Source organism: Bradyrhizobium macuxiense (assembly GCF_001542415.1).
Taxonomy (GTDB): Bacteria; Pseudomonadota; Alphaproteobacteria; order Rhizobiales; family Xanthobacteraceae; genus Bradyrhizobium; species Bradyrhizobium macuxiense.
Window position 1 is genome coordinate 1 of record NZ_LNCU01000072.1, and the last position, 54,327, is coordinate 54,327.

The 54,327-nt window shown below is 65.0% G+C and carries 44 protein-coding genes; 19 read left to right on the top strand and 25 right to left on the bottom strand.

Annotated elements, in window-relative coordinates; all coding sequences use genetic code 11:
- The coding region (locus tag AS156_RS43740; RefSeq protein ID WP_210184216.1) for a hypothetical protein at positions 1-202 on the bottom strand (202 nt) is incomplete at its 3' end.
- Positions 203-568: 366 nt separating this feature from the next.
- On the opposite strand from AS156_RS43740, the gene AS156_RS20230 reads away from it, so the two are divergent.
- Positions 569-979: an NADH:ubiquinone oxidoreductase subunit NDUFA12 gene (locus AS156_RS20230; protein WP_066507956.1), complete on the top strand. Its 411-nt coding sequence runs from the start codon at positions 569-571 to the stop codon at positions 977-979.
- A 372-nt stretch (positions 980-1,351) separates the two neighbouring features.
- Here AS156_RS20230 and AS156_RS20235 read toward each other — a convergent pair whose 3' ends face one another.
- The gene (locus AS156_RS20235) at positions 1,352-2,038 is read right to left on the bottom strand and encodes a DJ-1/PfpI family protein (protein WP_066507960.1); all 687 of its coding nucleotides are present in this window, start codon (positions 2,036-2,038) and stop codon (positions 1,352-1,354) included.
- Between the two features lie 121 nt (positions 2,039-2,159).
- Between AS156_RS20235 and AS156_RS20240 the strand changes: the two genes are divergently transcribed.
- The gene (locus AS156_RS20240; RefSeq protein WP_066508309.1) at positions 2,160-3,098 is read left to right on the top strand and encodes a GlxA family transcriptional regulator; all 939 of its coding nucleotides are present in this window, start codon (positions 2,160-2,162) and stop codon (positions 3,096-3,098) included.
- A gap of 242 nt (positions 3,099-3,340) precedes the next feature.
- Here AS156_RS20240 and AS156_RS20245 read toward each other — a convergent pair whose 3' ends face one another.
- The 3 genes from AS156_RS20245 to AS156_RS20255 form a co-directional block, all read right to left on the bottom strand.
- Positions 3,341-3,829, bottom strand: a complete 489-nt coding sequence (locus AS156_RS20245) for a hypothetical protein (RefSeq protein ID WP_245312986.1) — start codon at positions 3,827-3,829, stop codon at positions 3,341-3,343.
- A 251-nt stretch (positions 3,830-4,080) separates the two neighbouring features.
- Positions 4,081-5,022, bottom strand: a complete 942-nt coding sequence (locus AS156_RS20250) for an alpha/beta hydrolase (protein WP_066507961.1) — start codon at positions 5,020-5,022, stop codon at positions 4,081-4,083.
- Between the two features lie 86 nt (positions 5,023-5,108).
- Positions 5,109-5,888, bottom strand: coding sequence for an SDR family NAD(P)-dependent oxidoreductase (locus AS156_RS20255; RefSeq protein ID WP_066507963.1), 780 nt, complete (start codon positions 5,886-5,888; stop codon positions 5,109-5,111).
- A 267-nt stretch (positions 5,889-6,155) separates the two neighbouring features.
- On the opposite strand from AS156_RS20255, the gene AS156_RS20260 reads away from it, so the two are divergent.
- Positions 6,156-7,127: a DUF2155 domain-containing protein gene (locus AS156_RS20260; RefSeq protein ID WP_066508313.1), complete on the top strand. Its 972-nt coding sequence runs from the start codon at positions 6,156-6,158 to the stop codon at positions 7,125-7,127.
- Positions 7,128-7,173: 46 nt separating this feature from the next.
- Here AS156_RS20260 and aat read toward each other — a convergent pair whose 3' ends face one another.
- Both aat and AS156_RS42240 read right to left on the bottom strand, forming a co-directional pair.
- A complete protein-coding gene (aat, locus tag AS156_RS20265; RefSeq protein ID WP_066507965.1) occupies positions 7,174-7,854 on the bottom strand; it encodes a leucyl/phenylalanyl-tRNA--protein transferase in 681 nt (226 codons plus the stop codon).
- Positions 7,855-7,973: 119 nt separating this feature from the next.
- On the bottom strand, positions 7,974-8,501 hold the full coding sequence (locus AS156_RS42240) for a hypothetical protein (RefSeq protein ID WP_136626338.1): 528 nt from the start codon (positions 8,499-8,501) through the stop codon (positions 7,974-7,976).
- An 84-nt stretch (positions 8,502-8,585) separates the two neighbouring features.
- On the opposite strand from AS156_RS42240, the gene AS156_RS20275 reads away from it, so the two are divergent.
- From AS156_RS20275 to AS156_RS20300, 6 genes are read left to right on the top strand one after another with little or no spacing between them, the layout of a single operon-like run.
- The gene (locus tag AS156_RS20275; protein ID WP_066507967.1) at positions 8,586-9,917 is read left to right on the top strand and encodes an MdtA/MuxA family multidrug efflux RND transporter periplasmic adaptor subunit; all 1,332 of its coding nucleotides are present in this window, start codon (positions 8,586-8,588) and stop codon (positions 9,915-9,917) included.
- Positions 9,914-13,021: an MdtB/MuxB family multidrug efflux RND transporter permease subunit gene (locus tag AS156_RS20280; protein WP_066507968.1), complete on the top strand. Its 3,108-nt coding sequence runs from the start codon at positions 9,914-9,916 to the stop codon at positions 13,019-13,021. The genes AS156_RS20275 and AS156_RS20280 overlap by 4 nt, the downstream gene beginning before the upstream one ends.
- 3 nt (positions 13,022-13,024) lie before the next feature.
- The gene (locus AS156_RS20285; protein ID WP_066507971.1) at positions 13,025-16,309 is read left to right on the top strand and encodes an efflux RND transporter permease subunit; all 3,285 of its coding nucleotides are present in this window, start codon (positions 13,025-13,027) and stop codon (positions 16,307-16,309) included.
- 45 nt (positions 16,310-16,354) lie between these two features.
- Entirely contained in the window at positions 16,355-17,830 is a 1,476-nt protein-coding gene (locus tag AS156_RS20290) for an efflux transporter outer membrane subunit (RefSeq protein WP_066508314.1), read from the top strand.
- Positions 17,831-17,838: 8 nt separating this feature from the next.
- Positions 17,839-18,153 (top strand): hypothetical protein, encoded by a 315-nt coding sequence (locus tag AS156_RS20295; RefSeq protein ID WP_066507973.1) that lies wholly within the window; start codon positions 17,839-17,841, stop codon positions 18,151-18,153.
- A gap of 11 nt (positions 18,154-18,164) precedes the next feature.
- Positions 18,165-18,491: a BA14K family protein gene (locus tag AS156_RS20300; protein WP_245312987.1), complete on the top strand. Its 327-nt coding sequence runs from the start codon at positions 18,165-18,167 to the stop codon at positions 18,489-18,491.
- 23 nt (positions 18,492-18,514) lie between these two features.
- On the opposite strand, the gene AS156_RS20305 is transcribed toward AS156_RS20300, so the two are convergent.
- The 9 genes from AS156_RS20305 to AS156_RS20345 all read right to left on the bottom strand — a co-directional run bounded on the left by AS156_RS20305 (position 18,515) and on the right by AS156_RS20345 (position 27,917).
- Positions 18,515-19,600: a sensor histidine kinase gene (locus tag AS156_RS20305; protein ID WP_066507976.1), complete on the bottom strand. Its 1,086-nt coding sequence runs from the start codon at positions 19,598-19,600 to the stop codon at positions 18,515-18,517.
- Complete coding sequence (locus AS156_RS20310; protein ID WP_066507977.1) at positions 19,597-20,037, bottom strand: response regulator; 441 nt, start codon at positions 20,035-20,037, stop codon at positions 19,597-19,599. Before AS156_RS20310 ends, AS156_RS20305 begins: the two co-directional genes overlap by 4 nt.
- A complete protein-coding gene (locus AS156_RS20315) occupies positions 20,034-21,563 on the bottom strand; it encodes a sensor histidine kinase (protein WP_082747653.1) in 1,530 nt (509 codons plus the stop codon). The genes AS156_RS20310 and AS156_RS20315 overlap by 4 nt, the downstream gene beginning before the upstream one ends.
- Before the next feature lie 101 nt (positions 21,564-21,664).
- A complete protein-coding gene (gene accC / locus AS156_RS20320; protein ID WP_066507980.1) occupies positions 21,665-23,023 on the bottom strand; it encodes an acetyl-CoA carboxylase biotin carboxylase subunit in 1,359 nt (452 codons plus the stop codon).
- Positions 23,024-23,048: 25 nt separating this feature from the next.
- Positions 23,049-23,540, bottom strand: a complete 492-nt coding sequence (gene accB / locus AS156_RS20325) for an acetyl-CoA carboxylase biotin carboxyl carrier protein (RefSeq protein WP_066507981.1) — start codon at positions 23,538-23,540, stop codon at positions 23,049-23,051.
- Positions 23,541-23,591: 51 nt separating this feature from the next.
- The gene (gene aroQ / locus AS156_RS20330; RefSeq protein WP_066507982.1) at positions 23,592-24,053 is read right to left on the bottom strand and encodes a type II 3-dehydroquinate dehydratase; all 462 of its coding nucleotides are present in this window, start codon (positions 24,051-24,053) and stop codon (positions 23,592-23,594) included.
- Positions 24,054-24,349: 296 nt separating this feature from the next.
- On the bottom strand, positions 24,350-25,171 hold the full coding sequence (locus tag AS156_RS20335; protein ID WP_066508320.1) for a DUF1236 domain-containing protein: 822 nt from the start codon (positions 25,169-25,171) through the stop codon (positions 24,350-24,352).
- A gap of 476 nt (positions 25,172-25,647) precedes the next feature.
- Entirely contained in the window at positions 25,648-26,424 is a 777-nt protein-coding gene (locus tag AS156_RS20340; protein WP_066507985.1) for a DsbA family protein, read from the bottom strand.
- A gap of 86 nt (positions 26,425-26,510) precedes the next feature.
- A complete protein-coding gene (locus AS156_RS20345; RefSeq protein ID WP_066507987.1) occupies positions 26,511-27,917 on the bottom strand; it encodes a M48 family metalloprotease in 1,407 nt (468 codons plus the stop codon).
- 226 nt (positions 27,918-28,143) lie between these two features.
- On the opposite strand from AS156_RS20345, the gene AS156_RS20350 reads away from it, so the two are divergent.
- A complete protein-coding gene (locus tag AS156_RS20350) occupies positions 28,144-29,331 on the top strand; it encodes a pyridoxal phosphate-dependent aminotransferase (RefSeq protein ID WP_066507989.1) in 1,188 nt (395 codons plus the stop codon).
- A gap of 37 nt (positions 29,332-29,368) precedes the next feature.
- On the opposite strand, the gene AS156_RS20355 is transcribed toward AS156_RS20350, so the two are convergent.
- Positions 29,369-30,601 (bottom strand): NAD(P)/FAD-dependent oxidoreductase, encoded by a 1,233-nt coding sequence (locus AS156_RS20355; protein ID WP_066507990.1) that lies wholly within the window; start codon positions 30,599-30,601, stop codon positions 29,369-29,371.
- Between the two features lie 93 nt (positions 30,602-30,694).
- Positions 30,695-33,259 carry an Rne/Rng family ribonuclease gene (locus tag AS156_RS20360; RefSeq protein WP_283807934.1) on the bottom strand — a complete coding sequence of 855 codons (2,565 nt, stop codon included), beginning with the start codon at positions 33,257-33,259 and terminating at the stop codon, positions 30,695-30,697.
- Positions 33,260-33,292: 33 nt separating this feature from the next.
- Here AS156_RS20360 and AS156_RS45650 point away from each other — a divergent pair, with 33 nt between their 5' ends.
- The 6 genes from AS156_RS45650 (at position 33,293) to AS156_RS20385 (ending at position 41,899) form a co-directional block, all read left to right on the top strand.
- On the top strand, positions 33,293-34,021 hold the full coding sequence (locus tag AS156_RS45650) for a hypothetical protein (protein WP_283807935.1): 729 nt from the start codon (positions 33,293-33,295) through the stop codon (positions 34,019-34,021).
- 615 nt (positions 34,022-34,636) lie between these two features.
- The gene (locus AS156_RS20365) at positions 34,637-35,950 is read left to right on the top strand and encodes an N-acetylmuramoyl-L-alanine amidase (protein WP_066507992.1); all 1,314 of its coding nucleotides are present in this window, start codon (positions 34,637-34,639) and stop codon (positions 35,948-35,950) included.
- Between the two features lie 244 nt (positions 35,951-36,194).
- The gene (locus tag AS156_RS20370) at positions 36,195-38,696 is read left to right on the top strand and encodes a penicillin-binding protein 1A (RefSeq protein ID WP_066507993.1); all 2,502 of its coding nucleotides are present in this window, start codon (positions 36,195-36,197) and stop codon (positions 38,694-38,696) included.
- A gap of 208 nt (positions 38,697-38,904) precedes the next feature.
- Positions 38,905-40,036 (top strand): peptide chain release factor 2 gene (gene prfB, locus AS156_RS20375; protein ID WP_136626339.1). Its coding sequence is split into 2 segments (ribosomal slippage): positions 38,905-38,973 and positions 38,975-40,036, totalling 1,131 coding nucleotides; the frame shifts between segments, so codons are not numbered across the junction.
- 3 nt (positions 40,037-40,039) lie between these two features.
- On the top strand, positions 40,040-40,909 hold the full coding sequence (locus AS156_RS20380; protein ID WP_066507997.1) for an NAD(P)-dependent oxidoreductase: 870 nt from the start codon (positions 40,040-40,042) through the stop codon (positions 40,907-40,909).
- Between the two features lie 84 nt (positions 40,910-40,993).
- Entirely contained in the window at positions 40,994-41,899 is a 906-nt protein-coding gene (locus AS156_RS20385; protein ID WP_066507998.1) for a DMT family transporter, read from the top strand.
- Positions 41,900-42,000: 101 nt separating this feature from the next.
- Here the strand turns inward: AS156_RS20385 and AS156_RS20390 are convergent, their stop codons facing one another.
- Positions 42,001-44,154, bottom strand: a complete 2,154-nt coding sequence (locus AS156_RS20390; RefSeq protein WP_066508000.1) for a carbamoyltransferase C-terminal domain-containing protein — start codon at positions 44,152-44,154, stop codon at positions 42,001-42,003.
- Between the two features lie 157 nt (positions 44,155-44,311).
- On the opposite strand from AS156_RS20390, the gene AS156_RS20395 reads away from it, so the two are divergent.
- Entirely contained in the window at positions 44,312-45,547 is a 1,236-nt protein-coding gene (locus tag AS156_RS20395) for an ABC transporter substrate-binding protein (RefSeq protein WP_066508002.1), read from the top strand.
- Positions 45,548-45,888: 341 nt separating this feature from the next.
- Here the strand turns inward: AS156_RS20395 and AS156_RS20400 are convergent, their stop codons facing one another.
- The 6 genes from AS156_RS20400 to AS156_RS20420 all read right to left on the bottom strand — a co-directional run bounded on the left by AS156_RS20400 (position 45,889) and on the right by AS156_RS20420 (position 52,113).
- The gene (locus AS156_RS20400) at positions 45,889-47,166 is read right to left on the bottom strand and encodes an O-antigen ligase family protein (RefSeq protein WP_066508003.1); all 1,278 of its coding nucleotides are present in this window, start codon (positions 47,164-47,166) and stop codon (positions 45,889-45,891) included.
- Between the two features lie 8 nt (positions 47,167-47,174).
- The gene (locus AS156_RS20405) at positions 47,175-48,602 is read right to left on the bottom strand and encodes a glycosyltransferase family 4 protein (protein WP_066508004.1); all 1,428 of its coding nucleotides are present in this window, start codon (positions 48,600-48,602) and stop codon (positions 47,175-47,177) included.
- Positions 48,599-49,339, bottom strand: a complete 741-nt coding sequence (locus AS156_RS20410; RefSeq protein WP_066508006.1) for an ABC transporter ATP-binding protein — start codon at positions 49,337-49,339, stop codon at positions 48,599-48,601. Before AS156_RS20410 ends, AS156_RS20405 begins: the two co-directional genes overlap by 4 nt.
- 3 nt (positions 49,340-49,342) lie before the next feature.
- On the bottom strand, positions 49,343-51,283 hold the full coding sequence (locus AS156_RS20415) for a glycosyltransferase (RefSeq protein WP_066508008.1): 1,941 nt from the start codon (positions 51,281-51,283) through the stop codon (positions 49,343-49,345).
- 16 nt (positions 51,284-51,299) lie between these two features.
- Positions 51,300-51,470, bottom strand: coding sequence for a hypothetical protein (locus tag AS156_RS42970; protein WP_160331124.1), 171 nt, complete (start codon positions 51,468-51,470; stop codon positions 51,300-51,302).
- Between the two features lie 205 nt (positions 51,471-51,675).
- Positions 51,676-52,113, bottom strand: coding sequence for a hypothetical protein (locus AS156_RS20420; RefSeq protein ID WP_066508010.1), 438 nt, complete (start codon positions 52,111-52,113; stop codon positions 51,676-51,678).
- Positions 52,114-52,279: 166 nt separating this feature from the next.
- Between AS156_RS20420 and AS156_RS20425 the strand changes: the two genes are divergently transcribed.
- Complete coding sequence (locus tag AS156_RS20425; RefSeq protein WP_066508014.1) at positions 52,280-53,158, top strand: DUF6502 family protein; 879 nt, start codon at positions 52,280-52,282, stop codon at positions 53,156-53,158.
- A partial coding sequence (locus AS156_RS20430; protein WP_066508327.1) for a DUF5666 domain-containing protein occupies positions 53,155-54,327 on the top strand: 1,173 nt, incomplete at its 3' end. The genes AS156_RS20425 and AS156_RS20430, both read left to right, overlap by 4 nt.

Here is a 54,327-nt window from a genome sequence, read left to right on the forward strand (position 1 = left end):
CCAACCCGCGGGCCCGGTCCGAGGCCTGCTCCTGCGCCGTCGACGCGCGGGCCGACACCGCCACCGGCAAGGCGTTGCCCGATGGCCGGACCACCGCCGCCTCCACCGCCAAAACGCATCCCGCCTCCACCGCCGATGGCACCACCGCCACCGCCGCCGATATGAGCAGCGCCGCCACCGCCACCCCCGCGCGCGCCGTCATTCCGGACCAGCCCTTGCGCCGACGACGCCGTCGGCACCGCCAGGGGCAGCCCAAGCGCCAACGCCGCAGCGGCGCTCAGAACCTTCAGATTGATCATATTGGACTCCATCAAAACGGGACGATGTCTAACTTTTTCTGGGGTCGGACGTTCCCGCGCCGCACGTTGATTGTGCGTCACCTTTGCTTGTCAGGAGGCACATGTATGACGGGTGAACACGCGTGCCGCTCGCCGCGTCATTTGGTCGCCAACAGGCGGTATCCCAGCCCCGATTGTGCCGGACGGCGGGGCCGCGTCCGGCGGCTGGACATTTGGAGATTCAGGTGGCATCAGAGCCCGGACTGCCTCGAACCGACGACCGGCCGCGCATGAAACAATTCCTGCTGAAATTCTTCACCTGGTGGAACGGCCAGACCTTTGGCACGCAATTGTGGACCGCGCGCTACGGCGAGCTGGTTGGCCAGGACGAGCAGGGCAACCGCTACTATCGCACCAAGGGTGGTGAGATCGACCCGACGCTTCATTTCGAGCGCCGCTGGGTGGTCTACAACGGCTATGCCGAGGCCTCGCGCATCCCCGCCGGCTGGCACGGCTGGCTGCATCACACCGTCGACGTTCCCCCCACCGAGCAGAACTACACGGCACGGGAGTGGGAGAAGCCGCATGTGCCGAACATGACCGGCACGTCGCAGGCCTACCGTCCGTCGGGCTCGACCATGGCGAGCGGCCGCCGCCCCAAGGCGACCGGCGACTACCACGCCTGGACGCCCGGAAGCTGATCATCCGACATTGCTGTTCGAACGCGCGCGCGAGAGTGCTCGCGTGCAGCGCACGCGTGGCTGTGGACAATGGTAACAGCGGGGACAGGCCAGCGCATGCGGGTTTCTGCGCTTGCGCCAATCCCGGCTTCGCGGCTCAATAGGGTCATCTTACGGAGATGGGAGACCATCGCGTCGGATCGGGCTCCAGAATCGCGACTGTCCCGATGAAGCAGCGGCCTCCGAGTAGGATACGGCCGGGAGATAGGCCCCCGGTGCGGATATCCTGAAATCGCCCGCAGATGTTGAGGCCACCGTGAGATAGGAAAGGCCGCCGGGGAAACCAGGCGGCCTTTTTCTTTGTTGCTCGCCCTTTGCGAGCGATCCGCGGGGTCAGGACAGGCGCGATGCGGCACGGCCCATCAACTCGGTGCGGCGCGCCTGCGATGGCGCAATCCGCTCTTTCATGAAGGCGAGGATCTCGGCAGGCGCGGTGTCGGGCGAACCGGCATTGAACGGCGGCGCCGGGTTGTATTCGAGCCGGAGCTGGATCGCTTCCGCAGTCTTGCGATCGACGAGCTCGGACACCAGTGTCAGCGCGAAGTCGATCCCGGCGGTGACGCCGCCGCCGGTGAAGCGGTTGCGGTCGACGCAGACGCGGGTCTTGGTCGGGATCGCGCCGAAGCCTTTCAGGAAATCGATCGCGCTCCAATGCGTGGTGGCCTTGTAACCCTTGAGCAGTCCGGCCGCGCCAAGCACCAGCGAACCGGTGCAAACCGAGGTGACGTATTTCGCGCCGTCGGCCTGCTTGCGCAGGAAGGCGAGCATCTCGTCGTCGCCGACCATGTCGTCGGTGCCCATCCCGCCGGGCACGCAGATCACGTCGAGCTGCGGGCAATCGGCAAAGGTCATGGTCGGCGTCAGAACCATCACCGAATCCGTCGGCACGGGTTCGATCCGTTTCCAGATCAGGTGCACCTTGGCGCCGGGCACCGAGGAGAACACCTGCAGCGGGCCGGTGAGGTCGAGCTGGGTCACCTTCGGGAAGACGAGCAGTCCAATCTGCAGGGTTTCAGGCATCGGAAGCCTCCAAATATCGCTTGACTGCGCCACAATGCCATGATGCGCTCTGGTCCGAAATGGCGTATTTCCCTCATTTCAGGACACAGAGGATACAGTGTCCGTTGACGAGGATTTGGCGATGATCGGCATCCTGATCTTTCCCGACTTCCAGCTGCTCGACGCGGCCGGCCCGATCGCGGCATTCGAGATCGCCGCGCGCTTCGCCAGCAACGCACCGCAGATCAGGACGCTGGCAGTGAAGGCCGGCCCGGTGCGCAGCTCGTCCGGCGTCGAGATGCTCGCGCGCGGCCTGAAGCCGTCAACGGCGATCACGACGCTGATCATTGCGGGCGGCAATGGCGTGGGCACGCCGGCGACCTGTCCGACCACATTGGACTTCGTGCGGCGCCTGGCCGGCCGCGGCGTCCGCGTTGCCAGCGTCTGCTCGGGCGCCTATGTGCTGGCCGAGGCCGGCTTGCTCGACGGCCGCCGCGCCACGACGCATTGGCAGCGCACCCCGCATTTCGTGAAGACCTACCCGAAGATCAAGCTCGAGCCCGACCAGATCTTCGTCCGCGACGGCAATATCTGGAGCTCGGCCGGCATCACCGCCGGCATCGACCTGGCGCTCGCGATGATCACCGAAGACTATGGCGACGAGATCGCACAGAACACCGCGCGTCAGCTCGTGCTGTATCATCGTCGCAGCGGCGGGCAGTCGCAGTTTTCCTCGCTGCTGGAATTGAAAACTCCGAACGGCCGCTTCGGGCCGCTGCTCGCCTGGGCGCGCGAGAACCTCGACGCGCCGCTGACGGTCGAGGACCTCGCGGAGAAGGCAGGCATGAGCTCACGGCATTTTACCCGCGCGTTCATTGCGGAGACCGGCACGACCCCGTCGAAAGCCGTGGAGCGGTTGCGGATCGAGGTGGCGCGGCAGCGCGTGCAGTCGTCGGGCGAGGCCATCGAGCGCGTCGCCGAGATCACGGGCTTCCGCGATCCCGAACGGATGCGCCGCGCCTTCATCCGCGCGTTCGGCCAACCGCCGCAATCGCTGCGCCGCGCGGCGAGGGCGGGGTAGGTCGTCGGCTCAACGATTCCGGCCGCGCCCGGTCCTTGGACGGGCTGGGCGCGCAATTGCTCGCTTACGGCACAAAAAAAATCTCGCCGAAGCTGGGCAGAATGTTGAACGACTTGGGACTGAATCGAACCACGCGATTCCGCCGCTCCGGAATGAGGCGGGCCATTCACCTCACATAAGATCAGCGCTGCCGTCACGCACATCACCATTGATGCAGTGATCACGAGACGGCGGCCGAAATATCACTGGGTCAGTGTGTCAGCCGCGATCTTCTTCTTGAGTATTTCGCAGGTATCCCTGACCTCCGTGGTCATCAACGAGACGGCTTCGATCTGGAGGAAGAATCGCTTGCCCTGATCACGATAGCCTGCAGCGAATTCCTTGATTTCCGCGATCATGTCATGGACGCCTGCGACCATCGTCTCGCACTTCTTGGCGGCCAACTGCAGTTCTGTCCCAAGGGCCTCGATCTCCGTCACGGCCGCCTCGTATTCGCGCACGACGGCCTCGGCCGACAGCTTGCCAACCTCGTTGACGCCGTTGCGGTGCTCGACATAGGCCGGCATCGGTGACATGGGCCGAATGTTGCTGCGCGGTCGATGCGGGGCAGCCGGATTGGCTTCGGCTTCGATCTGTTCCAACTGCAACGGGGCGCGGGTGAGGACTTCTGCACTGACACTCATGCGAACGCTCCATAAGTTGTTACGGCAAACTGACTTTAGCAATGTCAACGGGTTTGTCTCGTTTTTCAACAACTATGAAGTATGCAATTGTGCACCGCACCACGCTCGCTCCACGCGTGCCGATGATCGCCGCAAGTCCAGTCAACGCGGCAGCGAGTGTGTGATGATGGAACAGGGTGACGCCAAGCGGTGTCAATCCGAACAGAATGAAATCTAGCGGAATGCCGTAGAGAGCAATGGGAGACCGGAGATCGGAAGACCTCCGGTCAACCCAATTCGTACACCGCGTCGATCGACGCTCAGTTCAGGCTCTTCAGCCAGGCGCTGATCTCGGTGACCGCGACATTGGCCTGGTTGAGCAGCTTGCCCATGGTGAAGAAACCATGGAATTGCCCGGGGAAATGCCGGTAGGTCACGGGCACGCCGGCGTCCTTCAGGAATTTTGCGTATTCGTCGCCTTCGTCGCGCAAGGGATCGGCGCCGGCGGTCAGCACATAGGCCGGCGGCAGGCCGGCAAAGCTCTTCGCGCGGGCGGGCGAGGCGCGCCAGTCGCTGCTTTCAGCGCCGCCGAGATAATGATTGGCGAACCAGCCGATCACCGAATGCGTCAGCAGCACGCTGGTTTCCGGCTCGCGGTGCGAAGGATGCTGTCGCGCGAAGTCGGTTGCGGGATAGACCAGCAACTGGCCGGCCAGTTTCGGCCCGCCATCGCGCGCCGCAAGCGCGACCACGGCCGTGAGGTTGCCGCCCGCGCTGTCGCCGCCGACGACCAGGCGCGAGACATCGATGCCGAGATCCCCGGCGTTGGCGGCGACCCATCGGGTTGCGGCGACGGCATCGTCGACTGCGGCGGGGAATTTGTGCTCGGGCGCCAGGCGATAGTCGACCGAGATCACCATCAACTCACCCTCATGCGCGAGCTTCTGGCAAACCACCTCATGGGTGTCGAGGTCGCCGATCACCCAACCGCCGCCATGAAGGAATACCAGACACGGCGCGAGGCCATCTCTCTTGCGCAGCGTCGTCGGCGTGTAGATGCGGGCCGGGATCGTGCCGTGCGGCGCCGGGATCGCGAGCGGCTTGCTGGATTCAAGGGCAGGCGGCTCGGGATTGCTGACGACGCGGGCGGCTCGATAATATTCGCGCGCCTCCGGCGCAGTGAGCGTCTCATAAGCGGGACGGCCGGCTTCCTGGAATGCCTTGTAGACGGCGGCGGCATCGGGATCGAGAACGACGGGCATATTGCTTTTGACCTATTGCTGTTCAGTTCTTCATTGGTGTCATTCCTGGGCGATGCGAAGCATCGAACCCGGAATGACAGTTGGCCCTAAGCCGCGGTGCGGCCGCCATCGACGGTATAGGCGGAGCCCGACACGTAGCTCGCTTCGTCGGAGGCGAGGAAGGCGACGATTGAGGCGACCTCGCTGGCGAGGCCGAGCCGACGCGCCGGGATGCGATCGACGATCTTCTCGTTGGGTGGGGGCGCGTTGCCGCTGCTGCGGCCCTGCAGGATGGTGCTCAGCATCCGGCTGTCGATCAGCCCGGGGCAGACGCAATTGACGCGCACGCCGGTGCCGGTGCATTCCCAGGCCGCGCTCTTGGTGAGCCCGATCACCGCATGCTTGCTCGCGCTGTAGACCGCGATCATCGGCGAGCCCATCAGGCCCGCGATCGAGGCAGTGTTGATGATGCTGCCCTTGTTCTGCTTCAGCATGACCGGCAGCACGTGCTTCATGCCGAGGAAGACGCCGACGACATTGACGTCGAGCACGCGGCGGAAGCTCTCGAGCGAATATTCCGGGATCGGCTTGATGTCGCCCTCGATGCCGGCATTGTTGTAGAAGGCGTCGATGGTGCCGAACCGGTCGACCGCGGCGCGGACATAGTCCTTCACCTCATCTTCCTGGGTGACGTCGGCGGCGACCGCGAGCGCCTCCGCCGAGGCCGGCAGGTCTTTGATGGCGGCCTTCAGGTCGGCCTCGCGGCGGTCGACTGCGACAATCCGCGCGCCGCGTTCGGCAAGCAGTTGGAGCGTGGCTGTTCCGATGACGCCGGCAGCGCCGGTGACGACGGCCACCCGGCCATCGAGCCTGATACGATCGGGCATGTTCCCTGGGTTTCCTTTGGCTGGTCCGGTTCAGTGCCGGATTATTCCTCGTTTTCGCGCTTGGCCGCGCGCGTTCGGCCCGCGGACTATTCCACGTGTTCCCAAGGCTGACCAGTAGGGCTGACCAGTAGGCCTGACCAGTGGCCGGGAAGGGCGGTAAACCGCCCTTTCCCCGCCGTATTCGGCGTGTTAACCGGTGGGCCTGCGAGCGGCCGATATCAAAGGTAAACTGTCGCAAGCCCGATTCGCCTCTTGAAGCCGCGCGAGATGTTTCGAACCATTGCCCTGACTGGCTTTGCGGCCTTGGTCGCCGCCTCAATCGTCTCGCTTGCGCCGCCCGCACGCGCGCAGATCGGAACGATTTTCTCCGATCCGCCGCCGCGTCCGCCCGGCGCGATTCCGCGCGGCCAGATGCCGCCGAGCGACGACGACGAGGACGTGCCGGAATTGCCGCGCGGCCGGGTGCTGCCGACGCCGAACCGGGCATTGCCACCGGGGCAGGCTGTGCCGCCGCCCGGCAGCGTGCAGTCGCAGCCCCTGGCGCCGCCACCGGGCACCGCTGTGGCCCCGCCGAACGCCCAGCCCGGCGTCGCGGTGCAGCCGCCGCAGCCCGGCGCTCCCAACGTCGCCACCGTGCCTCCGGGGCAGCGTCCGCCGCCTAAGGGCTCGCCGCAGACGCCTGCGGCGTTGCAGCCCGGTGACGAGGTGGTGCAGGAGCCGCCGTCGACCAAGATCACCAACAAGAAGGCGAGCTTCTCCGGCCTCGACAAGATCACCGGGCGCATCATCAATTTCGACGAGGATATTGGCGAGACCGTGCAGTTCGGCGCGCTGCGCGTGAAGACCGATGCCTGCTACACGCGGCCGTCGACCGAAGCCGCCAACACCGATGCCTTCGTCGAGGTCGACGAGATCACGCTGCAGGGCGAGGTGAAGCGGATCTTCTCGGGCTGGATGTTTGCCGCAAGCCCCGGCCTGCACGGCGTCGAACACCCGATCTACGACATCTGGCTGACCGACTGCAAAGGGCCGGACCAGACCATCGTGACCGCCGCGCCCGATCCGCCGAAGGCGACGACGCCGCCACCGCCGGCGCCCGCCCAAAAGCGTCCGGCAAGGCAGGCCGCGCCGCGTCCGGCGCCGCCGCCGCCGCAGTATCAGCAGCAGCCCCCGCCACCTCCGCCGCCCCAACAACAGCAGCGGCCGGGCGGCCTCTTCGGCGGGTTGTTCGGGAATTAGTTGAGATCTCGTAGCCCGGATGGAGCGCACTGCACTCCGGGCTATTTCAATTGCGCTCTTCGATAATCGCTAGCGCATCCGCGCCCTTGATCGGCTGCGTGGCGTCGAGCTTGTGAAAATCCGCCGGCGCACCCGCGATCGCCCTGTCGAGCAGCGCGCGATAGCGGCGGCGTGGAATCTCGATCGCACCGAACGTCTTCAGGTGATCGGTGACATATTGCGTGTCGAGCAGCTCGAACCCGCCGGCGATCAGGCGTGCCACCAGATGCACCAGCGCGACCTTCGAGGCGTCGCGCGCGGTGTGGAACATGCTTTCCCCGAAGAAGGCGCGGCCGAGGCTCACGCCATAGAGCCCGCCGACCAGATCATCGTTCTCCCACACCTCGACGCTGTGACAATGGCCGAGGGTGTTCAGCCCAACATAGAGATCGCGGATGCGCTTGTTGATCCAGGTGTCGTCGCGGCCGGGGTGTGGCGCGGCGCAGCCCGCGATCACGGCCTTGAATGCAGTGTCGACGGTCACGGTGAACGCATCCGAACGCACGGTGCGCGCCAGGCGGGAGGCGACGCGAAAGCCGTTGAGCGGAATCACGCCGCGCAGTTCTGGCTCAACCCAGAACAGGGTCGGATCATCGGCGCTCTCCGCCATCGGGAAGATGCCGCAGGCATAGGCACGCAGCAGCACTTCAGGCGTGATTTCGGAAGAGGCGGAGTCGTGCGATGTCATGGGCGGAGGATAGCAAACGCTTGGCGGTGACGCGATGGGCTGCGCCGACGTTTGCGCAGTGTTGACCGGATACGCCGGTTCCTCCACAGGCGTGTCCCACGGTGACTGCGACCCGATGCTCAATTGCGACGAAAATTGGCAGCATCGGCGACAGGGTCGTGGTGCGGCGGAAAGTCAAAACAGGTGAGGGGGATGCTGCAAGGAAATTGCCAGGAGGACCGCTCGCGTCGCCGGCCGTGTGGCTCATCTGTCATCCGTTTTGAACGCCAATCGACCAGCGTGACGGCGCCACGACACACCAACGTCGTGGTCGGCTGCGATGAGGCTGCCATCGCGTCATGAACGATCACGGTCGCGTGCGCGCCGTTGGTGTTGCTCTTGCGGGACGGCTTCAATATCGGCCTGCTGCCGCTCCGGTCGGGCTTTATCAAGGCTGCTACGTGTGCGCCGTGATCACGTTCGAAGTCATCCAGACATTCGAGCTGATCTTTGATGTGATCTACCTTGTCGGATTGTTGCTGATTGTGTTGCCCTGCTTGCAGACGATCGGGTAAACTGCAAGACAGTCCGGCGTGAAGGGCGAGATCGATCGGTGGAGCACCATCCTTTCCGATTGTTAACGCGCTTTGTCTTCCGGAAGCGTTCAAGATGCTTCCTCGGGTGTGGCGCGCGCGGGTTCAGGGGACACAGAGAATCGCGCGAGCCCGTTCGTGTTTCTTCGTGGGCTACTCATGGACCAGCAGATAAAAGATCCGACCATCCATCCATCGATTGACGCGCCCAAGCAGACGTCGCGTGGCCGGGTCGTACTGACGACGCTTATCGTGTTGGCGTTTCTTGCCGGCATCGTCTGGTGGACGCGGCATCAAAGCGCGCCGCAACAGGCCGGCCGCGGACGCAACAGCGCGCCGATGTCGATCGTGCCGGAGACCGTGGCCAAGGGCGACATCGGCGTCAGCCTCAACGCGCTCGGCACCGTGACTTCACTCGCGACGGTGACGATCAGGAGCCAGATCAGCGGCTACCTGATGAAGATCGACTTCAAGGAAGGCGACGAGGTCAAGAGAGGCGACCTGATCGCCGAGATCGATTCGCGCCCCTATGAGGCGACGCTGGCACAGGCCAAGGGCCAGCTCGCGCGCGACGAAGCGCAATTGAAGGGCGCTCAGGTCGATCTCACGCGCTACCAGGGTCTCGCGGCGCAGAACGCTGTACCGCATCAGACGCTCGATACCCAGGTCGCACTGGTCGCGCAGTATCAAGGCACGGTGGAAGCGGACCGCGCCTCGGTGAAATCAGCCGAGGTGAATCTGGCGTATTGCCACATCGTGTCGCCGATCAACGGGCGCGTCGGTCTGCGCCAGGTGGACCTCGGCAACTACGTGACCCCGGGCGACACCAACGGCCTCGTCGTGATCACCCAGCTCGAGCCGATCAGCGTGCTGTTCACGTTGCCGGAGGACAATCTACAGGCGGTCGCGAAGCGGCTGCGCGAGGGCGCGGTGCTGCCGACGGCGGCGTATGATCGCAGCGGCATCAACAAGCTCGCTGAAGGAAGCCTGCAGACCTTCGACAGCCAGATCGATCCGACCACGGGCACGATCAAGCTGCGCGCCAAGTTCGAGAACGACAAGCGCACGCTCTACCCGAACCAGTTCGTCAACATCCGCCTGCTGCTCGACACGCACAAGGATGTCACGACGATGTCGACCGCGGGCATCCAGCGCGGCGTTCCCGGCACCTTCGTGTATCTCGTGAATGCCGACAGCACCGTCTCGGTCAAGCCGGTGAAGCTCGGCGTCACCGACGGCGACCGCGTCGAGGTGATCTCGGGGCTTTCGCCCGGCGATCGCGTCGTGATCGACGGCGCCGACAAGCTGCGCGAGGGCGCCAAGGTGGTCGTCCGCACCGCGGCGGATGCCACCAATCCGGCAGGCGCGGCCAAGGGCGGCGCCAAGAGTGACAGCAAAGGTGATGCTGCCAAGGGAGACGCCAAGGGGGCTAATCCGGGCAAAACAGGTGGCGGCAAGGGCAAGCGCTCCGAGGACGGACAGAAGCAATGAACCCGTCACGGCCATTCATCCTTCGGCCGGTGGCAACGACCCTGCTGATGATCGCCATCATGCTGTCGGGCATGCTGGCGTTCAGATTTCTCCCGGTCGCGGCGCTGCCTGAGGTCGACTACCCGACCATCCAGGTGCAGACCTTCTATCCGGGCGCCAGCCCTGACGTGATGACGTCGTCGGTGACGGCGCCGCTCGAGGTGCAGTTCGGGCAGATGCCGAACCTGAACCAGATGAGCTCGGTGAGTTCGGCCGGCGCCTCCGTCATCACGCTGCAATTCGGCTTGTCGATCTCGCTCGATGTGGCCGAGCAGGAGGTGCAGGCTGCGATCAACGCCGCGGGCAACCTGCTGCCGTCGGACCTGCCGGCGCCGCCGATCTACGCCAAGGTCAATCCGGCGGACGCGCCGATCCTGACGCTCGGCCTGACCTCGAAGACCATGCCGCTGACCCAGGTCGAGGATTTCGTCGATACGCGGCTGGCGCAGAAGATCTCGCAGTTGCCCGGTGTCGGCCTCGTCAGCATCAGCGGCGGCCAGCGGCCTGCCGTGCGCATCCAGGCCGACATCCGCAAGCTCGCGGCCTACGGCCTCAACATCGACGATCTCCGCACCACGCTCGGCAACGCCAACGTCAACACGCCGAAGGGCAATTTCGATGGCGCGATGCGCGCCTACACCATCAATGCCAACGACCAGATCCGCAACGCCACCGACTACCGGTCGCTGATCGTCGCCTACAAGAACGGCTCGCCGGTCCGCCTCAGCGATGTCGGCGACGTCGTCGACGGCGCGCAGAACGACAAGCTCGGCGCCTGGATGAACGAGACGCCCGCGATCATCCTCAACATCCAGCGCCAGCCCGGCGCCAACGTGATCTCGGTGGTCCAAGGCATCAAGGCGCTGCTGCCGCAGCTGCAGGCGACGCTGCCGGCCGCGATCGATCTCAACATCCTGACCGACCGGACCGTGACGATCCGGGCCTCGGTCCGCGACGTCGAGTACGAATTGTCGCTCGCGGTGATCCTGGTGGTCCTCGTGATCTTCGTTTTCCTGCGTTCGACCCGCGCCACGCTGATCCCGAGCCTGTCGGTGCCGCTCTCGCTGGTCGGCACGCTGGGGGCCATGTATCTGTTCGGCTTCAGCCTGAACAATCTGTCGCTGATGGCGCTCACGATCGCGACCGGCTTCGTGGTCGACGACGCCATCGTCGTGATCGAGAACATCTCGCGTTACATCGAGGAGGGCGAGCCACCGCTGGAAGCGGCGTTGCGCGGTTCCGAGCAGATCGGCTTCACCATCATCTCGCTGACGGTGTCGCTGATCGCGGTGCTGATCCCGCTGCTGTTCATGGGCGATGTCGTCGGCCGCCTGTTTCGCGAATTCGCGATCACGCTGTCGGTCACGATCCTGATCTCCGCCGTGGTGTCGCTCACGCTGGTGCCGATGGCCTGCGCCAAGCTGCTGAAGGCGGAAGACGCGGCGCGCGAGAACACCTTCCAGCGGCTCAGCCGGGAAGGCTTCGACTACGTCATCGCGATCTACGGCCGGATGCTCAACTGGGTGCTGGACCGCCAGCCGCTGGTGCTGCTGATCGCGCTCGCGACCTTCGGTCTCACCGCGTGGCTCTACGTCATCATCCCCAAGGGCTTCTTCCCGCTGCAGGACACCGGCGTGATCCAGGCGATCTCGGAGGCGCCGCAATCGGTCTCCTATGCGGCGATGGCCGAGCGTCAGCAGCAACTCGCCAGCGTGATCCTGAAGGACCCGGACGTGGACAGCCTGTCATCGTTCATCGGCGTCGACGGCACCAACACCACGCTCAACAGCGGCCGCATCCTGATCAACCTGAAACCGCACGAGCAGCGGAAGGCCGACATATCGACAGTGATGGACCGGATCAAGGCGAGCACAGCGGCGCTGACCGGTATCACGCTTTACATGCAGCCGGTCCAGGACCTCACCATCGAAGGCACGGTGAGCCGGACGCAATACCAGTTCATCCTGCAGGATGCCGATCCGGCCCAGCTCGCGGATTGGACACCCAAGCTCGTCGACAGATTGCAGCAATTGCCGGAGCTCGCCGACGTCACCAGCGACGTCTCGGCGCAGGGTCTCTCGGTGTTCGTCGAGATCGATCGCGACCAGGCCGCGCGGTTCGGGATCACGCCTGCGACGATCGACAACGCGCTCTATGATTCCTACGGCCAGCGCATCGTCTCGACCGTCTTCACCAATTCGAACCAGTACCGCGTGATCCTCGAGGCCGATCCAACCCTGCAGAAATCGCTGCAATCGCTGTCGTCGATCTATCTGCCGTCGTCCGTGGGCTCCACGCCGGTGCCGTTGTCGGTGATGGCGAAGATGCGCGAGGAGACTGCGCCGTTGCAGGTCTCGCATCTCGGCCAGTTCCCGTCGGCGACGGTCTCCTTCAACCTGGCGCCCGGCGCTTCACTGGGCGAGGCGGTGACGGCGATCAAGCAGGCCCAGATCGACATGGGCCAACCGCTCAGCGTCATTACGAGCTTCCAGGGTGCGGCGCTGGCGTTCGAGTCGTCGCTCTCCAACCAGCTCTTCCTGATCCTCGCGGCGATCATCACGGTCTATATCGTGCTGGGCGTGCTCTATGAGAGCTTCATCCATCCGCTCACGATCCTCTCGACGTTGCCCTCGGCCGGCATCGGCGCGCTATTGGCGCTGATGATGGCGAAGCAGGATCTCACGATTGTCGCGATCATCGGCATCATCCTGCTGATCGGCATCGTCAAGAAGAACGCGATCATGATGATCGACTTCGCGCTCGATGCCGAGCGCAACGAGGGTAAGCCGCCGCGCGAGGCGATCTACCAGGCGTGCCTGTTGCGTTTCCGGCCGATCATCATGACGACGATGGCCGCGGTGCTCGGCGCGCTGCCGCTGATGATCGGCACCGGCGCAGGTTCCGAGTTGCGGCATCCACTCGGCATCTCGATCGTCGGCGGTCTGCTGGTGAGCCAGATGCTGACCTTGTTCACGACGCCGGTCATCTATCTCTGGTTCGACCGCCTTGCGGTCCGGTTTGCCGGGCGCTCAAGGGAGGTGGGCGAGGCGAGCGGGTCGCATTGAGCCATGGATCCGTCAACACCATTCATCCGGCGGCCAGTCGCCACGACGCTGTTGACCTTCGGGCTCGCGGCGGCCGGCGTGGTGGCGTTCTTCAAGTTGCCTGTGTCACCGCTGCCACAGGTGGATTTCCCGACCATCTCGGTGCGAGCGACGCTGCCCGGCGCCAGTCCGGAGGATGTCGCCACGACAGTGGCAAGCCCGCTGGAACGCCATCTCGGTCAGATCGCCGACGTCACGGAAATGACGTCGTCCAGTTCCGTCGGCTCGGCCCGCATCACGCTGCAGTTCGGGCTCAACCGTGACATCAACGGGGCGGCCCGCGACGTGCAGGCCGCGATCAACGCGGCGCGGGCCGATCTGCCGACCAGCCTGCGCAGCAATCCGACCTACCGGAAGGTCAATCCGGCGGATGCGCCGATCCTGATCCTGACGCTGACGTCGGATACCATGACGCGCGGCGATCTTTACGACGCGGCCTCGACCGTGCTGGCCCAAAAGCTGTCGCAGGTGGAGGGGATCGGCGAGGTGGTGGTGGGCGGCAGCTCGCTGCCGGCCGTGCGGGTCGAGCTCATCCCGCAGGCGCTCTACAAATACGGCATCGGCCTTGAGGACGTTCGCGCCGCGCTGTCAAACGCCAATGCGCACAGCCCTAAGGGCGGGATCGACGTCGGCGACCAGCGCTACCAGATCTACGCCAACGACCAGGCCAACAAGGCGGAGGACTACAAGTCGCTGATCGTGGCCTATCGCAACGGCGCGGCGGTTCATCTGTCCGACGTCGGCGAAGTGGTCGACGGCGTGGAGAATCTGCGCAACTCCGGCCTCGCCAACGGCAAGCCGGCGGTGCTGATCATCCTCTACCGCCAGCCGAATGCGAACATCATCAGCACCGTCGATCTGGTGAAGGGGTTGATGCCGCAGCTCAAGGCGTCGGTGTCGCCGGCAATCGATATCGGTCTGGCGGTCGATCGGTCGACGACCATCCGCACGTCGCTGCGCGACGTGGAGCGAACCCTGATCCTCGCCGTCCTGCTGGTCATCATCGTGGTGTTCGCGTTCCTGCGCAGTGCGCGGGCCACCTTCATCCCGGTGGTCGCCGTCTCGGTATCGCTGGTTGCGACCTTCGGGGCGATGTACCTGATCGGCTACAGTCTGGACAATCTGTCCCTGATGGCCCTGACGGTTGCGACCGGCTTTGTGGTCGACGACGCCATCGTCGTCCTGGAGAACGTCACCCGCTACATCGAGCAGGGGATGAGCCCGCTGCAAGCGGCGCTCAAGGGCGCCAACGAGGTCGGGTTCACCGTGCTCTCGATGAGCATCTCGCTGATCGCGGTGTTTATCCCGATCCTGATGATGTCCGGCATCATCGGCCGCCTGTTCCGCGAATTCGCAATGACGATCTCGATCTCGATCCTGATCTCGCTCGCGGTTTCGCTCGCGACCACGCCCATGATGTGCGCCGTGCTGCTGCGACCGGAGACCGGCCGCCACGGCAGGGTCTATCAGATCAGCGAACGCTTCTTCGAGGCCATGCTGGGCTTCTATCGCAGGACGTTGACGAGCGCGCTCGCGCATCCCCTGAGCGTGGTGCTGATCTTCTTCGTCACAATCGGTCTCACCGTCTATCTGTATGTCGTGATCCCGAAGGGCTTCTTCCCGCAGCAGGATACAGGCCGGCTGGTCGGCTCGATCCAGGCCGACCAGAGCGTCTCGTTCCAGTTGATGCAGCAGAAGCTGGCGCAGTTCGTGACCATCATCAAGAACGACCCCGCCGTGGAAACGGCGGTCGGCTTCACGGGCGGCGGGCAGACCAATTCCGGCTTCGTGTTCGTCTCGCTCAAGCCGATTGCCGAGCGCAAGATCAGCGCCGACGGCGTGATCACCCGGTTGCGTCGCGCGATGTCGGTGGTGCCCGGCGCGAGCCTGTTCCTGCAGGCGGTGCAGGATATCCGCGTCGGCGGCAGGGCGTCCAACGCGCAGTACCAGTACACGTTGCAGGGGCCGACGCTGGAGGAACTCAATGAATGGACGCCGAAAATCGCGGCGGCCCTGCAGCGCGATCCCGACCTTGCCGACGTCAACAGCGACCAGCAGAACAAGGGCCTGGAGTCCAACGTCGTGATCGACCGGGACGCCGCGGCCCGGCTCGGGGTCACCGTGAGCCAGGTCGACAACACCCTCTACGACGCATTCGGCCAGCGCCAGGTATCGACGATCTATGTCGCGCGCAACCAGTATCACGTCATCATGGAGGTGGCGCCGCGCTACTGGCAGAACCCGCAGACGCTCAAGGACGTCTATATCAGCACGTCCGGCGCATCGGTCGGCGGGTCGCAATCGACCAATGCCGTGGCGGGAACCGTGGTCGCGTCCGGAACGGCGAGCGCGGCGGCGTCGGCCAACGCCCAGGCGGCGCGCAACCAGGCCACCAACTCGATCGGCGCGACGGGGAAGGGCGTTGCCTCGACCGGATCGGCGGTCAGCACCCGCAGCGAGACCGTGATCCCGCTTTCGGCGGTCGCCAGTTTCAAGCAGGGGGCGACCCCACTGGCGGTCAATCACCAGGGCCTGCTTGTCGCCAACACCATCTCGTTCAACCTGCCGCCGAACGTCTCGCTGAGCACCGCGGTCGCCAGCATCGAGGCCGCCATGAACCGGATCGGGGTCCCGGCCACGATCCGCGGCACCTTCCAGGGCACCGCCAAGGTGTTCCAGGACTCCCTGAACAACCAGCCGTTCCTCATCCTGGCGGCGCTGGTGACGATCTACATCGTGCTCGGCGTGCTCTACGAAAGCTACGTCCACCCGCTGACGATTCTATCCACACTCCCGTCGGCAGGTGTGGGCGCCTTGCTGGCGCTGATGGTATTCAAGACCGAGTTCAGTATCATGGCACTGATCGGCGTCATCCTGCTGATCGGCATTGTGAAGAAGAATGCGATCATGATGATCGATTTTGCCCTGGAGGCGGAGCGCAGTCGCGGGCTGGAGCCTCTCGAGGCGATCAGGGAAGCCTGCCTGCTGCGCTTCCGTCCGATCATGATGACGACCATGGCTGCGATGCTCGGCGCCGTGCCGCTGGCGGTGGGCATGGGTGAAGGCGGCGAGCTGCGGCAGCCGCTCGGCATCGCTATCGTCGGTGGCCTGATCCTGAGCCAGGTCCTGACGCTCTATACGACGCCGGTCATCTATCTCTATCTCGACCGGTTCCGGCTGTGGGCCCAGCGCGTGCGGCGTGGCGGGAATGCAACACGGATTCCAGGGTCCCTCCAACCGGGCGAGTAAATGCCGATAGCCAGTGCGTTGCGAAACCTTCAGATGGCGCGGAAGATGGCCCGTCTTCCGCGTGAGCGGACGGCCCGTCCCGGCAGACGGCCTGCGCTCGTGATGGTCGTGGGGGTCGGCCTCGGCCTGTCGGGCTGCATCCCGGGGGCGGAGCGACCCGAGCTCAACCTCGAAGTGCCGGCAAGCTACAAGACCGCCGCGAAGGGCGACGCCGATGCGGCCGTTCCGGCGCTGGCCTGGTGGCGCGGTTTCCGTTCCGCCGAACTGACCGGGCTGATGGAATCGGCGCAGCAGTACAATCTCGATATCGCGGTCGCGATCGCCCAGATCGTCCAGGCCGACGCGCAGACCGGTGTCTCCGGTGCTGCGCTGCTGCCGACCATCAACGGCACGGCCAATGCCACGCGCGAGAAGCTGGCGGCGGGATCGACGAGTTCGAGCTCGTCTGGTTCGTTCGGCGGCAGCGGTGGCACATTCTCGCAATACAATATCGGGCTGAGCGCAAGCTACATCGTCGATTTCTGGGGCAAGAACCGCGCGACGCTGGCGGCGTCGGAGGAGAGCGCCACGGCCTCCCGCTATAATCGCGAGGTGGTGGCGCTGACCACGATGGCGACCGTCGCCAACACCTACTTCCAGCTGCTTGCTGCGCAGGACCAGATCAAGGTGACCCGCCGTGACCTGGCTGCAGCCGAGCGCATCCTGGCGCTGATCAAGCAGCAATTCGCCGGCGGCACCGCCTCGCAGCTCGACGTGTCGCAGCAGGAGGCGCTGGTCGCGACCCAGCGCGCTGCGATCCCGCCGCTCGAGGTGACGGTGGGGCAGAGCACTGCCGCGCTGGCCCTGCTGGTGGCGCGCGCGCCGGCCAATTTCAATGTGCGCGGCGGCAGCACCACGCAGATCACGGTCCCGCGCGTCACACCGGGGCTGCCCTCGGAATTGCTGTACGAGCGGCCTGACATTCGCCAGGCCGAGGCGCAGCTCGTCGCATCCAATTTCAGCGTCGATGCGGCGCGCGCGGCGTTCTTCCCGCAGATCCAGCTCACCGGCACCACCGGCTTTCAGAGCGCGGCGCTCGCCTCGCTGTTCGCTCCGGGCGCGTGGTACTACACGCTCGCCGCGGGGCTGACCCAGCCGCTGTTCGACGGCTTCCTGCTGGAAAGCCAGCTCAAGCTCGCCAAGGGCCAGCAGCTGCAGAACCTGCAAGCCTACCGCAAGGCCGTGCTGTCGGCCTTTGCCGACGTCGAGAAGGCGCTGATCGCGCTGCAGAAGTATACGTTGCAGGAGCGCCTGCAGTCCGACGTGGTGGCGGCCTCGCGCAAGGCGTTCGAGGTCGCCGAGACGCAGCTGCGCGGCGGTACGATCAATCTCATCACCGTGCTGCAGGCCCAGCAGACGCTGTTCACGGCCGAGAACAATCTGGTCACGGTCAGGCTCAACAAGCTGCTGGCGGCAAGCAGCCTGTTCCAGGCGCTCGGCGGCGGCTGGACGCCGTCCGGCACGCTCGCGGCGCTGCAATGAGGACGGCCATGCAACGATCCCTGGCACTTGTCTTGGTTGGTCTCGTCATCGCGCTGAGCGTTCCGTCCGGCGCGGCTCGCGCGCAGCAGCGGCTTGCACCCAACAGCACTGCACTGACCTTCGGCATGACGGCCGACCAGGCGAGCCGGGCGCTCGGGGTGCCGCTGAGCTACGTTCGCGGTCGCCCCGGCAACGAGCTTTTCGTCGCGCGGCCCAATGTCAAGGGAAGCATCTTCTCGAACCGCAGCGACGGACTTTACCTGCAATTCGGGAGAGGGCATCTGATCGCCTGGAAGGGTGACTGGGGAACCATTCGGCCATGAGGACCGCTGCCATGACCGCATTGAAAGGGCTCATCGCCTGCGCTGCCATTGCGCTATGTGCCGGGGCCGCGTCCGCACAGGAGCGCCCGCTGCGCTTCGGCTACACCAGCGGCTGGTTTTTCGACGGCCGGGACGACGATCGCGACTTCCGGAACAACGGTTTTTTTCCCGGCAATTTTGCCGCTGACACCTTCAGCGCCGGATTCGGCGCGGCGGGGCTGTTCGGATCGACGCCGTACCGCTCGGCGCGGCCATATCCGTCGCAAGTGGTTTTTGCCGCCCCGTGTCGGGATTGTGGCCCGCACCGGAAGCGGAGGCACCGGTCTCACCACGACTGAGGAAGAGTGAAGGCGAGGGCGAACTACTTCGCCGCCGCGCTGCTCGGCGCGGTGGCCGCTTCGCGGCGGAAGCGGACGAGAACCCTGGTGCCCTTGTGATCCGGATCGCGCTCGACGCTCGCGTCGAGCTTGGCAGCCATCGAGGCAACAATGCGCTGGCCCATGCCGGTACCGCGCGGATCGGCGTTGTCGGCATAGCCGACGCCCTCGTCGCTGATCGCGAGCTGCAGATCGTCGCCCTCCGGCTTGAGCTCGACATGGATCGGGCCGGCACCGTCGGGATAGGCGTATTTCACGGCGTTCATCACCAGCTCGTTGACGATGACGCCGATTGCGACCGCGCGGTCAGGGTCGATCTCGATCGGGTCAGCCTTCAGCGTCAGTCGCGACATCTTGTTGCCCTCGGCCGATCGCCTGAGATCCTCGAGCAGTGCCTCGAGATACTGGTTCAGCATCACCGTCTTGAAGTCTTGCGAGGTGTAGAGGCGGCGGTGCACCTGCGCGACCGCGGCGACACGGCCCATGGCGTTGGTCAGCGCCGCCTTGACGTCGTTCTGGGTCGCCGAGTTGGCCTGCAGATGCAGCAGCGAGGCGATGATCTGCAGCGAATTGCCGACGCGGTGGTTGACCTCGCGCAGCAGGACCTCGCGTTCGGCGGCGAGCGCCGCGTAGCGATCCCGTGACGCGTGCACTTCGGCTTCGGCCTCGTCGCGCGCCTTTTGGATCGCGGCCCTCCGGATCGCGCCGTTCACCGCGACCTGGAGCAGGGGGATGAAGTCGCCCCTGACGTCCTTGACCAGATAATCCGCCGCGCCGGCCTTCAGCGCGGTGACCGCGATCGCGGAGTCCTGCGAGGCGGTGACGAACACCACCGGCGGCGCATCGGCAATCTTCAGGATCTGCTCCAGCGTCTCCAACCCGTCGAGGCCGGGCATGTACTGGTCGAGCGCAATGACGTCGATGCCGCCCTGCGCGAGACGATCGATGCCTTCCTGGCCGTCAACGGCATGCACGACCTTGAAGCCCGCGCGCGTCAGCCCGCGTTCAACCAGCCGCGCCAGTGTCGCGTCGTCATCGATATAGAGCAGTGTCGGCGTCACGTTGGTCATGGGGAAGCTGGAGGAACCTGAATCACGGAGAAGAAGAGGCCGAGCTGACGAATGGCGTTCGCGAAGCTTTCGTAGTTTACCGGCTTGGTGATGTAGACGTTGCAGCCGAGCTCGTAGCAGCGCTTGATCTCCTGGGAGTCGTCTGTCGTGGTCAGCACCACCACCGGCGTCGACTTGAGATACTTGTTCTCCTTGACTCGCTTCAGAATGTCGATGCCGGTCATGTCAGGCAGATTGAGATCGAGCAGGATCAGCAGGGCGTGACCCTTGCGTTCGGCAGCGGTTCCATCCTTGCCAAAGAGATAGTTCACAGCCTCTGTGCCATTCGTGAACGGAACGATCTCGTTGTTGACACCGGATCGCCGGATGTTCCGTTCGATCAGGCGAGCATGGCCCTCATCGTCCTCGATCATGATGATGGTAACTGGATTGCTCATGAAGCTTTGTCCCGGTTCCTGCCTGTCCAGTTGATGGGCAGTGTTATCGTGAAGGTGCTGCCGTTGTGGAGTTCCGATGCCACCGACATGGTGCCTCCGAGTCGGCGCACAAGTGCGCGCACATGCGCGAGACCGATACCCTGGCCCGGCTTGTCCTGGGTTCCGGCGCGGCGGAATAGATCGAAGATGCGCTGATGGTCCTTCGGATCGATGCCGCGGCCATTGTCCGAGATATCGAAGATCGCGAAGCCGAGCTTGGTGCGGCCGTTGATCGAGATCTCGCCGGGGACGCCGTCCCTGAGGTATTTCAGCGCGTTGTCGATCAGGTTGGAGAAGATCTGCTCGAGCGCCAGGCGGTCGGAGATGAGATCGGGCAGTGAACCGATCTCGATCGTGGTGCTGCTCTCGGCCGCCTGATGAGCAACCGTCTTGACGATGCCGTCGATCAGCTCCTGGACATCTATCCGTTCCGCCTTGAACTCGCGACGGCCCTCGCGCGTGAGATTGAGGATCGCGGTGATCAGCCGGTCCATCTTGGCGATCGACGATTTGATGAAGCCGAGCGACTCGTTGAAATCGTCGGAGAGCTGCTTGTCGGAGCCTTCGAGCTCGGGCTCGGCGGTATCGGTCGCGTCATCCGGCATCGCCGGCGCCAGTGATGTTGCCCGATTGAGCGTGGCGATGCGCTTGAAGATGTCGCCGCGGAGCTCCTCCAGCTCACTGGTGAAGCCCATGATATTGACCAGCGGCGAGCGCAGATCGTGGCTGACGATATAGGCGAAGCGCTGGATCTCCTCATTGGCCTCGCGCAGGTCGGCGGTGCGTTCGTCCACGGTCGCTTCGAGGTTGACGTAGCTGTCGCGCAGCCTGGCCTCGGCCTCGTCACGGGCCCGCGAGGATCGCCGCAACAGCACGATCGAGAAGCCGGCGAGCGCCAGCACCATGCAGGAGCCCGCGATGGTCACGGAGGATGCGAGCACCTGGGTCTGGTCCGCCGTCGCCGTGCGCATTGTAAACAGGCGGTTCTCTTCGGTGCGCATGTCCGTGCCGATCCGCGCGATGGCCGCCACCGCGTCCGTTGACGAGGTGCTGCGCAGGTCGGCGATGCTGTCCGCGACGTCGTTGTTCTTGGCACGGTCGATGTCGCGGGCGAGCTCCGACAGCCGCCGGTCGATCGCGATCTTGAGTCGTTGGCTGTTGGCGACCTGCGTCGGGTTGTCGGTGGTGATCTTTGCGAGATGGTCGAGCGCGGGCGGGATGCCGGTTGCGGCAGACTGATATTCCGCCAGGTGCTGCGGTGCCGAGGTCAGCAGATAGGCCCTGGTCGCGCTTTCGGCGCGCCGGATCTCCACCAGCAGGCTTGCGATCTGGCCCTCGACCTCGACGGTATGGACGACCCAAGCGTTGTCCTTGCGCGCCTTGTTGACCAGGAGGACGGAGGCCACGCTGATCGCGACCAGCACCACAAAGCCCACTGAGAGCAGCAGGATCTGCAGAGCGCTCCGACGTCGTGAAACTGGCGTCACGATCGTCTCGTTACAAGGATGGAGCCCAATGCGCCCCCGTGGAATGCTATCAACCCTACCATACGCCTGAGCGGGGGGCTGGGTTCCACGGGACCGCCGAATTATTTCTCTGGGTCCGCAGTCTGGCCGGCAAGATACTGCTCCAGCCAGTGGATGTGGTAGTCGCCCTCGATGATGTCGGGCTCCCGGACCAGAGCGCGAAACAGCGGCAGCGTGGTCTCGATCCCGTCAACCACCATCTCGTCCAAAGCGCGGCGCAACCGCATCAGGCATTCGCCCCGGGTCTTGCCGTGCACGATCAGCTTGCCGACGAGCGAATCGTAGTAGGGCGGGATCATGTAGCCCTGGTAGACGGCCGAATCGATGCGCACGCCGAGGCCGCCCGGCGGATGGAATTGCGTGATTCGTCCGGGCGAGGGACGGAAGGTCTGCGGGTTCTCCGCATTGATGCGGCATTCGATGGCGTGGCCGATGATCGCGATCTCGCCCTGCTTCGCCGGAAGCTCGCCGCCGGCGGCGATCCGGATCTGCTCCAGCACCAGGTCGATATCGGTGATGCTTTCGGTGACGGGATGCTCGACCTGGATGCGGGTGTTCATTTCGATGAAATAGAACTCGCCGTCCTCGTAGAGGAATTCGATGGTGCCGACGCCGAGATATTTCATGTCCCGCATCGCCTTGGCGCAAGTCTCGCCGATCTTGGCGCGCGCGGCAGCGGCGAGCACTGGCGAGGGGCCTTCCTCCCAGACCTTCTGATGACGGCGCTGCAACGAGCAGTCGCGCTCGCCGAGATGGATCGCGCCGCCGCGGCCGTCGCCGAGAATCTGGATTTCGATATGCCGCGGCTTCTGCAGATATTTCTCGAGATAGACCGAGGCGTCGCCGAACGCCGACTTGGCCTCGTTCGCCGCGGTCGACAGCGCGAGCGTGAGGTCAGCCTCGGTGTGGGCGACCTTCATGCCGCGCCCGCCGCCGCCTGCGGCGGCCTTCACCAACACCGGGAAGCCGATCGCCTTTGCGATCGCCATCGCGTCGTCGTCCGCCGTCACCGCGCCATCGGAGCCCGGCACCACCGGAATGCCGAGCCGCTTGGCGGTCTTCTTGGCCTCGATCTTGTCGCCCATCAGGCGGATATGCTCGGCCTTCGGTCCGATGAAGTGCAGATTGTGATCGGCGAGGATCTCGGCGAAGCGTGCGTTCTCGGACAGGAAGCCATAGCCGGGATGCACGGCGTCGGCGCCGGTGATCTCGCAGGCCGCGAGCAGCGCCGGCACGTTGAGGTAAGAGTCCTTCGAGGGCGGCGGGCCGATACACACGCTTTCATCGGCGAGCCGCACATGCATGGCATCAGCGTCGGCGGTGGAGTGCACTGCGACGGTGGAGATGCCGAGCTCCTTGCAGGCGCGCAGCACGCGGAGCGCAATCTCGCCGCGATTGGCTATGAGGATCTTGTCGAACATCGCAGCGCCTGACGTTGACGAATGGCTACTCAATGATGACGAGCGGTTCGCCGAATTCGACCGGCTGGCCGTCCTCGACGAGAATCTGTGTCACGGTCCCGGCGCGCGGCGACGGAATCTGGTTCATCGTCTTCATCGCCTCGATGATCAGGAGCGTCTGTCCGGCCGACACCTTGGTGCCGACTTCAACGAACGGCTTGGCGCCGGGCTCCGGCGCCCAATAGGCGGTGCCGACCATCGGCGAGGGAACGACTCCCGGGTGCTTCGCGAGATCATTCGCAGGGGCTGCCGCGGCCGGGTTCGCCGCTATCGGTGCTGCGACGGCTGCCTGAACCGGGATGCTCGGCACGGCGGCGGCGATGCTGATGTTGCGTGCGACACGGACGCGCAGTCCGGCGCGCTCGATCTCGATTTCGGTCAGATTGGTCTCGGCAAGCAGAAGCGCGAGCTCGCGAATGAGGGCGCTGTCGTCGCTCTTGGATTTTGCAGCTGGTTTGTCGTCTGGCTGGCGCGCCATGATCTTGATCCGGAATCTCTGTCTGGTGACGGGGGACGTCAGGATTGACGATTAAGTCTTTGCCTTGGCACCGATCTTCACGGCGAGCCCGGCGATCGCGAGCCGGTAGCCGTCGATACCAAAGCCGCAAAGCGACGCGAAAGCCGCTTTAGCAGTGAACGAATGATGCCGGAAGCTCTCGCGGGCATGGATGTTGCTGACGTGGACTTCGATGGCCGGGATCTTCACAGCAATCAGCGCGTCGTGCAGCGCGATGGAGGTATGAGAATAGCCGCCGGCGTTGATGATGATGCCGACCGCCTTCTTGGCGTGGGCCTCATGGATGAAGTCGATCAGCTCACCCTCGCGGTTGGACTGCCGGCAGTCGGCGGTCAGGCCAAACTGCTTGGCGGTGTCTGCGCACAGCTTCTCGACATCGGCGAGGGTGGCGTGCCCGTAGGTCTCGGGCTCGCGCGTCCCCAACAGATTGAGGTTCGGGCCGTTCAGCACATAAATCGTTCCAGCAGCAGCCATTCCAAGGTTCCGGCGAGGGGTGGAGTGGGCCGGGTTATAGGTAACAACCGGCCGCAGGGGAAGCCTTTAGGTGCATTCTGAACGTCTTCAACAGGTTCGTCCCGGCTGTCAGATCACTGCGGTAACCTTCGGAAAATGCTGATTAACCAAGCTTGACGGGAGGTGCACGCTACGGCTGTGCGGCCCTCCATCCACTGGCCCGTTACGGGTCGGGTCGACAATAAAACCCCGCCCCGAAGGGCGGGGGTCGCACGTAGGCGAGGGCCCGTCATGGCACCCTCGTACCGAGGCTGGGTTTAGCCCTCGAGGATGTAGACGATCTCGTGCGTCTCCGGTTGCACGATCAGGTAGCGTCCGCGCACCAGAATGAAGTCATAGCCACGCCATTGCGGATAGATCGTCACGACCCGCTCCGGGAGCGGATAGAAATGAACGCCCGTGGGGATGCGGGTACCCACCGCCACGTTGAAGTTCACGTTGGTGACCTCGCTCACGTGCTCCGACTTGATCGCAGTCGAGATCTCGGTGCGCTTCTCCGCCGGAGGAGCCGCGGTCGCCGAGGTCGCAGCGTTGCCGGTCGTGGTCTGCGAACGACCCTCGTTGGTCTGGGCGCGGTTGGTGTCTGTCGGGCTCCTGGTCTGCGCATTCTGGTTCGTCGTGGTGCCGCCCTTCTCACGGGTCTCGGCGGCATTGTTGCGTTCGCGACCTTCGCGGCTTTGGGCGTTCATGTTGCCGCTCTTGTCGCGCTCCTCAGCCTTCATGCCCTTGGACCCCTTGGTCGACTCGTTCTCCGAGTTCATGCCCTTGGGCTTCTGCATATTCTCCTGCGCGCCCTTGGTGGCTGCGCCAGGCTTCTCGGACTCCGCACCCTTCGCACTCGGGGATTGAGTGCTCGGGGATTGACCGGTCGTGGAATGTTCGGAACCCTTCATGCCGCCCGTGTCACGCTGCATCGTGCCGGATGACGCGCCACCGGATGGCGCGTTGTGCTGCATGGTCGCACCGCCGCCGGTGCCAGGTGTTTCCTTGCCGGCTCCGCCTGCGCCCTGCGCATTGGCAAAGCTGGTACCCGCGATCAGGGCCATAGCGGCCACCGAAATCAGAAAGCGGTTAGACATCATATTCCTCCTCATTTTCGGCATTGCCCGCGCCGTCAACGAGAGAAAATGTGCGATGTTCCTAATGATCCGTAGTTCCGCGCAGTCCACTTTTTGCCAGTGAATGCACGATGAACGCGGAACGATTCAGCCGCACAGCCCAGTCGAATTCCGTTGTCGCGAGATCGAGCTGGCCATTGCCGCCGCCGAAATTGAACCCGCCGAAATGTTCTTCGATCTCGTATAGGTCGCGGTGAAACCCGGAATCCGCTGATTGGGGAACATCGTGCCGCCGAGATGGTTTCGACCGGGGAATTGATCGAGGAGGCGCGCCGCGTCTTGTTCGGCGTAGGGCGCGATGGAGTCGCGAGTTCGCCCGATGGCCGTTAGTTGCGCTCAATGCCGAGGCGGTTCGGAGGCTGCACGTCTCCCAACAAAAAATCCGGCTGCGCGGCAGCCGGATTTTGCAGTCGATGGAATTGTGGTTGATGCGTCGATCAGCAGGTCGCCTTGCCGCAGCGGGCGATGCCGATCTTCTCCTTGAGATTGTTGAGCCCGACCGCGCCGACCACGACCTGCTTGCCGATCACGTAGCTCGGGGTGCCGTTCATGCCCATGGATTCGGCGAGCTTGAAATTTTCCTCGATGGTCGCCTTGACCTCCGGGCTGTTCATGTCCTTCTCGAGCCTTGCCATGTCGAGGCCGACGTCCTTGGCGACCGCCAGCGCACGCGCCTTGTCGGCGGCGCCGCGGCCGCCCAGGAGCTTTTGGTGAAACTCGAGATACTTCTTGCCGCTCGGGTCCTGCATGCGGACGGCGACCGCGACCTGCGCGGCTTCGACCGAGCCCTGGCTCAGCACCGGGAATTCCTTCAGCACGACCTTCAGCTTCGGATCCGACTTCATCAAGTCGAGCATGTCGGACATCGCGCGCTTGCAGTAGCCGCAATTATAATCGAAGAACTCGACGAAGGTGACGTCACCGTCCTTGTTACCGAGCGTGACACCGCGCGGCGAGTTGAAGATGGTGTCGGCGTTCTTGGCGACGCTCTGCTCATGCTTCTCGGCTTCGGCTGCCGTCTGGCGCTTGCTCAGCTCATTGATCGCCTCCTCGATCACCTCGGGATGCGCGACCAGGTAGTTGCGGACGATGGTCTCGATGTCGCCGCGCTGGGCGTCGGTGAAGCTCGGGGCAGACTGGGCAGACGCCGACAATGGCGCGGCGCAAACGCCGAGCGCGAGCAAGGCAGGGGCAAGAAAGCGGAGCGCTGGCATGGACGAAATCCTTGTTGGCGTGGCTCGACATACGGCAGGACCGTGAGCCGGTTTCGGGGATCGTTGTATGGAACTGCGGTTTATTTCTAGTTGTTTTTCTGGCCCGGCATGGGCTTGGCGCTCACAATGTCGTCAGCTTTGACCCAGCCGGGGGAGCCGATCGCAAACCGGGTCTTGGCGCGCGACGCTAGGTCGCGGGCGGTCTTGTTGTCGCCGCGAAGATAGGCGGCCTGCGCGGACGCAAGGTCGGCCTCTGCGTAGTCTCCCTTGCGGCCATAGGCCATGGCGAGCTGGGTGTAGCCGATCGGGGCCTCGGGCTCGCGTGCGACGGCGGCGCGCAGCATCTTGATGGCCTCGTCGGTATAGCCCTTGTTGTCGGAGGCGACGAGCGCCTGGCCGAGCAACATCTCGATCAGCGGTGCGTTGTTGGACAGTTGCACCGCCCTGCGCAGCGGCGCGATGGCTTCCGCCGGCTTGCCGCCTTCGAGCAGGGCCTGGCCGCGCAGTTCGTAGAAGTAGGGATTGTTGGGCTGCACCTGGATCAGGCCGTCGATCTGCGTGATCGCCGAGCGCAGATCGCCGTGCAGATAGGTGGTGATGGCGCGCGCATAACGCGCCGGCAGGCTGGTGTTCGTGAGCGGGTAGCGGCGGTAGACCGTGTCCTGCCGTTCCATGAAGCCCGAGATCTTGGCGCGCATCATGTCGTGGCGCATCTGCAGCGCGGGATCGTCCTTCTTGTCCCAATAGGGACTGGATTTCGCGAGCCCTTCCAGCGCCTGGACGCGGTCGAGCGGCATCGGATGCGACTGCAGGTAGGGGTCCGCGCCGCGCGAGGCGAACAGGCTCTCGTCAGTGAAGCGCTTGAACGTCTCGTACATGCCCCTGGCGGATTGCCCGGTCGCGGTCAGGAACTTGACGCCGGCGCGGTCGGCGTTCTCCTCCTGCTGGCGCTGGTAGGACAACAGCGAGCGCTGGATCATGGACTGCGGCGCTGAAAACGCGGCAGCACCCGCATTGGTGAGGCCATTGTTGGAACCACCCCGTGCGCCTGCGGCCATCGCGCCGGCACCCAGCAGCATCGCGATGATCATTTGCGTTTGCGCTCGCGCCAGCTGCTCGTGCAGCTTGGCAAGGTGGCCGCCGGCCAGGTGGCCGGTTTCGTGCGCGAGCACGCCGATGATCTGGTTCGGTGTTTCCGATTGCAGCAGCGCGCCGTAGTTCACAAAAATGCGGCGGCCGTCGGCGACGAAGGCGTTGAATGCGCTGTCGTTGATGATCACGACCTGGATGTTCTGCTTCTCCAGGCCGGCGGCGCGAAGGATCGGCCGCGTATAGTCGCGCAACAGCTGCTCGGTCTCGGTGTCGCGCAGCACGGGAGGACCCTTGGACTGCTGCGCCCGCACGGTGGCGGCGGGGCCAACCGCGAGCACGACCGCCGTCAACAATGCGGTCAGCTTGAACGTCCTGGTGCGAAGCGCGTGGCGGAACAGCATGGGCGATCTATCGGCGATGGCTGGCCACGAAAAGGCAAAGCCCGGTTGCGGCCCTGGTTGGATCAGGAGCGTGGTGCAGTCTCTTGATTTTGCAGTTTTTCTTCACGCGAACCGGTATTCACTTGGCCTGAAAACGCTATAAGGAGCCACCGAATGCGGCCAGTCTGGGGCGGTAGCCGGTGCGGGAACCTGAATTCGGCGGCAGCCGCCCAATTAGCAGAAATCCATGTCTGATGCGACACTGAGAGACCGTGTGACGACCCTTTTGACCGCGACCCGGCGAAGCGATGTTCCGCCGTTCATGGTGATGGACGTGATGGCTGCGGCTGCGCGAATCGAGGCAGCCGGCGGCCACGTGATTCACATGGAGGTCGGCCAGCCCGCCGCATCCGCGCCGAAACCGGCGATCGCGGCCGCGCAAGCCGCGCTTGCGGACGGGCGGATCGACTATACGTCCGCGCTCGGCATTCCCTCCTTGCGCGAGCGCATCGCCCGCCACTACCGCGATTCCTATGGCTGTTCGGTGGATGCCGAGCGCATCATCGTCACGACGGGCTCGTCGGGTGGATTCATCCTGGCGTTTCTTTCGATGTTCGAGCCGGGCGACCGGGTGGCGGTCACGGTGCCGGGATATCCGCCGTACCGGCACATCCTGACGGCGCTCGGCTGCGAACCGGTGCTGATAGAAACCACCGGCGACACAAGGCACGCGCTGACCGGCGAGGCGCTGCTCGCGGCCCATCGCAAGACACCGCTGAAGGGCGTGCTGGTCGGCAGCCCGGCCAACCCGACGGGCACGATGATGTCGCGCGAGGCGCTGGCGAGCCTGATGGCCGCCGCCGAGAGCGCAGGCATACGCTTCATCTCCGACGAGATCTATCACGGGCTCGACTATGCGTTTCCCGCCGTGACCGCGGCCGAGCTGTCGCCGAGCGCGCTCGTCATCAACTCGTTCTCGAAATACTTCTGCATGACCGGCTGGCGCGTCGGCTGGATGGTGGTGCCCGAGGTGCTGGTGCGGCCGATCGAACGGCTGCAGCAGAACCTCTCGATCTCGGTGCCGACATTGTCGCAGATCGCGGCCGAGGCGGCGTTCGAGGGGCGTGACGAGATGGAAGCGATCAAGCGCGGCTATCAGGAGAACCGCCGCATCCTGATCGAGGGCTTGCCGAAGGCGGGCCTCACGAAATTCCTGCCGGCGGACGGCGCGTTCTATCTCTATGCCGACGTCTCCGACTTCACCTCCGACAGCTTCGCCTTCGCAAACGAGATGCTCGAGAAGGCGCATGTCGCGGCGACCCCGGGCGTTGATTTCGATCCGATCCACGGCCGCGCCTTCATCCGCTTCTCCTATGCGCGTTCGGCGGCGGAGATGCAGGAAGCGGTTGCGCGGATCGCGCGCTGGCTGAAATAGCCCGCGCGCGTCACGAGGGCATCCCCGGTTTCCGACGTCAGAACCGATCGGGCCGATACGGCGAGGCGTCCACGATCGGTGTCTCGCCGTTCATCATTGCGGCGAGCAGTCTTGCGGTGGCCGGGCCGAGCGTGAGGCCTTGATGGCCGTGGCCGAAATTGGTCCACAGCCCGCGATGGCGTGGCGCTGGCCCGAGCACAGGCAGCATATCGGGGGTACAGGGGCGAGTGCCGTACCAGGGCTCGGGTTCGACTCGGCTGCCGATGTCGAGCAGGTCTCGCGCGGCGGCTTCTGCGTGGCCGAGCTGGATCGGCGTGGCCGGAGCGTCGGGGCCGGTCAGCTCCGCGCCGGTGGTGATGCGGACGCCCTTGGCCATCGGCGCCATCGCGTAACCCATCGCGATATCGACCAGCGGCAGATCGAGCGAATGACCGCCACGATAATGCATGTGGTAGCCGCGCTTGCGCACCAGCGGGATCCGGTAACCGAATCGGCGCAGCAATTGCGGAGACCAGGGCCCGAGCGCAACCACCGCGTTGGCCGCATCGATACGGCCGTCAGCCGTGTCGACCGACCAGCCGGTTGAAGTTTCCGCCAGCGTCTGCGCATCGCCGTGAACAATTCTGCCGCCGAGGCGCTCGAACAATGAAGCGTAGGCCGAGACGAGACCACCCGGATCGGACACGGTCCACGGATCGAGCCAGTGAATGGCGCCGGGCAGGTCGTCGCGCAGGAGAGGCTCGGCCTTGGCGAGCTCGCTACCGCTCAGGACCCGGAACTTCACGCCGAAGTCGCGCTGGTTCTCTTCCGCGGTCGCAATCGCTTGCTCCAGCGCCGCGGGATCGCGATGAAGCAGGCGATAGCCGGCGCGGCGGATCAGATTGTCGGCATGAGCTTCGCGGATCAACGTATCGTGTTCGGTGGTGGCGTGCGCGATCAGGCGCGCCCACGCGAGTGTGGCTTTGCGGTGTCGCTCGGGCGTCGAGTGCCACCAATAGCGCAGCAGCGGACCGGCATGCTGTGGCAATGACGCAAGCCGATAGCGCACGTCGTTGGCGCGACCGGTCGCGATCCTTGCGAGCGTGGCGAGGTCGCGTGGCATCGGATAGGGGCGGACCGCCTCGCTCTGGATGATGCCGGTGTTGCCATAGCTGGTCTCTTGGCCGGGCTCCTTGCGATCGACCAGCGTAACCGACCAGCCGCGGCGTTGCAGGTGCAGCGCCGCGCTGACGCCTACCATGCCGCCGCCGAGAATGATCGCACTTTGCATTGAGACCTGCTTCTCCGTCAGGTGGGCTTGCGCCGGTCCTATCAGACAAAAACGCCCGGGGTGGGACCGGGCGTTTTCGTTTTGCGAAGGGTGCTAGTTGCCGCCGCCGAAGCGCCGCGACCACCAGCCCTTGCGGGCCGGACCTTCGGTAGCGGCCGCCGGTGCGGGCTCTGCCGTGGCCGCAGGAGCCGGCTCCACCGCAGGAGCCGCGACGGCAGCCGGATCTGGCTCCGCCTGGCCCTCGACCAGTGCGGGTTCAGGCGTCTCGGGCTGTGGGCTCGAGAGGAAGCTGACCTTCTCGCGCACGGTCGAGCGGCGCCTCACGGCACGGTCGGTTTCGCCCGACACGTCCTCGGACACCGCTGCCTCGGGCGCTGCAACTGCCTCGGCCGGAGCCGATGCAACTGGTTGCGATTCCTCTTCTGCTGCAGGCTGTGCGACTGGCTCGGGCTGCGCCAGCGACGGGGCCAGCTCCGAATGACCATCGAAATCGGCGACCGCATCGGTGACTTCCGGCACCGACGCCGGGCTCAGCTCATCGGAGATCGATCCCGCGAGACCTTCATCAGCTCCGCCGGTGCCGCGCCGACGGCGACCGCCGCGGCGTCCGCGACGGCGCGGGCGACGTTCGCCACCATCGCGCTGATCGTTGCGGGCAAAGCCCTGCTGCTCGTCGCCGTCGTCCTCGTCGCCTTCGGACTCCTCGGTCATCACCGCATCGGTGCCCTCGGGCATCACATGCATGAGGTCACCGTCCTCGCGCGGCTGGCCGCTCTCGCGCGCCTCGCCGGCACTTGCGCGGCCGCGACGACGGCGCCGGCGCCGGCGGCGCTGACCCTCGCCATCGCCTTCGGCGCTCGCGTCCTCTCCGGCGGCCTGGTCGTCGGTCAGGCCTTCGGTTTCCTCGGTTTCGACCTCGGCCTCGTACTCGAACAGTTCCGCGTCGTCATCGGCTTCGTCGGCCTGCGCCGGCGCCGCGGCGGCCTGGGACACCAGAAGCGCCTTGGCCGCTTCGAGCGTATGCACCTGCTCGCCGCGATCGATGATGTAGGACTGCTGGCCGCTCACGGTGGCGTCGGCGACGATCGACAGCGCCACCTTGAAGGCGTCTTCGAGATCGCGCAGATGGCCGCGCTTGTGGTTGAGGACGTAGAGTGCGACGTCGGTGCGGGTACGTACCACCAGATTGTGGGTCGCGCCCTTCATAAGGATCTCCTCGATGCCGCGCAGCAGCTGCAGCGCGACCGACGAGACCGAGCGGACGTGACCGCTACCGCCGCATTGCGGGCAGGGCTCGGTCGAGCTCTCCAGCACGCTGGCGCGGATGCGTTGGCGCGACATTTCCAGCAGGCCGAAATGCGAGATGCGGCCGACCTGGATCCGCGCGCGATCCTGGCGCAGGCAGTCGGACAGCTTGCGCTCGACCGCGCGGTTGTTGCGCTTCTCGTCCATGTCGATGAAGTCGATGACGATCAGGCCGGCGAGGTCGCGCAAGCGCAACTGGCGGGCGACTTCCTCAGCCGCCTCCAGATTGGTCTTGAGCGCAGTATCCTCGATGTGGTGCTCGCGCGTCGCCCGGCCCGAGTTGACGTCGATCGAAACCAGCGCCTCGGTCTGGTTGATCACGATGTAGCCGCCGGAGCGCAACTGCACGGTCGGCGAGAACATCGCGTCGAGCTGGCTTTCGACTCCCATGCGCGAGAACAGCGGCTGGCCGTCACGATACAGCTTCACCGCACGCACATTCGCGGGCATCAGCATCTTCATGAAGTCGCGCGCTTCGCGGTAGCCGGCTTCGCCCGCCACCTGGATCTCGTCGATCTCCTTGTTGTAGAGGTCGCGCAGCGAGCGCTTGATCAGCGAACCTTCTTCATAGACGAGGGTCGGGGCCTGCGATCGCAGCGTCAGGTCGCGCACGGTCTCCCACATGCGGATCAGATACTCGAAGTCGCGCTTGATCTCGGGCTTGCTGCGCGAGGCGCCTGCGGTGCGCAGGATGATGCCCATGCCCTCGGGCACGTCGAGATCCTGAACCACTTCCTTCAGGCGCGAGCGGTCCTGGGCCGAGGTGATCTTGCGGCTGATGCCGCCGCCGCGCGCGGTGTTGGGCATCAGCACGGCGTAGCGGCCAGCGAGCGAGAGATAGGTGGTGAGGGCGGCGCCCTTGTTGCCGCGCTCTTCCTTGACGACCTGCACCAGCATCACCTGGCGGCGCTTGATGACTTCCTGGATCTTGTACTGGCGGCGCGGGCGGAACGGGCGCTCCGGAACTTCCTCGAGCACGTCGTCGCCGCCGACGGATTCGACGACATCTTCTTCCTCGCTGTCTTCGCCGTCGTCCTCTTCCTCATCGTCGCCGGCATCTTCGCCGTTCTGGCCCTCACGGGACACAGCCGCATCCTCCGATGCAGCGTGCTCGGGGGTGGCGTGGTCGGGAATCGCGTGCTCGTCGGCCGTCGCCTGAACCTCGGCGGTGGCTCCTTGCGGCGCGTCGTCGGCGTGCGCGGCATTTTCCTCGACCTGTTCCTCATGGGTCCGTTCGGGCTCATGATTGAAGTCGGCGACCTCGACTTGTTCCGGCGCCGCTGCCGCAGCGGACGCCTCGACCACCGCCGCGACGGGGTCGGGCGGTGTGTCGGCATCGGGCGCCACGCTCACGGCGTGCGCGTGGTCGTCCTCATGATGATGCTCATGATCATGATGGTCGTGATCATGATCATGATGATGTTCGTGATCGTCATGATGCTCGTGAGCATCGTGTTCGTGGCCATCGTGATGCTCGTGATCATGAGCATGATCGTGATCATGGGCATGGTCGTGCGCCGCGTGCTCATGACCTTCTTGGGCGACTACGTTATGATCGTGGTGCTCGGCATCGGCGGGTTGGTCGTGACCGTCCTGGGCTTGCCGCGCCTGCGGGTCGCGCGCGCCCTCGATGACCTCGCTCTGCACGCGGTCGCCGTGACCGCGGCGGCGGGCATTGCGGTGGCGCGAACGGCGGCGGTGGCCGCGGTTCTCGTGTTCTTCCTCGGCCTCGCGATGGGCGCGCTCATCGGCTTCGATCAGCGCCTGACGGTCGGCAACCGGGATCTGGTAGTAGTCGGGATGGATTTCGCTGAAGGCGAGGAAGCCGTGACGGTTACCGCCATATTCAATGAAGGCGGCCTGCAACGACGGCTCTACGCGCGTGACCTTGGCGAGATAGATATTGCCGCGCAGTTGCTTGCGCTGGGCAGTCTCGAAATCAAATTCTTCGACGCGATTGCCACGGACCACAACGACCCGGGTCTCTTCCGGGTGGGTGGCATCGATCAACATCTTGTTGGGCATTTGGGAGCTCTTGACGGCGGCGGGCGCGGTGCATGGCGCGCGCAAATTGCGCGGCCGGGTGACGCGACGGTCCACCTGATTCGGGGGTGAGGGGAAGGCCAAAACGCGGCTCGAGGCGCCGAGCCGCGCGGGAACTCGCCGGAACGATGCGACGGGCGAAGCTTTCGCCTCGCGTCAGCGCGATCGTCTCGGGGGTCCTGGTCGGCAATAGAGTCTGGCGCATTAAGCGTCGGCCTGTCTAAACATGTTGGCGGCGAGAGATACCGCCGTATCTTTTGCTGAAAGCCCGGCGCGGCGCCGAAGCGCCTGCCGGCCATCGCATATCGAGGCCCCAAGGGACCGGATAATCAGTTATGTCGTGTCTCAAACCGTCCCTCTGGCGAGAGAGTGTGCCTGGGACCGGACGCCGCTCGGGCTCAAATCCGTCACTCCTTGTCAGCCGCGCGCGGCGCTGGCTGAGGAGGGGCCGGAAAAACACGGCGGGATCTTCGGTATCGAAGGTTCCACCGCTGCACCGGGAGGCTGAACGCGACACAACCGGGAGTACTAGCCGTCAGCATCCCGTACATACGTGGATTGACCGCCGCGTGCAAGGGAAGCGTCGCGGCCGGGCAACACTCAATCCTTTTCACCCGGGCGTCATTAGGGTGCGATTAACCGTGTGGTTCTAATGCGGTAAGAGACTGATTGGAGGCGCCGAGTCGAGTGGCAAACCGCGCAAATCACCGTATTTTGCTGGGGTGCGGGCTGTTGTGCGCCGCAGCATTGGTGTTTGCCGAAACGGGTCGTCCAAGCGCGGCGGAAGAGCCGCCAAGCGGCCAATCGGCCCCGGCCCCAGCCACTTCCAACCTTCCGGTCGCGTCCGGTGCGCGGCTCGCTGGCGACGGCAAGCAGACCCGCTTCATCCTCGATCTCGACCGCAAGATCGAGTTCCGCGCGTTCCCGCTGGCCGACCCCTACCGGGTCGTGGTCGATATACCGCAGGTCAACTTCCAGCTCGCCGCCGGTACCGGCGCGACGGGACGGGGACTGGTGAAGGCATTCCGCTACGGCCTTGTTCTGCCGGGAGGCTCCAGGATCGTCTTCGATCTGACGGGACCGGCGAAGATCGCCAATTCCTATCTGCTCGACGCCGCCAATGGCCAGCCGCCGCGGCTGGTGCTGGATCTGGAAGAGGTCGACCGCACCAGCTTCGAGCAATCGCTCACGCCGGTAAACCGGTCCGAACTCAAGCCGACGATCGCCGACGCGAATGCCGCGGTTGCCGCCCCCGAAACCACGACCGCGGCGCTGCCGCCTGCTGCCGCGTCCGATACCCGTCCGTTGATCGTGATCGATCCCGGTCACGGCGGCATCGACAACGGCACCGCGTCCGGCGAGCAGACAGAAAAGACCATCGTGCTCGCATTCGGTCTCGCGCTGCGCGACCGGATCGAGAAGTCCGGCAAGTACCGCGTGGTCATGACCCGGACCGACGACACGTTTATCCCGCTCAACGACCGGGTGAAGGTCGCGCGCGCCCAAGGGGCGGCCCTGTTCGTGTCGATTCACGCCGACGCCCTGCCGCGCCGCGAAGGCGACGCCCAGGGTGCGACGATCTACACGCTGTCCGACAAGGCCTCCGACGCCGAGGCGGAGCGGTTGGCTGACGCGGAAAACAAGGCCGATGCCATTGGCGGGGTGAACCTGACCGACGAGCCGACCGAGGTCGCCGATATCCTGATCGACCTCGCACAGCGGGAAACCAGGACCTTCTCCAACCGCTTCGCGCATCTCCTGATGAACGAGATGAAGACCTCGGTCAGGATGCACAAGAACCCCCTGAAATCGGCGGGTTTCCGGGTGCTCAAGGCGCCCGACGTCCCGTCCGTGCTGGTCGAACTTGGCTATGTCTCCAACAAGGGAGACCTCGAGCACCTGGTCTCCGAGAGTTGGCGCAACAAGACCGTGGGCTCGATGGTCGAGGCGATCGATGCGTTTTTCGCCAAGCGCATGGCAACCGCCGGACCGGCCAAGTGAATCCGGTTGGCTAAAAGGGCTGGGCCTGTGGACGGGAGCCCTAGTTTGGCCACAGCGGCAACGGTATAGACAATGGACCGCGGGGCCTTTGGAATCAGCCATATTTTGTCTGATGGCTCGTGTATATCTGGGCGTGCGCAACCGCAGCCCGCTGGGTCCCTGGCTTCGCGTGAGAGGCTTTCGTGCTTTGGACGGGCGCTCTTGTTGTGATTGAGCGCCGAAGGGGTGGAACGGAACTTCGATAATGCGCCTGCTCGTACGGTTCTTGGGTTTCTTGTTCGCCGCCGGAACCGTGGTGTTCCTGGTTGGCGTCGCCGGCGTCGCGGGCGCGATCTGGCATTTCTCCAAGGACCTGCCGGACTATTCGCAGCTGCAGGACTACGAGCCGCCGGTGATGACGCGCGTGCACGCGACCGACGGTGCGCTGCTCGGCGAATATTCCAAGGAGCGCCGGCTCTATCTGCCAATTCAGGCGGTGCCGAAGCTGGTGATCAACGCGTTCCTCGCCGCCGAGGACAAGAACTTCTACGAGCACGGCGGCATCGACTATCAGGGCATGATCCGGGCCGCGATCCTCTACGCACAGAACTACGGCTCCAACCGCCGTCCGCAGGGCGCCTCGACGATCACCCAGCAGGTCGCGAAGAACTTCCTGTTGACCAACGAGGTCTCGTTCTCGCGCAAGATCAAGGAAGCCTTGCTCGCGATGCGCATCGAGCGCGCCTATTCCAAGGACCGCATCCTCGAGCTCTATCTCAACGAGATCTATCTCGGTCTCGGCGCCTACGGCATCGCCGCCGCCTCCCTGGTTTACTTCGACAAGTCGGTCAATGAGCTGACGGTGGCGGAAGCCGCCTATCTGGCTGCGCTGCCCAAGGCGCCGGCGGCGCTTCATCCGGTGCGCAACCACGCGCGTGCCGTCGAGCGGCGCAATTACGTGATCGACCGCCTGCAGGAGAACGGCTGGATCAGCGCGGCCGATGCCGACAAGGCGCGCAAGGATCCGCTCGTCGTCACCAACCGTTCGAACGGCGCGCATGTCTTCGCCGGCGAATATTTCGCGGAGGAAGTCCGGCGCGACATCTTCGAGCGCTACGGCGAAAAGAAGCTCTATGAAGGAGGCCTGTCAGTTCGCACCACGCTGGACCCGAAGGTTCAGGTGATGGCGCGCAAGACCATGGCCGCCGGCATCGTCAATTATGATGAGGCTCAGGGCTGGCGCGGGCCGGTGCAGAGGCTCGACGTTTCCGGCGACTGGGGCGTCAAGCTTGCCGACGTCAAGTCGCTCTCCGACATCTCGCCGTGGCGAATGGCGGTGGTGCTGGAGACGAGCGACCAATCGGCGCGGATCGGCTTCCAGCCCGGCCGCGAGCTTGGCGGTGCAGTCGGCAAGGAGCGGCAGACCGGCATCATCACGATGGATGGGGTGCGCTGGGCGAAGAGCAAGGGCAAGGCGCCGACGGCGGTTTCGCAGGTGCTGCACCAGGGCGACGTGATCTACGCCGACCCGTTGGTGACCAAGGAGGGCAGCGCGGTCGACGGCCAATATCGCCTGCGGCAGTTGCCCGAGGTCTCCGGCGCCATGGTGGTGATGGATCCCCTGACCGGCCGCGTGCTCGCGATGGTCGGCGGCTTCTCCTTCGACCAGAGCCAGTTCAACCGCGCCACCCAAGCCTATCGGCAGCCCGGCTCCTCGTTCAAGCCGATCGTCTACTCCTCCGCGCTGGACAACGGCTACACACCGTCGACGACCGTGATCGACGCGCCGATCGAGATCGATCAGGGGCAGGGGGCCGGCGTGTGGCGTCCGGAGAACTACTCGACCGGGAAGTATTACGGTCCGACCACGCTGCGCAACGCGCTGCAGCGCTCGCTCAACACTGTGACGGTGCGCCTGGCACAGGACATCGGCATGCCGCTGGTCGGTGAGTACGCGAAGCGCTTCGGCGTCTATGACGAATTGCCGAACTATCTTTCCTACGCGCTTGGCGCCGGCGAGACGACGGTCATGCGCATGGTCACGGCTTATTCGATGTTCGCCAATGGCGGCCGCCGCGTGAAGCCGACGCTGATCGATCGCATCCAGGATCGCTACGGCCATACCATCTTCAAGCACGACCAGCGCGAATGCCGCGGCTGCGATGCGCCGGAGGGATGGAAGAACCAGCCCGAGCCGCAGCTCATCGATCGTCGCGAGCAGGTGCTCGACGCCATGACCGCCTACCAGATCACCGAGATGATGGAAGGCGTGGTCCAGCGCGGTACCGCCACCGTCGTGCGCGAGGTCGGCAAGCCGATCGCCGGCAAGACCGGCACCACCAACGACGAGAAGGACGTATGGTTCGTCGGCTTCTCGCCGGACCTCGCGGTCGGCGTCTACATGGGCTACGACAAGCCGCGCAATCTCGGCCGAACCGCCACCGGCGGCCACCTCGCTGCGCCGATCGCGCGCGACTTCCTCAAGCTCGCGCTCGCCGACAAGCCGCCGACCCCGTTCAAGGTGCCGGCCGGTATCAAGCTGATCCGCGTCGACGCCAAGACCGGTATGCGTGCCGGCCCGGGCGACAGCGGTAACACCATCCTGGAAGCCTTCAAGCCGGGCACCGCCCCGCCGGACAACTACTCGGTGATCGGCGTCGCCGATGCCGACGGCCGCGCTCCGCCGCCGCCAGGCCCTCAGCCGTCGCAGGGGCAGCAGCCTGATGGCGGCTTCTTCGGGCGTCCGGGAACCGGCGGGCTGTACTGACGCATGATCCGGAAAAGTGTGAAGCGGTTTTCCGAAAAGATCATGCTTAAACAAGGCGCTAAAGCGCGATGACGATTCAACCTGATCTCATCGCGCTTTAGCAGACCTGCGTTCCAAATCGGCGGGATAGCGCGGCCAAGCCGATTGCGCTTTGCTGCGCCGGTCGCTACATCCCTCGCAAGCTTTTTTCCCCAACTCCTGAAAGATCATGCGCGCGGAAATCGAACGCCTTGTTGAAGAGATCAAGCAGTCAGTCGGGCTGCTGAGGAGGCATCTTTGACGTCGAAACTTCGACGGCACGCCTCGCTGAGCTGAACAAGCTCGCAGAAGATCCCAATCTCTGGAACGATCCCCAGAAGGCCCAGAAGCTGATGCAGGAGCGCACCTCATTGGAGGACGCCCTCTCGGGCATCGGCAAGGTCGAGCGTGAGCTCGAGGACCAGGTCGGCATGATCGAGCTCGGCGAAGCCGAGAACGACGAGTCCGTGGTCACTGAGGCCGAGAAGGCGCTGAAGGATCTGAAGAAGGAAGTCGCCCGGCGCGAGCTCGAAGCGCTGTTGTCGGGCGAAGCCGACAAATTCGATTCCTATCTCGAGGTCCATGCCGGCGCCGGCGGCACCGAGAGCCAGGACTGGGCCCAGATGCTGCTGCGCATGTACACGCGCTGGGCGGAGAACCACGGCTTCAAGATCGAGTATCTCGAAGAGTCCCAGGGTGAAGAAGCCGGCATCAAGTCCGCCACCATCCAGATCAGCGGTCACAATGCCTATGGCTGGCTGAAGACGGAGGCCGGCGTGCATCGCCTGGTGCGCATCTCGCCGTTCGATTCCAATGCGCGGCGGCATACGTCGTTCTCGTCGGTGCAGATCTTCCCGGTCATCGACGACAGCATCAAGATCGAGATCAAGGAGTCCGACGTCCGCACCGACACGATGCGGTCCGGCGGCGCCGGCGGTCAGCACGTCAACAAGACGGAATCGGCGGTGCGTCTGACGCACATTCCGACCGGCATCGCAGTGGTCTGTCAGGCCGGCCGCTCCCAGCACAAGAACCGGGCGCAGGCCTGGGACATGCTGCGCGCGCGGCTCTATGAGATCGAGCTGAAGAAGCGCGAGGAGCAAGCCGCGGCCGACCAGGCCGCCAGGACCGATATCGGCTGGGGCCATCAGATTCGCTCGTATGTGCTGCAGCCCTATCAGATGGTGAAGGACCTGCGCACGGGCGTGCAGACCTCCGATACTTCCGGCGTGCTCGATGGCGATCTCGACGAGTTCATGGCCGCAACGCTGGCACAGCGTGCCTTCGGCACCGGGCCCGGCGCGGTCGAGGATGTGGACTGACCCATGCCACGCGTGGCCTTCATCGGATTGGGACGGATGGGCCAAGGGATGGCCGGCCGCTATCTCGATGCCGGCTTCACGGTCACGGTGTGGAATCGCAGCAAGGCGAAGGCCAGCGACCTGATCGCGCGCGGTGCCAAATGGGCGACCTCGCCGGAGGATGCCGCAATCGACGCCGACGCCGTTGTGACCATGGTTGCCGACGACGAAGCCTCGCGCTCCGTCTGGCTGACCAAGGATGGCGCGGCCGCGACCATGAAGGCCGGCACGCTGGCGATCGAATGCTCCACGGTGTCGTATCAGCACACGCTCGAAATGGCGCACGAATTGCGCAACCGCGGGCTGATCTACATCGATTGTCCGGTGACCGGCCTTCCTGCTGCGGCGGCTGCCGGTGAGCTGACGCTGCTGGTCGGCGCCGATCCGGCCGATCTCGAACGGGCGCAACCGTTCCTCGCGCCGATAGGCGATACGATCCGCCATTTCGGCGGTGTCGGCACTGGAACGGTATTCAAGCTGATCAACAATCTGATGGGCGCGGTGCAGATCGCGAGCCTTGCCGAGGGCGTCGCGATGGCCGAGCAGGCGGGCCTCGACATGCAACTCGTGGCCGAGGCGCTCGCCACCGGCGCGGTGGCAAGCCCGCAGGTGATCCGTCATTCCAGGCGGATGATCGACCGCGACTTCTCGGGCGCCTCGTTCACCGCGGCGCTGCGCCACAAGGACGCCGCCTATGCCGTCGCACTGGCCGAGGCACTGCTGCCCGGCGTGCCGGTCAGCCGCGCGGCGCTCGCGGCCTACGACAAGGCGAAGGCGCATGCGCCCGACGGCGACGAAGGGCAGATGATCGAGATCGTGTCGCGGCCGAAATAGGCCGCGCGACGGATCGCGGGAATCGGGTGGCAATCGGCGCTGCGGCCGACTAGTCATCGGCGCCAGTGCAGATGTGAGCCGGACATGCCTTCCGCCGACAACAGGATCGATCTCCGCGATTGGGCGCTGCTCGGTCTGCTGTCGGTGTTGTGGGGCGGCTCGTTCTTCTTCAACGGCGTGATCCTGCGCGAATTGCCGCCGTTGACGATGGTGCTGCTGCGCGTGGCGCTCGGCGCAGCCATCCTGATGCCGCTGCTGCGGACCCATAAGATCGCATTCCCGAAGGGCTGGGCGGGATGGGCGCCGTTCTTTGCGATGGGCCTGTTCAACAATGTGCTGCCGTTCTCGCTGATTGTGTTCGGGCAGACCTACATCACGAGCGGGCTGGCCTCGATCCTCAACGCAACCACGCCGCTGCTTGCCGTGGTGGCAATGGCGGCGGCCGGTGAGGAGAGGGCGCAACCTCGCCGCATTGCCGGCGTTTTCGCTGGTGTGATCGGAGTTGCGATTCTTCATGGTGATGCGCTCGAGGTCGGGAGCAGGCAGGGCATCGGCATCCTGCTGTGTCTGGCGGGGGCTTTCAGCTACGGCCTCGCTGCGCTGGTGTCGCGGCGGTTGCCGTCGCGCGTGCCGCCGCTGGGGACAGCGGCATTCCAGATGATGGCATCAGCCGCGATGATGGTTGTCGTCGCAGGCTGCGTCGAGCGGCCGTGGCTGCTGCGGATGCCGCATGTAACCACATGGCTGGCGGTGCTCGGGCTTGCCGCGCTGTCGACGGCGCTGGCGTACATCGTGTTCTTCCAGATCCTGCAGCGCTCCGGGGCGACCAACGTGATGCTGGTGACGTTGCTGATTCCGGCGACCGCGATCCTGCTCGGCTATCTCGTGCTCGGCGAGCCGATCTCGCCGCGCGAGGTGATCGGCGCATTGGTGATCGCGAGCGCGCTGCTCTTGATCGACGGGCGCGTGCTGACCTCGTTTCGGCGATAGCTAAAGCGCGATGAGATCAGGTTGAATCGTCATCGCGCTTTAGCTTCTTGTTTACGCATGATCTTTTCGGAAAACCGCTTCACACTTTTCCGGATCATGCTTTAGCCGCGCGCCTTCGTCCACTCCGCATACCATTCCTTGAAGCGTCCGTTGTTGCGCTCGCCGGCATGCCAGGCGGCATAAGCGGTGCCGTCATCGGCGACCAGGACCACGACATCGAGCCCCTTGGAGCGCCGCAGCGTCTCCATCGCCTGCGCCGGCGTCTGCGCGATCGGCCCTGCGACATTGAACGACGTATTGACCGACATCTCGACGCCGATGCGGCGGCCGAGTGCCTTCAGATAGGCATAGGTGAGGGGATCGTCCGCCTCGCGCACGATCTGGATACGCCCGGTACCGTCGGCATGCACCACTGCCGGAATTGTCTCGCGCGCCTGCGGCTTCGAATGGGCGGTCAGCACCATGTAATTGTAGGCGTTGTAATCGCTGTCGGAGGCACCGTCCTCCAGCTCGAAATATTCAAGTGCAGCCTCGAGTGTCGCCATCGGCGCCAGCGGGCGTATCGCCTCGCGATATTTGACACGCTCGTTCAGCCGCTCGCGCACATTGGGATCGCGGGGATTGGCCAGGATCGAGCGATGCCCGAGCGCGCGTGGGCCGGTTTCGGCCGCGCCCTGATAGATCGCGACCACGCCGCCTTGCGCCACCATGAACGCCATCAGGTCCGCAATCGCGTCCTGTCCTTCCGGTGTCGCAACTTGGCCGATCGCGGCCGAGGCGACGTCATCGGCCTTCAGCGCTGCCGTGATGTCGGCATGCGTCGGCGGCAGGCCGCAATAGAACGCGTGCGACAGCGGGGCGCCACGCGGAGCGCCCGCCATATGCGCGAACAGCCATGCCGCGCCGATCGGCACGCCGGGATCGCCAGGCACCGGCGGCACCCACATATGCAGCCGCGTCTTGCGCTGCTGCGCTTCCATAAACCACGCTTCGTTGAAGTGCTCGAGCAGGCGCATGTTGCCGAGCGCGTTCAGCGCCACGCCGCCGGTCAACACCAGGCGGTCGGTGCCGGTGAGGCGCAGCAGATGATCGATGACATGGATCATCGCATCCTCGAACACCAGCTGCGTCGCGGCGGCCTTGTCGAGCCGGTCCTTGGTGTCGGGGCGGTGATGGATGTCCTCCACGCGCAACACGGCGTCGGGATTCCAGAGCTGGTCCGGCCGCAGCGGCGGGCCGAGGATGTCGATCAGCGGCGCCTTGTAGGGATTGTCGACCGGATCGCTGTGCCAGTTGGCCATCGCGCGATTGAGATGCACGGTGCCGTTCGGGCCGAGCTGCAGCACCGCCTTGAGCCGCTGATAATACGGATTGGTCGCGCGGTTCATGTCGCCCCAGGCGGCCGCGCCCATGTAGCGTCCCTCGCTGGACAGCCAGGTCCAGCCGCCCTGGCTCGACGAGATCACGGTGTAGAAGGCGCCGAGCGAGTCAAACAGGCTCTCATTGCAGTAGAGCTGCGTCATCTCGCCGTTCTCGGCGACATAAAGCGAGATCGAGCCGACATCGCCGGTGCCGTCGAGGACCGCGATCGCGACGGGCTCGCGCATGTCGGCGAAGGGAGAGGCGGTGAATGAGTACCACGCGTGGTTATCGTGGTGCGGCATGCAGATCAGCGGCAGCTGTTCGCCAAGCCCGTACATGCTGCCCAGCTTGCGCGACAGGCGTCGCACCTGGTCCATCTGGCGCAGGCTGATTGCCGGCGCGATCGGCGAGCGCAACAGCTTGAAGCTGCCCAGCGCCTCTTCGAACGAGGTGCGGATCAGCATCGCCATCAGCGCCGGATAGTCCCACGTGGTGACGAAGGCCGCGATGTCTCCGATGTCGCGACCCATCCGCCGCAGCACCTCGCGCATGTTGTCCAGGGCATGTTGCGGAAACTCGTTGGTGTGCTTGTTTCCGGAAAAGCGCTCTTCTTCGTTGTTGACGATCAGGCGCGGTCCGCCGCGCTGGGTGACCTCGACCAGCGCCACGCCGGTATTGTGAGTACCGGGGCCGGCAAGGCCTGCAATGTATACCGTCTCGCCGCGCTGAAGCCGCTCACGGATCGACGCGATCGTGCGCTTTGCGAATTGCCCATTCGCCTTGTGCAGGCCGAGACGCGCCATTGCCGGCTCGCTGAGGCGGCGCGTGAGCTCGTAACCCGCGGCCGCGAATCGTGGATGCCGCGGACCGATACGGATGTCCGATTTAAGCAAGCAAAGCGCCTCGACTTGTGAGCCCCCGACGGACCGTTAATCACGAATAGCGCCAGGCAACAATGCCGTTTCGCCCAACGGAAAAACCCGGCGCTTGCCAGCACTTCCATGACTTGCGACAGTTGCCGCAAATCAACGACAAAAATCGGGAGAAAACATGCCAGCTCGGTTCGGATATATTGGCGCGGTTGTGGCCTTCGCAAGTGCCGCACTGATCACAAGCGCGGCGTTTGCGCAGAAGAAATATGATCCCGGTGCGAGCGATACTGAAATCAAGATCGGCAACATCATGCCGTACAGCGGCCCGGCGTCGTCCTATGGCGTGATCGGCAAGACCGAGGCCGCGTTTTTCAAGATGATCAACGATCAGGGCGGCATCAACGGCCGCAAGGTCAACTTCATCAGCTACGATGATGCCTATTCGCCGCCAAAAGCGATCGAGCAGGCGCGCAAGCTCGTCGAGAGCGACGAGGTGCTGCTGATCTTCCAGGCGCTGGGCACGCCGTCCAATTCGGCGATCATGAAATACATGAATGCAAAGAAGGTGCCGCAGCTCTTCGTCGCCTCCGGCGGCACCAAATTTGGCGATCCCAAGAATTTTCCCTGGACGATGGGCTTTCAGCCGAACTACCAGAGCGAGGGGCGAATCTATGCCAAATACATCCGCGACAAATTTCCCGACAGCAAGATCGCGGTATTTTGGCAGAACGATGATGCGGGCAAGGATCAGTTCAAGGGCCTGAAGGATGGGCTCGGCGACAAGTCCGGAATGATCATCGCCGACAAGTCCTATGAGGTCAGCGACCCCTCGATCGATTCGCAGATCGTCGCGCTGCATGATTCGGGAGCCGACATCTTCTTCTCCTGGGCTGCCCCGAAGGGATCGGCGCAGGCGATCCGGAAGGTCGGCGAACTCGGCTGGAAGCCGAAGTTCTTCCTCGCCAACACCGCGACCTCGGTCGCCTCGGTGCTGAAGCCCGCGGGCCTCGAATTCTCCAAGGGCATCATCTCGACGGCCTATCTGAAGGACCCGACCGATCCGACCTGGGACAAGGATCCGCCCGTGATCGCCTGGCGGGCCTTCATGGACAAGTATTATCCCGACGGCGACAAGACCAACGCCAACAACATCTACGGCTATGTGCAGGCCGAAGCGATGGTGCAGGTGCTGAAGCAATGCGGCGACAATCTCACGCGCGAAAACGTGATGAAGCAGGCCGCCAATCTGAAGAACTTCCACTCCGACCTGATGCTGCCCGGCGTCATGGTCAATACCGGACCCGACGACTATTTTCCGATCGAGCAGATGCAGCTCATGAAGTTCAACGGCGAGGCATGGGAATTGTTCGGCGACGTCATCACGGGCGAGGTCGGGCATGGGGCGTCGCGGTAGGCTTTCATTGCAAGGCGTGAGTTTGCGATTCAACTGTCAAACCGCTTGTTCTGCGTCATCACCCGCGCATGCGAGTGACCCAGTATTCCAGAGGCGTCGGCGCCTGAAGTTGATTTTGCGCTACTCTCACAACATCGTCGTCCCTGCGAAAGCAGGGACCCATACTCCGCGGCGGATGTTGTGAGAAGGACTCGTCGTTCCAGTATCGCGCAACAATTGACATTTGTGGTTATGGGTCCCTGCTTTCCCAGGGACGACAGCGGGTGGCGCAGCTTGTCCGTCATGCATCCGCATTCTCGCGGCGCGTTGCGTCTCTTTGCATTTCGTTTCGCCGTCTGGAATCAGAGGGCGCAGGGGCGAGTGCGCAGTGCCATGCCGCCGGCGACACCGACGCCGATGACGTAGATCCATCCCTCGTGAAAATCGAACAGGTGGGAGTTGAGCAGCGAGCTCGTGATGTTCTGCGCGACGACGACGAGCCCGATCCAGGTCACGATATCGCGGCCGAGGAACAGGCGGACATGGCTATACCACACCGTGGTGAGCAGGAGGGCGCCGAGGAGCCCCCATTGGATCGCGGCGTTCAGGGTCTGGTTGTGAGGATTGTTGACCACCTCGGCCTGCAGCCCGGTCTGTCCGATCGCGTCCTGGGTGAACATGTGCTTGATCGATCCGGTGCCGTGCCCGAGCAGTGGCGCTGCCGCGATGAACTTCACCGACTTCTGCCAATAGGTCAGTCGCTGCGCGGTTGAAGCGATGCCGGACAAATCGTGCGCGCGATACTCGATGTTCACATCGGCAATGCGCTGGCGCAGATAGGGTGACGTAGTCCAGACGAGCACGCTCGCCACGGCGACACAAGCAAACAGCGCCCTTGCGGCCCGCCTGCTGAGATGCAGCCAGGCAAACAGGATTAAGAGCACGGGCATGAAGATCAACGCCGTCCGCGCGGAGGCGACGTAGAGCATGTTGGTGACGAACATCAGGATCAGCGCCATGCAGGCCGCCGCGACAGCCCAGCGCTGCGCCCGCAGCGCGGTCAGGGCGGGCAGCGCCAGCGCAAAGGCGCAGAGCGCGAACTCCTGGGTCTGGTCGATGTAGTTCTTGACCGGCACGCCATCGGACGCGGTGTGGGCGAGCTTGAGCCCGGGCAGCGCCAGCACGATCCAGGACAGGATCATCATCAGCGTGCACGAGATCAGGAAGGCGACGAACACCCAGAGCCCGCGTTGCGAGCGCTGGAAGTAGGCGAGCAGGAACGGCAGCAGCAGAAGCTTGCTCACGGGCTTGATGCCGTGCAGTCGTTCCGCCCAGCTCGCCTCCGACCACACCACGCCGAGCAGCGCGAGCGCGACGAGTGCGAGCGGCAACGCATAGGCGGGGCGCGGGAGATCGCGCACGAGCCGTTCCCAATCGACGGTCGGAATGACCGCGACGAGCCACAGCAGCACGAACGCCGCCAGTGCCGTGGTCGACCAGGGCAGGGAGGCGGCGGCGAGCGCGATCAGGATATCCGTCGCGCGGGCATAGGCGGTCGAAGCGAACCGGGCCTGGACTCGGTCGCGCCATGGCGCGGCCGGTCGAGCGGTGAAGTCGATTACGTCGGTGTCAGCGGTCATGATCTGGATCACATGCCGCGAGCGGCGAGGCCGTCGAGGGCCGGTATCGGCATGGACGGTGCCGACGCGGGGATCATGCTTTCCGTTCCTGCGCGGTGCGACAGCAGGTCGCGCGCCTGCGTGTGGTGACCGAAGCGCTCGGCAAGCTCAGCGTGGCGCTGCCTGATCCTGCCGCGCCACTCCTCCTGCCGTGCCAGCACGCGCCCGACGGACGCGCAAATCGCTTCGATCGAAAACGGGTCGAAATAATCGGCGAGCTCTCCCGCAACCTCGCGAAAGACGGGGATGTCGGAGCACAGCACCGGCGTGCCCGCGGCCAGCGCCTCGATGATCGGCACGCCAAAGCCTTCGGCGAGGCTCGGCATGATCAGCCCGTGCGCTTCGGCGATCAGGGCTGCCTTCTCGTGCTCCTCGACATATCCGGAAAACCGGACGTTCGGCGGCGCATTGCGCATCAGGCTGGGATCGCCGGTATAGCCGATCACGATCAGGTCGGCCTGCGGCAGCTTGCGGAACGCGCGGATCACCGCGTTCAGGTTCTTGCGCGGCTCGGCGGAGACGATCACGACGAAGGACGGTCGTCCCGCCCGCTCGGTCGACTTCGCCACAGCGTGCGCGTCCGCCGCCTCGAACCGGGTTCGTGGATACACCACCCGTGCCGGCAAATGGGCAAACTGCGGAAGCAGCGCGCGGAACCGGTTCATGCTGTAGTTCGACACGAAGGCCAGCTCGTCCGCCTGCTGCAGGCTGGTGAACAGGCGCGACAGGAACAGCCGGGTGGCGACGTCGCTGAGCTTGAGATCGGTGAGCGGCAACAGATCGTGGACGACGCAGATCACCTTGGCGCCACGATGCCGCCGGATCGCAACCCGGGTCGGGGTATCGACGAGGATGACGTCGTAGCCGCGGGCGTCGATCCGCGGCGGCGGCAGCCGCAGCAGGGCGGAAGTGTCCTGATAGCTGTAGAAGCCTGGCTCGAGCAGGAAGTCGCCGAACAGCTGCAGGTGCCGCAGGTCGGTCGGGATGTATTCGAGCGCGGCGGCGCGGTTCTCGATCAGCTTGACGTTGGTCGGCAGCAGACGGAACGCACGCAGGAGGCTGACGGCGAATTCCACCGAGGCGGCGGCATGGAGCTTGTGGCGGAACCAGTCGATGGTGCGACGGAGGCCGCCGCGCAACATCGGAGCGTTCATGTCGGCCTCATCGAGGAAACGATAGAGCGCGAGCAGCTCGATCAACCGCGAGTCCTGCGGCAGCAATGGTGTCCGCTGCTGCCTGCGGCGCAGCTTGCGGTAGCGGCGCGAGGTCTCGACCAGCAGCGTCAGCTCGTGGCCGTCGGCCGCGAGCGAGCGGATCAATTCGCGCGTGAAGTGGAAGATGCCGCGCTTGTGGTTGGGTTCACCGAGCGCCTCGCTGACGACCAGGATCTTGTTCATGCGCGTTTTTCTCTGAGCTCGAAGTGATGCGGGGCGGGCGCGTCCAGCGAGACGGTGCTGGCGATGCGGCCGTGATCGAGATTGATGATGCTGGTGCAGGTACGGCGCAGCAGCGCGTGGTCGTGGGAGGCGATGATCACGATCGCGGCTGTCTCGACCATCTTCTGCAGACGCGTCTCGGCCTTTGCGGAGAAGTTCTCGTCGACCACGCTGAGCCATTCGTCGAGCAGCAGGATGTCGGCCGGAAACGCGGTGGCGGTGGCGAACAGCACGCGCATCAGCATGCCCGACGAGAACATGCGCAGCGGCAGCCGCTGCATGCGTTCCTCGAGCTCGGTGAAGGCCCAGATCTCGTCGAGGATCGCCGGCGTCGCCTTCCGCCCACTGATCCGCAGCAGCAAGCTGATATTGTCGGCTGCCACGAAATCGAGGTTGGCGCCGGCGCTCAGGCCGAGCAGCGGCACGATATCGCCGGCGATGCGGACCTCGCCCCTGGTTTGCGGGAATACTCCGGCAATCAGCCGCAGCAGGGTCGACTTGCCGGAGCCGTTCGGCCCGGCAAGACCGATCCGCGCGCCGGCTGTTGCCTCGATCGAGATGTTGTCGACCGCGCGGATGGTCCGCATCTCGCCGGTCTGGCGGAACAGCCGACCGAGCAGGCGGCGCTTGAGCGAGAAGTCGTAGGCGCCGTACAGCGGATAGTCGAGGCAGACGTCGCGGAGATGGATGCTCACCATGTGCTAGATCCAGAACGCGGCTTTGCGCAATTGGCTGACGGTCACGAGCGAGGCGACCACGAGCACGGCGAGACACGCCAGCACATAGACCACGCTTGTCGTTGCGACATGGCCGGTCGCGAGCGGGTCGCGCCAGATCGCGAACAGATGCGTCAGCGGATTGAGGCGCATCACGGTCGAGCCGCGATCGATCATCTCCGGCGTCCAGATGATCGGCGAGGACAGGAACATCAGCGTCAGCGAGGACTCGATGATCGGCTTGATGTCGCGGTAGCGCGTCGCCAGCGCGCCGAGCACCAGGCTCATGGCAAGCGTGCAGGTGACGAACAGCGCGAGCCCGGGAATTGCGGCGAGGGCGCCGCTGATATCCTTCGGCGTCAGCGCCAGCCAGAGGATCAGCGGCACAGTCGCATTGTGGAGCGCGAACAGCGCCTGGCGGAACGTACATTGCAGCAGGAAGATCACCGGCGGCAATGCGCGGTCCTTGATCAGGCTGGCCGAGCCTTGCAGCGCCGTTGTGGCGTCGAGCACGACGCTGTTGAGGAAGGTCCAGGCGGTGAGGCTCGCCGCCAGCATCGGCAAGCGCGCCACCGCGCCGGCGTTGGAGAAGTGACCGATGACCGAGCCCAATACGGCCACCATGATCGCCATCTGGATCGACATCCAGAAGGGTCCAAGGAGGGAGCGGACATAGCGATGGCGCATGTCTGACCAGGCCAGCGCTGCCGCGATCTGGATCGCGCCGAACAGGCCGGCCGTTTGGGGACGCGAGGCTGGGGCCGGTGAGTTTGCGTCCTTTGCGGCGGCCTGTTCAGCAACGACCTTGCGGTACACCGTCTCGACTCCCTCCTTGAAGGCTGTGGTTGAGTATTTCGTCATGGCGCGATGGCGGGCGGCCTGGCCCATGCGCCGGCGCCGCTCCGGATCGTCGATCAAGTTCTCGATGGCCTCGGCGAGCGCAGTGGGATCGCCTGGCGGGACGGTGATGGCCTCGAGGCCGTGGCGCGCGACATGCGGCACGCCGGTGTCGAGCGCGGTGTTGATCACGGGACGGCCCGCCGCCATCGCCTCGAGCTGCACGAGCCCGAAGGTCTCGGCATTGGTTATCGACGGCATCACGAAGATGTCGGCGATCCGCATCAGCTTGACGCGTTCGCTCTCGGGGACCGAGCCGAGCAGGCGAACGCGGTCCTGCAGGCCGTAGTCGCGGATCAGCTGCTCGAGATGGTCGTGCTCGCGGCCCTCGCCGACGATCCAGACCTCGAAATTCCGGCCATGGGCGGCGCGGACCAGCACATCGAAGCCCTTGTAGGGCACCAGCCGCCCGCAGGCGAGAACGAGGCGCCCGCGCGCGTTGACGTCACCGGATTGCACCGCCGGCCGGTCGTATTTCGCGACATCGACGCCGAACGGAACGACGTGGCACTTGTCGGCGAATTCGCGCAGCAGCGGCGTGTTTTCGATCAGCACTGGGTTCGAGACGATGATCGCTGCAGCCCGCCGCAAGGTCCGCCGCATCATCGGTTCGATGAGGAAGCGCAGCGCCGCGTGCGAGATGATGTCGGCGTGCCAATGCACGACCAGCGGGCGCGTCCGGCCGAGCCCGAGCGCGAACACCAGGTCGGCAAGCGGAAAGGGCGCATGCAAGGCCAGCAGGTCGTGCTCGGCGATGCGGCGCCACAGCCGCCACGGATAGGTCGGCGCGGCCGGCAGCGACAGCACGTCGCCGAACGAGGGCACGCGCTCGACCGCAACGTCATTCACCACGATGTGGCGTCGCGCGCCGGATTTCGAGCAGACCAGGACCGCGGCGGCGAAGCTGTCCTGCAACCCGGCGCAGATATCGCGGATCACGGACAGCGTGCCGCCGAATAGGTCGGGGTAATAGACCTTGAAGATGTGCAACACCGACGGGCGGCCGGCCGGGTGGTTGAGCGTCGTCATGGGCGGTCGGCTCCGGTCAGGCCATGTACAGGGCGATGACGAACGGCATCGCCAGCGCGGCAAAGAAAACCACCGAGCGGAGCAGCGCCCGGAAGATCGGCTCGATCGGGGTGCACGGGCTGTGCGGCGTGAAACGGGGCCCGGTCGGGGCGAGCCGATGCGGATTGCCGGCTGAACGAAGAGGCATTGCGTCGAATTCCCTGCTCAATGGATGTTTTATGTGTGGGAAAATTTCACACGTCAATTGGCTACGGAATAAAAAGTGGGATTATTTCCCACGTGTGGCGACCGCGAACTTTTTTGAACTGGGCCGGGGAGTGGACGAAAACGGCCGCGCAACCGCATCTCGCGGTGGATGCGGCGGGCGCGGGAGATGGAAAAGTGAGCGGGGTTTAGGCCGGCGCGGCGGCGCTGCCTTGGACCGATTGCTGCTTTGGCGATTGCCTGATGGCGCCGATGTCGAACTGGATCTGCTCAGCCAGCATCGCTGCTGCCGAGGGTAGCGAGGCCTGCTCGACCACGACCCGCTTGCCGCCATCCGGCGTCAACGCAATCGAGACTGATCTCGCCTGCGGCTGTGCCGTCAGCACGGCATGCGCGCGGCAGGCATATTCGCCGGCGCGCAGGGCTCCGAATCCGAACGCGCGAAGGCGCCCATAGATGTACAACGCAAGCAGGTCGGTTTCGTCAAAGCGGCGGGAAGAGCCGGGCGCGGCGCCCGGCAGGCAGGGGTAGCTTCCGGCCATGACCGTCGAGATGAAATCCTCATACGGGACCTGCGCAACCTTGCAGGCTTCCGCGATCGCAAGATCGAATCGGGGCGGCGTCATGTCCGGACCGTCAGTGCGAGGACGAGATGCCCTGACATCGGCGTGCTCGCCTACCAGTTCCACGGCAGCAACTTTGTTTGCCATGAGTGGGAAAATGTCACACGTTCAATGGCGCCGCAAGAGCGGTGGGATTGTATCCCACGTCGCGCCCGGCTAAAGCTTGAGCATGAATGCCAAAGTCCCGAAATCGAAGCCGGCGTCGCCTCCGCCGATCGCCGCGGAGAAGCTGCACGCGCCGCTGGCGCGGATGCTGCGTCCGCTGGTCCGGCTTTGCATTCGCGGCGGCATGACGTTCCCGGCGCTGACCCAGCTGCTGCGCGAGCTTTACGTCAACGTCGCCGAGCACGATTTCGCGCTCGAAGGCAAGGAGCAGACCGACAGCCGGGTCAGCCTCTTGACCGGAATCCATCGCAAGGAAGTCGCGCGGCTGCGCGGCGCCGGCGCACCGGTCAACGCGGTGCCGGCGACATTGTCGCGCACCAGCGCGATCATCGCGCGCTGGTTGGCCGGAGCCGAATTCACCGATGCGAAGGGCGACCCGCTGCCGCTGCCGCGCACCGCTGAGGGCGGCGCACCTTCGTTCGAGGCGCTGGTCGAATCGATCACCAAGGACGTGCGGCCGCGTGCGGTGCTCGACGAATGGCTCGACCGCAAGCTCGTCACCATCAACGCCGATGACGAGATCGTGCTGGTCGAGGAAGCCTTCGTGCCGCATGGCGACGACGATCGCAAATGGCACTATCTCGGCCGCAACCTGCACGACCATGTCGCGGCGGCCGAGGCCAACGTGTCGTCGGCCGCGCCACGCTTCCTCGAACGCGCGGTGCACTATGACGGGCTGTCGGCGCGGCTCGCCAAGCGGCTCGAGGGACGGTCGCGCGAGGTCGCGATGGAGGCGCTGAAGTCGCTCAACCGCGAAGCCAACCGCGCATTGGCCAAGGATAAGGGCGGCGACTATCGCTGGAATTTCGGTATCTACATCTATCGCGAGGGCCCAGACGGGCGCCCGGTCGATGACGACACCGACGAAGGCGGTGCTTCGTGAAACGTCCGCCGCTGATTTCCCGCCGCGTGTTGCTGGCAGGGTTCTGGCTTGCCGGCACCTCGCTTGCGGGTGCGCAGGTGCGCAAGAGGGGCAACGACCATGGCATCGGCGGCACCGGGATCACCGGATCGGATCAGGGCATCGGCGGCACCGGCATTGTCGGCGTGATTCAGCGCTTCGGCAGCATCTTCGTCAACGGCGAGCGGATCGTCTATGCGGCCGATGTGCCGGTACGAATCGATGGCGAGCCGGCGACGGCGAAATCGCTGCGGATCGGGCAGGTCGCGCGTGTGGTGGCGCAGCGCGGTGCCGACGGTACGCTGTCGACCAGACGCATCGAGGTCGCCAGCGAGGTGACCGGGCCGATCGAGCATGTGAAGTCCGGCGAGGTGATAGTGCTCGGACAGAAGGTCGCCTGGGCCGGCCATGAAAGCTGGCTGAAGCCGGGAACGCATGTCGCGGTGTTCGGCTTGCGCCGTACCGACGGCGTGATCGTCGCGAGCCTGGTGCAGGAGCGCCACGACGTGGCAACGCGCGTCACGGGGCCGCTCGAGCGCGATCGCGCCGGAAACTTGCGGATCGGCGATCTCAGACTGTCGGGCGTGGATGCGGCGCTCGCCGGGCAGCGGGTGCAGGTCGATGGTCGCGTTGCGCAGGGCGTGATGCAGGTGGCGCACAGCCGCGCGGACGATTTCTCCGATCTCGCCGGCGCCAACCGGCTGTTGATCGAGGCCTATGTGCGGCGGGTCGGCAATGATTTGCAGCTCGGCTCCGGCTTTGTCGCACGCGACAGTTCACGCTTCTCGCCGGCAGCCGACACGCGAGTCGTGCTCAACGCCACGCCCGATGGCGCGCGGGGCTTGCGGGTCGAATCGGTGCAGTCGGTCGATCGATTCCCCGGCTCGTCGGTGCGTTCGCCCGGCTCGCCCGCGCATCAGGGCGGCAGCGGAGCGCCCGGACATGGCGGCGGTGCGCCGGGCGGTGGGCCGTCCGGTTCGCCCGGTGGGCGGGGAGGCGCGGGAGGTGGCCCGGCTCCCGGCCCAGCTCCTGGGCTTGGTCCGGAACCTGGCGTCGGTGGAGGTATGTCGGAGCCCGGCGGCTTCGGCCCGTCCGGCGGTGGTCCGTTTGGACCTGGCGGTGGCGGCGGTCCATTCGGCCCCGGCGGTGGC

Excerpts from the sequence above, each read along its gene's own strand:
- AS156_RS20230 (WP_066507956.1), top strand. The coding sequence starts at position 569 with ATGAAACAATTCCTGCTGAAATTCTTCACCTGGTGGAACGGCCAGACC.
- AS156_RS20235 (WP_066507960.1), bottom strand. The coding sequence starts at position 2,038 with ATGCCTGAAACCCTGCAGATTGGACTGCTCGTCTTCCCGAAGGTGACC.
- AS156_RS20240 (WP_066508309.1), top strand. The coding sequence starts at position 2,160 with ATGATCGGCATCCTGATCTTTCCCGACTTCCAGCTGCTCGACGCGGCC.
- AS156_RS20250 (WP_066507961.1), bottom strand. The coding sequence starts at position 5,022 with ATGCCCGTCGTTCTCGATCCCGATGCCGCCGCCGTCTACAAGGCATTC.
- AS156_RS20255 (WP_066507963.1), bottom strand. The coding sequence starts at position 5,888 with ATGCCCGATCGTATCAGGCTCGATGGCCGGGTGGCCGTCGTCACCGGC.
- AS156_RS20260 (WP_066508313.1), top strand. The coding sequence starts at position 6,156 with ATGTTTCGAACCATTGCCCTGACTGGCTTTGCGGCCTTGGTCGCCGCC.
- aat (WP_066507965.1), bottom strand. The coding sequence starts at position 7,854 with ATGACATCGCACGACTCCGCCTCTTCCGAAATCACGCCTGAAGTGCTG.
- AS156_RS20275 (WP_066507967.1), top strand. The coding sequence starts at position 8,586 with ATGGACCAGCAGATAAAAGATCCGACCATCCATCCATCGATTGACGCG.
- AS156_RS20280 (WP_066507968.1), top strand. The coding sequence starts at position 9,914 with ATGAACCCGTCACGGCCATTCATCCTTCGGCCGGTGGCAACGACCCTG.
- AS156_RS20285 (WP_066507971.1), top strand. The coding sequence starts at position 13,025 with ATGGATCCGTCAACACCATTCATCCGGCGGCCAGTCGCCACGACGCTG.
- AS156_RS20290 (WP_066508314.1), top strand. The coding sequence starts at position 16,355 with ATGGCCCGTCTTCCGCGTGAGCGGACGGCCCGTCCCGGCAGACGGCCT.
- AS156_RS20295 (WP_066507973.1), top strand. The coding sequence starts at position 17,839 with ATGCAACGATCCCTGGCACTTGTCTTGGTTGGTCTCGTCATCGCGCTG.
- AS156_RS20300 (WP_245312987.1), top strand. The coding sequence starts at position 18,165 with ATGACCGCATTGAAAGGGCTCATCGCCTGCGCTGCCATTGCGCTATGT.
- AS156_RS20305 (WP_066507976.1), bottom strand. The coding sequence starts at position 19,600 with ATGACCAACGTGACGCCGACACTGCTCTATATCGATGACGACGCGACA.
- AS156_RS20310 (WP_066507977.1), bottom strand. The coding sequence starts at position 20,037 with ATGAGCAATCCAGTTACCATCATCATGATCGAGGACGATGAGGGCCAT.
- accC (WP_066507980.1), bottom strand. The coding sequence starts at position 23,023 with ATGTTCGACAAGATCCTCATAGCCAATCGCGGCGAGATTGCGCTCCGC.
- accB (WP_066507981.1), bottom strand. The coding sequence starts at position 23,540 with ATGGCGCGCCAGCCAGACGACAAACCAGCTGCAAAATCCAAGAGCGAC.
- aroQ (WP_066507982.1), bottom strand. The coding sequence starts at position 24,053 with ATGGCTGCTGCTGGAACGATTTATGTGCTGAACGGCCCGAACCTCAAT.
- AS156_RS20335 (WP_066508320.1), bottom strand. The coding sequence starts at position 25,171 with ATGTCTAACCGCTTTCTGATTTCGGTGGCCGCTATGGCCCTGATCGCG.
- AS156_RS20340 (WP_066507985.1), bottom strand. The coding sequence starts at position 26,424 with ATGCCAGCGCTCCGCTTTCTTGCCCCTGCCTTGCTCGCGCTCGGCGTT.
- AS156_RS20345 (WP_066507987.1), bottom strand. The coding sequence starts at position 27,917 with ATGCTGTTCCGCCACGCGCTTCGCACCAGGACGTTCAAGCTGACCGCA.
- AS156_RS20350 (WP_066507989.1), top strand. The coding sequence starts at position 28,144 with ATGTCTGATGCGACACTGAGAGACCGTGTGACGACCCTTTTGACCGCG.
- AS156_RS20355 (WP_066507990.1), bottom strand. The coding sequence starts at position 30,601 with ATGCAAAGTGCGATCATTCTCGGCGGCGGCATGGTAGGCGTCAGCGCG.
- AS156_RS45650 (WP_283807935.1), top strand. The coding sequence starts at position 33,293 with ATGATCATGATGGTCGTGATCATGATCATGATGATGTTCGTGATCGTC.
- AS156_RS20370 (WP_066507993.1), top strand. The coding sequence starts at position 36,195 with ATGCGCCTGCTCGTACGGTTCTTGGGTTTCTTGTTCGCCGCCGGAACC.
- AS156_RS20380 (WP_066507997.1), top strand. The coding sequence starts at position 40,040 with ATGCCACGCGTGGCCTTCATCGGATTGGGACGGATGGGCCAAGGGATG.
- AS156_RS20385 (WP_066507998.1), top strand. The coding sequence starts at position 40,994 with ATGCCTTCCGCCGACAACAGGATCGATCTCCGCGATTGGGCGCTGCTC.
- AS156_RS20395 (WP_066508002.1), top strand. The coding sequence starts at position 44,312 with ATGCCAGCTCGGTTCGGATATATTGGCGCGGTTGTGGCCTTCGCAAGT.
- AS156_RS20400 (WP_066508003.1), bottom strand. The coding sequence starts at position 47,166 with ATGACCGCTGACACCGACGTAATCGACTTCACCGCTCGACCGGCCGCG.
- AS156_RS20405 (WP_066508004.1), bottom strand. The coding sequence starts at position 48,602 with ATGAACAAGATCCTGGTCGTCAGCGAGGCGCTCGGTGAACCCAACCAC.
- AS156_RS20410 (WP_066508006.1), bottom strand. The coding sequence starts at position 49,339 with ATGGTGAGCATCCATCTCCGCGACGTCTGCCTCGACTATCCGCTGTAC.
- AS156_RS20415 (WP_066508008.1), bottom strand. The coding sequence starts at position 51,283 with ATGACGACGCTCAACCACCCGGCCGGCCGCCCGTCGGTGTTGCACATC.
- AS156_RS42970 (WP_160331124.1), bottom strand. The coding sequence starts at position 51,470 with ATGCCTCTTCGTTCAGCCGGCAATCCGCATCGGCTCGCCCCGACCGGG.
- AS156_RS20420 (WP_066508010.1), bottom strand. The coding sequence starts at position 52,113 with ATGACGCCGCCCCGATTCGATCTTGCGATCGCGGAAGCCTGCAAGGTT.
- AS156_RS20425 (WP_066508014.1), top strand. The coding sequence starts at position 52,280 with ATGAATGCCAAAGTCCCGAAATCGAAGCCGGCGTCGCCTCCGCCGATC.